This is a genomic window from Gammaproteobacteria bacterium (assembly GCA_016705365.1).
Classification (GTDB): domain Bacteria; phylum Pseudomonadota; class Gammaproteobacteria; order Pseudomonadales; family UBA5518; genus UBA5518.
Genome location: JADIYI010000008.1, coordinates 286,756 through 343,834, shown reverse-complemented (window position 1 = coordinate 343,834; position 57,079 = coordinate 286,756). Strand labels below are relative to the sequence as shown.

The window sequence follows — 57,079 nt, the reverse complement described above, 5'->3', positions numbered from 1 at the left end:
GATCGCCGTATGAAGCGGCGGGACCTTGCACGGCACCTTTAGGCAAACGGTTGCGCGCTTCTACGGAAAGGAGGCCGGCATTCTTGGTGGCACAATCCTGCTCAGAATCTCCGGTCAGCCATACCACGGCACCAGGAAGTCAACGATCATCTTGCACGCAAGATCTGTCGGGATCTTGGCGTGCCAGATCCTCGCTGAGACGTAACAAATAGGGATAGGTCGCACGCAGCCGCGACCTCATCCCAGGTTGAACAAGCCCGGGTTTGAGTGATGGTGCGTCTTATACAGGAAATAGCTCGGGCGAAGATTCGGCGTAGCGGAGCGGTTGGCAGTGCGAACCTGTTTTGCACGCAGCAATCGGCGGATGACCGGGCGCTCCTCAACCGTCACGGCTGAGCGCCGGCGTTGGGCAGCAAGGTGACCTCATGTGCACCTCCAGGCGTCAGGCTTGCTATCCTGCCATATATGTATATACACTAATTCCGTGCGGATCATGTACGACTGCGTGAAGCGCGAACGCGCGTTGCTTGAGCGAGGGCTCGACTTCGAGCGGGCGCGGTATGTGTTTGCGGGTCTCACGCTGGAGGCACAAGACACGCGTCGAGATTACGGCGAGCGCCGAGTTTTGGGCGTAGGCCGCCTCGACGGTCGTATGGTGATGATTGCCTGCACAACGCGAGGCTCCGCACGCCACATCATCTCAATGAGGAAATGCAATGCGCGAGAAATCCGCAGGCACACGCCGTACTTCGACGAAGCCAGATAAGGATCTTCCGGCACTCACGGATGAAATGCTTGCGCGCGCGGTCCTGAAGCGTGGGGAAAGGCCGGTGGGCCGGCCTCCGATTGAAAACCCCAAAGTTGCTATTAGCATACGTTTGCCCCCGGACGTGGTAGCGCGCTGGCGGGCTAGCGGCGCCGGCTGGCAAACACGCATGGCCAAAGTACTGGAAAAGCGAGCACCGTAGGTGCTGCCCAAAAAATCGCTCCGGCTGACGTCAGTCGCGTCGCTTCGCTCCTCGCCCGCCGCAGCTGAGCACAATCGTTGAGCGTCATCTGCAGCCGCTTGCTGCCATTAGCGTGTTTGCTAACATTCATGCATGGATTTCGAGGTCGAGTACTATCATTCACGAGTTCTGGCTGCTATCGAAGCGTGGCCGGTTGATGTGCTTGCTGACTATGCCCGTCTCGTAGAACTCCTTGTGGAGCATGGCCCGAGCCTGCGCTTGCCGTATTCCAGCCAGGGCTCTTGGGGGAGGGCTTCTCGAGCTTCGCCCGCGCGGCAAGTCAGGGATCGGGCGTGCGTTCTACTGCTTTCTGGTCGGGAAGCGTGTGGTTATCGTCCACGCGTTTGTAAAGAAAACCGAGCAGACTCCGGATAAAAAGCTGGCATTGGCTCGAAAGCGAGCCAAAGAGGTGCAAAATGGCTAATCTGAAATACAAATCCGTAAAGCACGATCAAAAGGAGTTTCTTTCTCGTGCCAGGGCGCGCAAAGGGTTCTCCGAGGCGTACGCCCCATTGGAGCTTGAGTACCAAGTTGCTGGTCAATTGCTCAGGGCCCGCGCCCGCGCTGGTCTTACGCAGGACGCAGTAGCGGAAAAAATGGGTACTACCAAGAGTGCAATTTCCCGGCTAGAGGCCGCTGGCAAGCACACGCCGTCGTTGAATACGCTCGAGCGGTACGCGCATGCTGTGGGATGCAAGCTTCAGGTCAAACTCGTACCCGCGAAATGACGCTGAACAAAGCGCTGCAGCCGATGTCGGTCTCGTCGCTTTGCTCCTCGGCCGCCGCCGCTGAGCTTCATCGTTGGCATCGTGGCGTTCGCCAGTAAGGAGATAGGTTGAACGCTGAATCGAATCAAATCACCAGCAAAGTGCCGGAAGTCACTCTGCTGTTCTGGATCATCAAGGTTGCCGCCACGACGCTTGGTGAAACCGGCGGCGATGCAGTATCGATGTCAATGGGTCTCGGCTACCTGGCGGCGACCGGAATCTTTGCCGGACTCTTTGTCGCTGCGGTAGGCGTGCAGATTGCCGCCAAGCACTTCCGGCCGTATGTGTACTGGACCACTATTATTGCGACCACTACCGTGGGCACGACGCTCGCCGACTATGCGACACGTTCCCTCGGTATCGGATATTCGGGGGGCAGTTCACTCCTGCTGGCGCTGCTGCTCGCATCGGTCGCTGTGTGGTATCGCGCAATGGGCACGGTGTCTGTGGTATCGGTGACTGCGCCCAAGCCCGAGATGTTCTACTGGGCGACAATAATGTTCTCGCAAACCTTGGGTACCGCGCTCGGTGACTGGACTGCGGATACGGCTGGCCTCGGTTACCTTGGGGCCGCGACTATCTTTGGCACGCTGCTCATGTTTGTCGTCGGCGCATACTTCTGGACCAGCATTTCGCGCACATCGCTGTTCTGGATAGCCTTCGTGCTGACGCGCCCGCTTGGTGCCGTCGTCGGCGATTTTCTCGACAAGCCGGTCGCATCCGGCGGTCTCGCCTTGAGTCGTTATTCCGCATCAGTGGTGTTGCTGGTGTTCATCTTTGGCTGCATCATGCTCTTCAAGCATGAACCAGCCGGCAAGCGCCATTGAGAGCGAGAATACCGATGCCCAACAAATAGGGATAGGTCCCGCGCAGCCGCGATCTACTCCGGGTTGGACAGGCCCGGGCTTGAGTGATGGCGCGTCTTATAAAGGAAATAGCTCGGGTGAAGATTCGGCGTAGCAGGGCGGTTTGAAGTGCGGACCTGTTTTGCACGCAGCCGCGATGCGGGTGCGCCGGTTCTTGCCGGCGCGGTACTTTGCAGACCTGGGACTTCCTGCCTTGGTGGCGAAGCAGGAACATGTCATCGAACTGCCGTGTACGCCATCCGTACACACGGTGGTGTGGGAGGAGAGGCGCCGTGAGGCGTCTCCTTGTCCCGATTGGGTTTCGTCAATTGGTGTGTCGCCTGTATGAGAATCCATTGGTTGGTCGTTTTGATTGTAGTCGCATTGACATGTTCCTCGAGAGCAGGTGGAGCGGGTGAGCGCACTGCTTCGCCTGACGGAAAGCTGATTGCATTTGTCAAGCCGACTCCGGACAAGCTCGTGGATACTGCGAGTGAAGTTACAGAAGCAACGGAGATATGGACATCTGAACCAAATGGAGCCAACGCAAGGTTGTGGCTGCGAGGAAAGTCGGCGGAGAACCCGGAAGAAGCATTGGCTGGCTTCGCAGGGCTGCAGTTCTCGCCTGATGGAACAAAAATCTATTTTCTTTCCCTCGCGTGGGTGACGTCTGGCGCGGTGCACGTACTTGATCTCCGTACGGGAAAGGAAGAATTCGTCTGCCCCGGAAACTCCCTCGAAGTAATCCATGAGGGAGAGTACAAGGGAGATCTGATGGTGCGGCAGCACCGATACTTCCTTGGCGGCGGGTCATTTGATTGGTTATGGCTGCTTCGACCAAACGGCGAGGAGATCGGACCCATAGCTGCGGACGACGAGGACGACGATGGGCCCGAAAGCAGTTTCCGGAAGATGTATATGCCAAATTCATTGACGCACAGGGAGTAGCGCCTGGTGCCGAACAATCCGCTGCAGCCGACGTCAGTATCGTCGCTTCGCTCCGCGCCGGCCGCAGTGGAGCTACATCGTCTTGTTTCGCAATTGCCTTGAGAGGGTCACATAATGTTCGACAAATTCCTTGCGACTATGATTGTCATCGGTGGTCTGGGCATGGCTTGCGCGCATGCCTGCGCGGCCGAGCCTGAAGCTGTGCGTCAGGATATCGAGTTGTCGCCGGGTGTATTGAATCTGCTCAGGGCGGAAATGGGAGAAATCGCCGGGGGTGTACAGGGCATAGCCCTGTCCCTGGCAACAGCGGACTGGATGTCAATTCAGGAAACCAGCAGGAAGATACGGGCCAGTTACATCATGGAGAAGAAGCTCACTGCTGCCCAGGCAAAGGAATTGGAGCAAGCGCTTCCAGAGTATTTCAAGCAGTTGGATACGGAGTTCCATCAGAGGGCGGAAAAGCTTGGTTTGGCCGCAGCAGTCCATGACCCGGAACTTGTAGCTTTCCAGTATTCCCGTTTAGTGGAAAATTGCACTGTTTGTCATGCTGCATATGCCAGATCACGATTCCCGGGATTCTCTTCCCCGCCCCTTCAGGGCCATTTACACTGAGCGAAACATGACAAATGGAAACAGGTCGCGCGCAGTCGCGCAGAACCCAATGACACACCCGTTTGCCGAATTGATCGACCTTCACATTGCAGAACAGCGGGCTGGATTCAGCAGGCTCGAGCTGACGGTAACCGCTGATCACCTGAACCCTCATCGGGTAGTCCACGGGGCGGTCATCTACGCCATGGCGGATACGGGCATGGGCGCAGCACTGTACCCGACCCTGGCCGAGGGCGAGAGCTGCGCCACGATCGAGATCAAGATGAACTACTTCAAGCCGGTTGTCGCGGGAACGCTCTTCTGCCTGACCGAGCTCGTGAATCGCGGCAGGACGATAGCGAACCTCGAATCCAGGGTCTATCTTGGCAAGCTCCTGGTGGCGCAAGCCAACGGCAACTATGCGATTTTCCGTCCCCGCAAGACCTCGGTCTGACCCTCGGCCGCGCATGCGTGTTCGGCTTGCGTCAGCGAATCTTCTCGATGTCACGCACCGCTCCCCGGTCCGCGCTGGTACACAGCATCGCGTAGGCACGCAGCGCGGTTGACACCTTGCGCGGGCGCGGCTGTGCGGGCTTCCATGCGTTACCGCCCCGGCTTTCCATCGCGGCGCGCCGGCGCGCGAGCTCCGCATCATCGAGCAACACGTCGATGCGGCGCCCCGGGATATCGATGCGGATGCGATCTCCATTCTCGATCAGTGCAATAGCACCGCCACCGGCAGCTTCCGGTGATACATGCCCGATTGACAGGCCCGAGGTGCCGCCGGAAAAGCGGCCGTCGGTGAGCAGGGCGCAGTGTTTGCCCAGGCCGCGCGACTTCAGATAACTGGTCGGGTAGAGCATCTCCTGCATGCCCGGCCCGCCGCGCGGACCCTCGTAGCGAATCACCACCACATCGCCTTCCACCACCCTGCCATCGAGAATATGCTCGACCGCCTCCTCCTGGCTCTCGCAGACATGCGCGGGGCCTTCGAACACCCAGATCGACTCATCGACCCCGGCGGTCTTCACCACGCAGCCATCGAGCGCGATGTTCCCGTGCAGAACCGCGAGTCCGCCCTCCTCGGCATAGGCATGCCCGGCCGCGCGGATGCAGCCTGCGGCGCGATCGAGGTCGAGCGTGTCATAACGCGTCGATTGGCTGAAGGCGGTCTGGGTGGGGATGCCAGCCGGTCCCGCGCTGTAGAACGCGTGTACCGCCGGGTCGTTGCTGCGCTTCACGTCCCAGCGCTCCAGCGCTGCGTGCATGCTCGCGCTGTGCACGGTCGGTATGTCGGCATGGAGCAGACCGGCGCGCTCCAGCTCGCCGAGAATGGCCATGACGCCACCGGCCCGGTGCACATCTTCCATGTGGTATTTCGGGGTACTCGGCGCGACTTTGCACAGCTGCGGTACCCGGCGCGACAGGCGGTCGATATCGGCCATCGTGAAATCGTGTTGTGCCTCGTGCGCCGCGGCCAGCAGATGCAGAATGGTATTGGTCGAACCACCCATCGCGATATCCAGCGTCATGGCATTCTCGAACGCCTCGAAACTGGCGATGCTGCGCGGCAGCACCGAGGCATCATCCTGCTCGTAATAGCGCTTGGCGAGTTGCACGACGGTGCGCCCGGCCTCGAGGAACAATGCCTCGCGCCCGCTGTGGGTAGCCAGCAGGCTGCCGTTGCCGGGTAATGACAGTCCGAGCGCCTCGGTCAGGCAGTTCATGGAGTTGGCGGTGAACATGCCGGAACAGGAGCCGCAGGTGGGGCAGGCCGAGCGTTCGTACTCGGCGGCCATTTCGTCGCTCGCGTCGCTGTCGACCGCGATCACCATCGCATCGACCAGGTCGAGCTTGTGCTCGGAGAGTTTTGTCTTGCCGGCCTCCATGGGTCCGCCCGAGACGAACACGGTCGGGATGTTGAGCCGCAACGCGGCCATCAGCATGCCGGGCGTGATCTTGTCGCAGTTCGATATGCACACCAGCGCATCGGCGCAATGCGCATTGACCATGTATTCGACCGAGTCGGCGATGATATCGCGCGAGGGCAGGCTGTAGAGCATCCCGTCGTGGCCCATGGCGATGCCGTCATCGACCGCGATGGTGTTGAATTCCTTTGCCACGCCACCGGCTTTCTCGATCTCGCGCGCCACCAGTTGCCCGAGATCCTTCAGGTGTACATGCCCCGGCACGAACTGGGTGAAGGAGTTGGCGATCGCGATGATCGGCTTGCTGAAATCCTCGTCCTTCATGCCGGTGGCGCGCCACAAGGCGCGTGCCCCCGCCATGTTGCGGCCTTCGGTGGTGGTTTTCGAGCGGTATCCGGGCATTGTCGTTTCCTGTATTCCGGGTAATTGGTGCCAGCAAGCTTTATTCCACGGAATGCGGAATAAAGTTTGTCGTCACGAATCAAGCGCCTTGATGAAAACCAGCGAGTTGCGCTGGTAGTTGTAGAGTTCGCGCCGCTTCTCGGGGAGCTCAGAGAGTTCCGCTGCGTGAAAGCCGCGCTCCAGAAACCAGTGGGCGGTGCGCGTAGTCAGCACGAACAGCCGTGTGATGCCAAGGGTGCGTGCGCGCCCCTCGATGTGTTCCAGCAGGCGGTTGGCGCGCCCGCTGCGACGGTAATGCGGTGCGGTCGCCACGCAGGCGAGTTCCGCCGACTGGTTCGGCTGGTCCGGGAACAGCGCGGCGCAGGCGATGATCGCGCCATCGCGCTCGACCACGCTGAAGCCGGAGATGTCGATTTCGAGCCGCTCGCGCGAACGCCGCACCAGGGTGCCGTCCCTTTCCAGCGGTTCGATCAGTTCCATGATGCCGCCCACATCCTCGATGCCGGCCATGCGGATGTTCTCGTAGCCGCCGCGATTGATCATGGTGCCCACGCCGTCGCGCGTGAACAACTCCTGCAGCAAGGCCCCGTCGCGCCGGTAATCCAGCACGTGGCAGCGTTCGACCCCGAGCTGGCAGGCCTGTATTGCCGCGTCCAGCACTGGCGTCGGCGAGTGTTCGAACAGGCTTTGTGCGAGCTGGATCGGCAGATCGCGCAGCGGCTGTCCGTCGGCATCGCGAATCAGCGCATCTTCGAGCAGGATCAGCTTGTCGGCCGCGAGGGCGCTGGCAACCGATACCGCGACCTCTTCCTTGCTGAGGTTGAATATCTCTCCGGTCGGCGAATAGCCGAGCGGCGAGATCAGCACGATATTGCCGAGCGCGAGCTGTGCCGCAATGCCTTCGCGGTCGACCCGGCGCAGCCTGCCGGTGTGCTGGAAATCCACCCCCTCATGGACGCCGAAGGGCTGCGCGGTCACGAAGTTGCCGCCGCAGACGCGGATCCGCGCGCCGTGCATCGGCGAGTTCGCGATGCCCATCGAGAGCAGTGCCTCGATGCGCGCCCGCAGCACGCCGGCGGCCTGCACCGCGAGTGCCAGTGCCGGCGCATCGGTGATCCGGCGCCCGTTCGCCAGCGCGCTCTGTACCTTCGCCGCGAGCAGGCTCTCCTCGACCTGGCGCCGCGAGCCGTGCACCAGCACCAGCTTCACTCCCAGCGTCGACAACAACGCGATGTCGTGCACGATCGCCGAGAACAGCTCGTCGGCGACGACCTCGCCACCGAATACCAGCACGAAGGTCTTGCCCTTGTGGGCGTTGATGTAGGGGGAGGAGTTGCGAAACCAGCTCACATATTGCTGCAGGGTGTTGTCACTCATCTCGATTGCCCGGTCACGCAAAAACGGTTGATCATCTGTTTCAGTATGCCGATGGCCGGCTCCACCTGGCGCAGTTCCATGTACTCGTTCGGCTGATGCGCCTGGTGGATAGAGCCCGGGCCCATCACCACGGTCTGCATGCCGAGGCGTTGCAGGAAGGGGCTCTCGGTCGCGAAGGCGACCTGGCCGGCGCTGTAGCCGGTGAATTGCTCGGCCGCGCGCACGATCGGTGCCGCGGCGTCCTCGGCGAAAGCAGGCAGCCCGGGGAACAGCGAACGCATCTCGATATGCATCCCGGTGTCCGCGGCGATCCGCGCCAGGCGCTCGCGAATAGTGGCTCGCAACTCGTCCGGGTCCATGCCAGGCAGGGGGCGCAGGTCGAAATGCAGTTCGCACTGGCCGCAGATACGGTTGGGGTTGTCGCCGCCGTGGATACAGCCGAAATTCAGCGTGGGGACCTCGACCTCGAACAGCGGATTGCGGTGGGTCGTGGCCAGTTCGGCGCGAAAGGCCAGCAGATCGCTCATCACGCGCAACATGCCTTCCAGCGCGTTGACGCCGAGCGCCGGGTTGGAGGAGTGTCCCGACTGCCCGGTCACGGTGACCGCTTCCATCATCATGCCCTTGTGCATGCGTACCGGCCTGAGATCGGTAGGCTCGCCGATGATCGCGTGCCGCGCCTGCGGCTTGCCGGAGGCGACCAGCAGGTTGGCGCCGTCCATCGAGCTCTCCTCGTCCGCGGTAGCGACCAGGATCAGCGGCTCGCGCAGCGGGCTGCGGTGGAACTCGAGGGCGGCTTCCAGGGCCAGGGGGAAGAAGCCTTTCATGTCGGTGGCGCCGAGGCCGTAGAGCCGGTCCTCGCGCAGTGTCAGGCCAAAGGGATTCATCTGCCACAGCGCCTGGTCATAAGGCACCGTGTCGGTGTGGCCCGCAAGCACCAGGCCGGCGGAGCCGCTGCCCAGCACCGCGATCAGGTTGGCCTTGTCGGCGCGCCCCGGCAACGGCTGGACCTCGGTGCGAAAGCCGAGCGCGTCCAGCCATTCCGCCAGCAGCTCGATCACGCCGCGGTTGCCTTCGTCCCACTCGGGCGCGGTGGAGCTCACCGAGGGCGATGCAAGAAGACGGTCGAACATCGTCATGATTTCAGGAATGGGCCGGGCCATGAATCGTCCATTTCTTGATGTTGCCGGCTGAAAACCCGGCGGCCATCGAGTATAAGGGAGCGTGGGGGCGCTCGGCCAATCGCACCGGGCAGGCACTTTGGTAGGATGCCGCCATCCTCAGCTGCGGGAAAGAGTCTGCATGTCCGAACGCAAGGCATTGGGTGCCGGCAAGCCGATCGATCAGGGCGAACTCATGGACGCGCTGGTCGCCGACGGCGTCATTTCCGAAACCGATGCGCGCCGCTTGCGTTACGCGCCGCGAGTGCGTGACGCGAAAGCGCGGCACCCGCTGAATTTCGTTGCCGACCAGGGCCTTGCCGACACGCGCCCCGGGGGACGGGTGCTCGACATGGAGTGCCTGCTGGCGTGGCTGGGCGAGCGCCTCGGGCAGAGCATCTACCATATCGATCCGTTGCGCATCGACGCGGCGGCGGTCACCGAAGTGATGTCATTTGCTTTTGCCCGGCGCCATCGCATCCTTGCGGTCGAAAGCAATGCGCGGGAAGTGGTGATCGCGGGCGCCGAGCCGTTGGTGTCGAACTGGGAGCCGGACCTGGCGCGTACCCTGCGCCGACCGATCAGGCGCGTGGTGGTGGATCCCTCCGATATCGATCGCTACACGGTGGAGTTCTACAGCCTCGCCAAATCGGTGAGCGGTGCGCGCGGCCTGCAGGGGCCCGCCGCGGGGCTGGCCAATTTCGAGCAGCTGGTGGAGCTCGGCAAGCAGAAGGACCCCGATGCCAACGACCAGCATATCGTCAGCATCGTCGACTGGCTGCTGCAATACGCGTTCGAGCAGCGCGCCAGCGATATCCATATCGAGCCGCGCCGCGAGCAGGCCAATGTGCGGTTCCGGATCGATGGTGTGCTGCACCACGTCTACCACCTGCCGGCCGCTGTTTCGATGGCCGTGACCAGCCGGCTGAAAATTCTCGGGCGCATGGACCTCGCGGAAAAACGCCGGCCGCAGGACGGGCGCCTGAAAACCAGGGTGCCCAGCGGTGGCGAGGTGGAGCTGCGTCTGTCGACGCTGCCCACGGCGTTTGGCGAGAAGCTGGTGATGCGCATCTTTGACCCCGAGGTGCTGGTGCGCAGCTTCCGTGATCTTGGTCTGGCCGACGAGGATCATGCGTTGTGGACCGGCATGGTCGAGCAGCCGCACGGCATCGTTCTGGTCACGGGGCCGACCGGATCCGGCAAGACCACCACCCTCTACTCCACGCTGAAGCAGCTCGCCACGCCTGATGTGAACGTCAGCACCATCGAGGACCCGATCGAGATGGTCGAGCCGAGCTTCAACCAGGTGCAGGTGCAGCACGGTATCGGGCTCGATTTTGCGAGCGGGGTGCGGGCCCTGCTGCGCCAGGATCCCGACGTGATCATGATCGGCGAGATCCGTGACCAGGAGACCGCCGAGATGGCGGTACAGGCAGCGCTGACCGGGCACCTCGTGCTGTCGACGCTGCACACCAATGACAGCCCGTCGGCGATCACCCGGCTACTGGAGCTGGGGGTGCCGGCCTACCTGATCCGGGCCACGGTGCTCGGTGTCATGGCGCAGCGCCTGGTGCGGGTGCTGTGCCCCCACTGCAAGGTGGCCGGCACCATCGATGACGAGAGCTGGAACCGGCTGGTTGCGCCGTGGAAGGCAAAAGCGCCGGCCACGGTCTATTCGGCCGCCGGCTGCCTGGAATGCCGCAACACCGGTTTTACGGGCCGCCAGGGGATTTACGAGATTCTGCGCATGGACGCCCCCGCACAGGCAGCGCTGCGCGAGCACTGCGATACCGACGAGTTGCGTCGCATCGGTATGCGGGGCGGCATGAAGACCCTGCGCCTGAGCGGTGCGCGCAAGATTGCCGCGGGCCTCACCACGCTCGAGGAAGTGCTGCGCGTGGCTCCATCGGAGCAGGGCAGGGACGGCGCGTGATCGGGACTGTGCAGCCGTCGATTCCGGAGTTGCTGCGCGCAGGCCTGGCGCGCGACTGGGCCAATCTGCGCGAGGCGCTCGGTGAAGTGGGGCGTGCGCGCCTCGATGCCCACCTCGAGGCCGATGATCGCCTGGCTGCAAGAATGGCCAAAGTACTGTGCTGCAGCCGTTTCTTTGCCCTGGAATGCGAACGCGATCACGAATTGCTGCTCGGACTGCTCGACAGCGGCGATCTCGGGCGCGGTTATGCGCAAGCCGAATTCCGGACCCGCCTGGAGCGCGAGCTCGGTGCGGTTGTCGATGAGGCCGGGCTGATGAGCGTCCTGCGCAAGGTCCGGCGGCGCGAGATGCTGCGTATCGTGTGGCGCGACCTGAGCCGGGTGGCGGATCTCGGCGCGACCATCCGTGACCTGTCGCTGCTGGCCGATGCGGTGCTCGACCTGAGCCTGCAGCACTGCCATGCGCATCTCGCTGCGCGTCACGGGGAGCCGCGTGGCGAGTCGGGGGGCGCTGTGCAGCGCATGGTGGTGATCGGAATGGGCAAGCTCGGCGCCTCGGAGCTGAATCTCTCCTCCGATATCGACCTGATATTTGCCTACCCCGAGCAGGGCGAGACCGATGGCGCGCAGGTGATCAGCAACCAGGAGTTCTTTACCCGGCTCGGGCAGCGGCTGATCAAGGCGATCGACACCAATACCCGCGACGGTATCGTGTTCCGCGTCGACATGAGGCTGCGGCCCTATGGCGACAGCGGAGCGCTGGCGCTCAATTTCGACGCGCTGGAGGAGTATTACCAGAGCCAGGGGCGCGACTGGGAGCGTTACGCGATGATCAAGGCGCGGGTGGTCGCGGGCGACCAGGTCGCGGGTGCGCGGCTGCTCGAGATGCTGCGCCCGTTCACCTACCGCCGCTACATCGACTTCGGAGCGATCGACGCGCTGCGCGACATGAAAGCGATGATCAACCGCGAAGTGCAGCGCCGTGGCAAGAGCGGGGATGTAAAGATCGGAGCCGGCGGCATCCGCGAGATCGAGTTCATCGTGCAGAGCTTCCAGCTGATTCGCGGCGGCCGCGAAACCGAGCTGCAGGAACCACGCCTGCTGCAGGTACTGGAATTGCTCGAGGCGCTGGGGCACCTGCCGGCGGCGGTGGTGTGCGAGCTGCGCGAGGCCTATGTGTTCCTGCGCAACACCGAGCACGCGTTGCAGGCGGTTGCCGATGCCCAGACCCAGGCCCTGCCCGTCGATGCGGAGGGTCGAGTGCGCCTCGCGCTGGCGATGGGTTTCGGTTCATGGGAGGAGTTCAGCGAGGTTCTGGACGGGCATCGAGACCGGGTTTCGCACCATTTCGCCGGCGTGGTCGCGCTCGGCCACGAAGCGCCGGAGCAACACGATCATGGCTGCGGGCGTGTGGTCTGGGCCATGGAGAAAGATCCTCCGCTGCTGCAGGATCTGCTCGCCAGCCACGGCTTCGAGGATGCCGGGGGCACCTTGCGCCTGATCGTCGCGCTGCAGGATTCCAACCGCCTGAAGGGCCTGCAGAGCAACGGGCGCGAGCGGCTCGACCGTTTCATGCCCTTGCTGATCGAGGCGGCGGCAGCGACCGCCCACCCTTCGGTGGTCATCGCGCGCACCATGCCGCTGATCGAATCGGTGCTGCGCCGCAGCGCTTACCTGGTGCTGCTGGAGGAAAATCCGGCGGCGCTCGAACAACTGGTCAAGTTGTGCGCCGCGAGCCCCTGGATCGCGCAGGAGCTTGCCAACCACCCGGTGCTGCTCGATGAGCTGATCGACCCGCGCAGCCTCTATGTGCTGCCCGATCGCGCGTGGTTGCGCGACGAGTTGCAGCAGCAGGTGCTGCGCATTCCGTGGTCGGACCTCGAGGCGCAGATGGAGGCACTGCGCTACTACAAGCTGGCGCATGGCTTGCGTTGCGCGGCCTCGGAAGTGAGCGGCGCCCTGCCGCTGATGAAGGTCAGCGATTACCTGAGCTTTCAGGCCGAGGTAATGCTCGGGCAGGTGCTGTCGGTAGCCTGGCACAACCTGGTCGACAAACATGGCCGGCCGCAGCGGGCGCCGGGCGTGCCCTGCGATCCCGGCTTCTGCATCGTGGCTTATGGCAAGCTCGGGGGCATCGAACTCGGGCACGGTTCGGATCTGGACCTGGTGTTTCTGCACGACGCCGATTCCTCGCTGCTCACCGATGGCGAGCGCCCGCTCGAGAACAGCGTGTTCTTCACCCGCCTCGGGCAGTGCATCATCCATGTGCTCACGACGTTGACCCCGCTCGGGCAGCTCTACGAGGTGGACATGCGGCTGCGTCCTTCCGGAGCGGCCGGCTTGCTGGTGTCCTCGCTCGATGCGTTTCGTCAGTACCAGATCAAACAGGCCTGGACCTGGGAGCGCCAGGCGCTGGTGCGGGCGCGGCCGGTCGCGGGCTGCCCCGAGATTGGCAGGCGCTTCGAGGAATTGCGGCGGGAGGTGCTGGCCTGGCCGCGCGATATCGTGCGCCTGCGCCGGGAAGTGCGCGAGATGCGCGACAAGATGCGGACCCACCTGCTCGGCCCCGAAACCAGCGGCGGTAAAAGTCCGCGTTTCCATATCAAGCAGAGTGTCGGCGGTATCGTCGATATCGAATTTATGGTGCAATACAGCGTTCTGGCATGGTCGCGCGAATATCCCGCCTTGAGCGTGTATACGGACAATATCCGCATTCTCGAGGCGTTGAGCGAGAGCGGGCTCATACCCGCCGGCGATGCACAGTTGCTCACCGAAGCCTACAAGGCCTATCGCACGGCGGTGCACCACCTCACCCTGCAACAGCGGGACGAAATCGTGGCGGCCGACGAGTTCCAGGCCCTGCGCGACGAGGTTTGCCGCATTTGGGAAGATTTGCTCGGCGCGGACGACGACGGCGCGCCAGTTATGACGGATACGGACGAAGGCAGCGGGAGCTGAAAAGATGAATTTCGACGATCGTGACGGGGTGATCTGGTTCGACGGCAGGATGGTGCCGTGGCGCGATGCGCGGGTGCATGTGCTGACCCATACACTGCACTATGGACTCGGGGTGTTCGAGGGCGTGCGCGCCTATCACACCGCGGATCGAGGCACCTGCATTTTCAGGCTCAAGGAGCATACCGAGCGCCTGTTCCGCTCGGCGCACATCCTGCGCATGAAAATGCCCTTCGACCAGCAAACCATCAGCGAGGCCCAGCGCGCGGTGATCCGCGAGAACGGCCTGAAGGAAGGTTATCTCCGCCCGATGTGCTTCCTCGGCTCCGAAGGCATGGGGCTGCGTGCCGAGGGCCTGCAGACGCACGTGATCGTGGCGGGCTGGGAGTGGCCCTCGTACATGGATCCGGCCGCGCGCGAGGCGGGCATCAAGGTGCGCACTTCCTCCTACACGCGCCACCACGTGAACATCACGATGTGCAAGGCCAAGGCCAACGGCAATTACATCAATTCGATGCTGGCGCTGCGCGAGGCGATCGACAGCGGTTGCGAGGAAGCGCTGCTGCTCGACAACGAGGGTTACGTGGCCGAAGGTAGCGGGGAGAATGTTTTCGTGGTGCGCAACGGCAAGGTCCACACCCCTGAACTGACCTCGTGCCTCGAGGGCATCACGCGCGATACGATCGTGGCATTCGTGCGCGACATGGGCCTCGAACTCGTCGAGCGTCGCATCACCCGTGACGAGGTGTATGTCGCGGACGAGGCTTTCTTTACCGGCACCGCTGCCGAAGTGGTGCCGATTCGCGAACTCGACGGGCGGCAGATCGGCAGTGGCCGGCGCGGGCCGGTCACCGAACAGCTGCAGACGCGCTATTTCGACCTGGTGCGCGGCAAGCTCGCCGAGTATCCGCAATGGCTCACACCGGTCGCGGATTGATGCCGCTCTGCGGGGCCGCCGCGATGGCTGCGCCTGGCGTTGCGGCGCGAGGCGCGGCTGTTCGCTGCCGTGGAGCGACGCACGCAAGCGTTCAGGCTTTCTTCACGAAGCAGGTCTTGAGCACGATGGTGCCCTTGCCCTTGCCGCATTCGATCTCTTCGTCGTTGTCCGTCAGGCGGATGCCCTTGTAACTGGTGCCGCGCTTCAGCGTGGTCGAGGTACCTTTGACTTTCAGATCCTTGATCAGCAGCACCGAATCGCCGTCGCACAACTCCGTGCCGTTGCTGTCTCTTGCGCTCATGGTCGTGTTTGCCTCGTGCCGGGATCGGAGCCGGTTGTGATGTGGCGCCATGCTACGCCATGAGAGCGGCCGAACAAATCGTGTCGTGAGGCACGTCGGCGTCGGCTGCGCTACCATGCGGGTCGCAAACCGGTAGCCGATCGCGTCCACGACCATGCCCGAAGCATTTTCCCAGCGCATTGCCGTAACTGCCCCCCATGCTCGCTCGTGGCGCGGGCGCCAATGAAGATCCTGCTCGCCAGCCTCGGCACGGCCGGCGATGTGCATCCGTTCCTCGCGATCGGACGCCACCTGGCCGATTGCGGGCATGACGTCGAGCTGCTGGGCAGCCCGGCTTACGCATCACTGGCCGCTGGCGCCGGCATCGGCTTCTGTGGTGTAGGCAGGGCCGGTGATCTGGAGGCTGCCCTCGGACATCACTATGTATGGCACCCGATCAATGGTTTCGGGGTGCTGTGGCGTTATCTGGCGCGGCCGGCGATGGCCGATACCTTCAACCGTATCGAGGCGGTGTTTCGAGCGCAGCCCTGTGTGCTGCTCTACAGCCCGTTCCTGATGCCCGCCGCGCGGATCGCCAACGAGAAGCTCGGGGTCCCGGCGATCAGCGCCTATACCGCACCGGCCATGATCCGCAACCACTATCCGCCGGTCAGCATTGCGCATTGGCAGTTGCCGCGCTGGATGCCGCGCGCGCTGTGCAAACGGGCCTGGGAGTTGCTCGACCGGCGCAAGATGCAGCCACTGGCATTGCCCGCGGTCGAGGCGATGCGCCATTCGCTGGGGCTGGCGCCCCTGCGCCAGAGCATTTTCGGTGACTGGATCCACGCGCCGGAGCGCGGGATCACGCTGTTTCCTGACTGGTTTGCGCCGGCAACCCCCGACTGGCCGGCGCAGATCCGGCAGGCCGGCTTCCCGCTCTACGATGGCGACGCTGGAGGCGGGCTGAGCCGGGCAACACGGGCTTTCCTCGCCGGCGGCAGCGCTCCGCTGGTGTTCACCGCGGGCAGCGCGATGCAGCAGGCGCGAGAGTTTTTCGCCGCCGCCGTTGCTGCCGCCAAGGCGCTCGGCGAGCGTGCGCTGCTGATGAGCAATGCCGCGGACCAGGTACCTGCGGATCTGCCCGGAACCGTGCTGCACACCCGCTACGAGCCCTACAGCCTGCTGCTGCCGGCAGCGCGCGCGTTCATCCATCATGGCGGCATCGGCAGCAGCGCGCAGGCCCTGCGCGCCGGCGTGCCCCAGCTGGTGGTACCGCACGCGTACGATCAGTTCGACAATGCCCGGCGTCTCGAACAGCTTGGCGTGGCGCGCATCCTTGGAGGTGACGCATCCGCCTCGCGGCGCCTGCAGCGACAGCTGCATGCCCTGCTGCGCGCGAGCGCTGTCGGCACCGCCTGCGCGCTGGCCGCGACGCGGTTTCAGGGGGACCGCACGCTGCAGACCATTCAGCAGGCGATCGAGGAGTTTGCTTGAGCGCCGGTCAGCAGCCGCGCGTACGCCGGCGTCACGTGCTGTTCTTTGGCGGCTTCGATCCCAAGGGCGCGTCCTGGTATCACGCGCTCTACCAGCGTCACGCGGCCCTCCAGGCCGGCGTGAACGGGCTGCCGATCGAGGTCGGGGCGCGCCGGCGCGATGCGTCCGCTCGCCAGTACTGGAGCGCCCGTGGCGCACCGCCCGGGGAGGAGGTCTGCGAGAGTTGCATCGAAGTGGTGTCCTGGGACGCCACGGTACGGCGGCACTGGCCGCGCCACGGGCTGCGGCTGATGGCGGAGATGGCGGTGGCGTACGCGCGGGTGATCGGCAACGGAATTCCGCAACTGATCAAGGTCGGGCGGATCGCGCCGCGCACGCTCTTCGCGATGATGTATCCGCTGCTGTTCTTTGTGCTGGGAATGGCAGCCTGCTTACTGGTCAGTGTACTGGGAGGATGGATTGCATTCGCGCTTTGGGGCAGCACGCTGGTGTCCATCGTGGTGGCAGCGCTGTTGTTGTCGGGCTGTGGCTGGATGATGCTGCGCATCGAGCGCTGGCTGGATACCGGCCTGCTGGCCCGCATCTACGCGTTTGTGGCGCGCTATGGCGTGCGCGGTTTGCCGGAGCTCGATCGCATCGTCGCGGATGCCGCGGCGCGTATTGCGTTGCTGGCGCGCGAGCCGGACATCGACGAGCTGCTGGTGGTCGGCTACAGCGTCGGCAGCATCCTGGCGACGCGCGCGATGGCGCTCGCGTTGCCAGCGCTCGCCGATCGCGATGGCCAATGTCCGCAACTTGCATTGCTCACGCTCGGCAACTGCATTCCGCTACTGGGCCTGTTTCCGCAGGCGCTCGACTATCGCCGCGAGCTCGGCGCGCTCGCGAGCAGTCGCATCATCAGGTGGGTGGATGTGTCCTCTCCCACCGACTGGGGAAGTTTTGCGCTGCTCAACCCGATCGAGGTGTGCGAAATCGAGGTGACGGAAAAGGGCAGCGGCTGGCCGTTGATGACCTCGCCGCGTTTCCATACCCTGTTCGATTCCGCAAGCTATCGTGCCATGATCGGCGACAAGCACCGGATGCATACGCAATATCTCATGGCGAGCGAAAAGCCCGGAAGGTACGATTATTTCGCGATCACCGCGGGCCCGATGAGCTTGCGCGAGCGTTATGCCCGGGTCCGGGAGTTGTCCGCATGAGTCCGTTCTGTCCCGCCTATCCGCCCCCGGTCCGCACCCGGCTGTCGCGAGTGCTGATGTTCTTCAGGGCGCGCCGTTCGTGGATGGACAGTCTGTCGGAGCGCAGCTACCGGATGCAGATGGGTGAAGTGCATCTGCCGGGACTCGATCTCTACATGATCAACCAGCCCTCGCTGGTGCGCCAGGTGCTGGTGGAGCAGCCGGATCGCTTTCCGAAGAGTCCGCTGCTCGGAGACGCCTTGCGCCCGTTGCTCGGTGACAGCATCTTTAGCACCAACGGCGCCGAGTGGCGGCGCCAGCGCGCGATGATGGATCCGGCCTTTGCGCATGCGCGCATGAACGTGGCGTTCCCGCGCATGCTCGATGCAGCCGAGGCGTTGTTGCAGCGCATGGCGCTGCTCGCCGACGGCAGCGAGCACGACGTCGAGGTCGAGATGACGCACGTCACCGCCGACATCATCTTCCGCACGATATTCTCGGTGCCGATGGACGGTGAGGATGCGCGCCGCGTGTTCAGCAGCTTTGCCCGCTACCAGGAACTGGCGCCACGCCTGATGTTGCCCTCGCTCTACGGGATGCGCTGGCTGGTGTGGCCGTGGCAGCGTCGCCAGAGCACTCGGGCCGCCAACGAGATCCGCGCCCTGCTCGGGCAATTGGTGGAGCCGCGTTACCGTGTATTCCGCGAGGGTGCGCCGCCCGCGCAACAGGACATCCTGCAGGCGTTCATGGAGGCCAGGGACCCCTTAAGCGGCCGGCCCTTTGATTTGCCGGAACTGGTGAACCAGGTCGCGATGCTGTTCCTGGCCGGGCATGAAACTTCCGCGAGTGCATTGACCTGGGCGCTTCACCTGCTGGCCAACGCGCCCGAAATACAGGAGCGCGCGCACCGCGAGGTCATCGAAGTGATAGGCGATCGCCAGCCGACACCGGCGGACATGAAAAAGCTGGTACTGGTCTGGAATGTTTTCCGCGAGACGCTGCGCCTGTTTCCGCCGGTGGGCTTCTTCGCGCGCCAGGCGAGCGAGAGTTGCCCGATGCGCGACAAGACGGTACCGGCGGGTGCCTCGGTCATGATCGCGCCGTGGCTGATCCAGCGTCATCGCAAGCTGTGGCAGGACCCCGACGTTTTCGATCCGGATCGCTACGCCAACGAACGCTCGCGCGAGTCGCTGCGCACTGCCTACCTTCCCTTTGGCATGGGGCAGCGCGTGTGCATGGGCGCGGCGTTTGCGCAGCAGGAGGGTGCCCTGATTCTCGCCAGCGTGTTGCGCCACTACCGGCTGCGGCCGGTGGCCGGACATGTGCCGCAGCCGGTCGGGCGCCTGACGATCCGTTCCGCCAATGGCGTGCGACTTGTGCTCGAGCGGCGCACCTGAACCGCCGCGCGTGGTTGACCGCAGCGCGGAATGCGCCAAGACTTGCTGCAACATGTGGTAAACGGAGCAAGGCGGGGCGCATGCGCAGTACATTGAACGAACGGGTGGCCGGGTTTGTCCTGGTGACCTTTTTCCTGTTGCCGCTGGCGATACTCGGCTACCTGATACTGACCTGGGTGGTATTTTTCGGGCGCACCGCGCGCGGGCGCGCCGGTGCCCGCGCGCTCGATCACTTCGTCAATGCGGCGGTGTTCAACGGCTATGCCTGGGAATCGGTTTCTTCCCACGCATGGCGCGAACAGCATCGCTGGTGGGCCCGCCTGGTCATCGCGTTCACCGACCGTATCGACGCGCAGCACTGCCGGCGCGCCAACAAGCGCGAACAGCCGGTGGTTGACCTGGTGCTTCACAAGCGACTTCACGAGCAGACCATCCTCTGAGTGCGCGGCTGCTCGTCAGCGCGCTCCCTGCGCGTGTTGCCCGGGCAGCGTCTCGTGGCACGCGTGCGCTGGCGCGAAACGGATGCGGTGTTGAAGCTGTTTTGCGCGCAGCGGCACGCCCGCGCCAACACGGCGGATTGCGCCAGTGTGCCGCAGCGGGATGAAGTGGCCGGTTATAGCGGCCGATAGATGACGATCAGGTCGCCGCGCTCGTTTTCAAAGCGTTGTACCGGTGTCAGGAAGTCTTCGTATTCCAGCAGGTCATCGACCAACTGTTGCTGCCCGCGCTTGATGTGGATGATCCAGTACGCCACATCCTCCAGCGGTGCGTGCCGATCCGCGATCAGCTGCGCCGCGCCCTGGACCTGCTGCAGGTCGATGGGGCTGCCGGTCTGTGCGATGAGCTGCTTGTCGTTGCTGAAGATCCGCATGCCCGTCGTCGTGTTCTGCCGCAACCATTCACTGCATTCGAGCAGATATGGCTTCGGTTTGTTCAGGCCGAGCGCGAAATCCGTGCCGAGCACCACCAGCACCACGGCGACGAACAGCCGCGTGCGACCGGTCGCCGCCGCACGCGCGGCCAGCAACTGCAGGCTGCGCGCGGTGGGGGCCAGCAACAGCAGGCACAGCGGCATGACATAGCGGCTGTCGAGGAACTGCCGGTAGCAAAGAAACAGGACGGGTAACAGCAGCGCGCATCCGATCATGAGTGCGAAGGCGCCACGGTTGGCGCCCGGCAGGCGCAGTTCGCCGCGGCGCAGGGCGTACCCGAGCAGCAGGAATGAAATTATGCCGATGTTGTTGAGAGTCTTCACCAGCAATATGCTCAGCAAGCCGCCCGCGAGGGACAACGCCGCCACGTCGCGCGAGTAGGGATCGAGCACCAGCGAGGCATAGCGCTCTGCCGCGGCATTGAAAGCGGCGGGAATTTCGTGAACGAGGCGCTGCGGAACGTCGGGCAGTTCACGTACGGTTTCGGGCAGATGTTGCGGATTGGCGACGCCGATCAGGGTCAGCAGCGCCATCGCGGCGGCCACCACCGCGACGGTGCCGAGCGCGCGCCGGCCGCGGGCGCCGAAGGTGCCGCTCTGCGTCCCGAGCAGTGCCAGCGGCAACATGCCGAACAGCAGCGCCTCGGGTTTGAACGCGGCGGCAAGCAGGGTGCACAGTGCCCAGCCGAGCAGGTATGCCACGCGCGGCGTGGCAATATCGCGCAGCAGCAGGCAGAACGAGGACAGCAGCAGCGCCCAGTAGCCGAGGTCGCGGATCACGAATGCGAAATAATTGTTCAGTCGCGGATGCGCGAGGAGCAGCAGTGCGGCCCACGGCAACACGCTGCGGTCGCGATACAGCAGCCGGCAGAACTCCGCAAAAGCGGCAACCAGCAGGCAGGCGAGCGCGGCATCGATCAGTCGCGCGCACTGGCGCAGCGGCAGTCCCAGCAGCGAGTGCATTGCGGCGATCAGCGCCGAATACAGCGGCTTGTCAAACAGCGCGAATGCGGCATCGAGCCCTTCGCTGCCAATCCGCTCGGCCAGCAGCAGATAGAGCACGCCGTCTTCGTTGATCAGCGGGTTGTACAGGTTGGCGAATGCAAACAACAGCAGGGTCGCGAGCAGCAGCAGGCCATGCCACAGCGACGGCCGGACCGTGCTCACGACGATGCTCCGTTTGCTCGCACCCGGTAGATGCGGATGACGCGTCCGATGTTAGCGTCCATCCCGGCGATCATCAGGTAGAGCACGCCATCGTCGTTGATCAGCAGGTCGCGCAATATCGACAACCCCGAGGCTGCGAGGCTGGCGGCGATCAGCAGCAACGGGAAGCAGCGATGGCTCTCGATTCGGGAACCCGGCATAGGGCGAGGGAGGATCCATGCGGCTTTCGGGGCGCGCGTAGTATGCAGGATGCTCATCCGCGACCGCCAGACGCATAGGGGGAGGCCATGCCCGGCGGGCGTGTCTGGAAGCGACGGTGCAACCACAGGTGCGGCTCGGGATGCCTGCGTACCTGTGCTTCGATCAACCGGCTGAGGCGGGTTGCATCCCCGAGCGCAGACCCTGTTGCGAACGTGATGCAGCGGCAGGCGAGTCACCAGCCACAGCAGGGCCATGGCAATCCAGGTTGGCCAGAAATGGGGCTGCGGGGTACGGTCCGGGTGCATCGACTGGGTGTTTTGCGGGCTGGGAAACCGATTATAGGGTGCCTCGGGAGCGGGCAGGCGCTGTGCTACCATCGCGGCCCTTTACGCAAGGGCATCTACTGATGAAAGTCCTGGTAACGGGCGCGACCGGTCAGGTCGGATGGGAACTGCAACGGTGCGTGCCGGCGGGTATCGAACTGGACGTGGCAGGGCGCGCCGGGATCGATCTCGCGGCAGATGACGTGCGGGAGCGGGTATTGGCGCGGACGCCGGAGCTGATCATCAATGCGGCGGCCTATACCGCGGTCGATCGTGCCGAGACCGAACCCGGGCTCGCGTTCGCGGTCAATGCGGCGGGCGCGGGTGCCGTGGCCGCGGCCGCGCACCAGCTCGGCGTGCGGCTGGTGCACCTGTCCACCGATTTCGTGTTCGACGGCAATGCCTCGCGCCCTTATGGACCCGACAGTTCGCCGGCGCCGCTGGGTGTCTATGGCGCGAGCAAGCGCGAGGGGGAAATCCGGGTGCTGGAAGCCAGCGCTGGTGCCGCGGTGATCGTGCGTACGTCCTGGGTCTATTCCGCTCACGGCAACAATTTCGTCAAGACCATGCTGCGACTGATGCGCGAGCGCGATCGGCTCGGGGTGGTGGCGGACCAGGTGGGATCGCCGACCTGGGCGCGGCTGCTGGCCGCGGCGGTGTGGGAAATCGCCCTGAATCCGGCGCTCGACGGGATTCTGCACTGGAGCGATCTCGGGGTGGCGAGCTGGTATGACTTTGCGATCGCGATTCACGAGCAAGCTTGCGCCCGCGGCCTGCTCGACGGGCAGCACGCGCTGGCGATCGACCCGATCGCCACCGAGGATTATCCGACGCCGGCGCGCAGGCCGGCTTACAGCGTGCTCGACAAGAGCCGTGCGCTGCGCGAGCTGCAGGCGCAACGACTACACTGGCGCGTGGCCCTTGGCGCCATGCTCGATGAGTTGAGGTTGAACCCATGACACGCAGACTGCTCGTCACCGGCGCGGCCGGTTTCATCGGCGCGAATTTCTGTCATTACTGGCATGCGCGGCACCCCGGGGACCGGGTGGTCGCTTATGACGCGCTGACCTATGCCGGAAATCGCGCCAATATCGCGGCGCTGCAGGGGAGCGACAATTTCCGCTTCGTCCACGCCGATATCATCGATTGGGAGCGGGTCCGTGCCCTGCTGGCCGAGGAAGCCATCGACACGATCGTGCACTTTGCGGCGGAAAGCCACGTCGATCGGTCGATCGACGGCCCCGATGCGTTCATTTCCACCAATGTCGGCGGAACCCACAGTCTGCTCAAGGCAGCACGGGAAGTGTGGCTGGGCGATGGGCGCCCCCATCGCTTTCACCATGTATCGACCGACGAGGTGTTCGGTTCGCTGGAGGCCGCGGACGCGCCGTTTACCGAAACGCTGGCCTACGCCCCGAATTCACCCTACTCGGCGAGCAAGGCGGCATCGGATTACCTGGTGCGCGCCTATCACCACACCTATGGATTGCAGGTCACGACCAGCAATTGCTCGAACAACTACGGGCCATGGCATTTCCCCGAAAAACTGATCCCGTTGTGCATCGTGAACCTGCTGCAGGGCAAGCCGCTGCCGGTATACGGCGACGGCCGCAATATCCGTGACTGGCTGTTCGTGAGCGATCACTGCCGCGGCATCGAGTTGGTACTCGATGGCGGGCGGGTTGGCGAAACCTACAACATCGGTGGCAACAACGAGTGGGCCAACATCGATATCGTCACCTTGCTGTGCACCCTGGTCGATGAATTCTTTGCCGCCGATGCCACCCTTGCCGCCCGCTTCCCGGCGGCGATGCCGGCACAGGGGAAGGCCTCGCGGACGCTGATAAGCTATGTGCGCGATCGCCCCGGTCACGATCGCCGTTATGCGATCGACGCCGCCAAGATCAACACCGAGCTGGGTTATGTTCCAGCCGAGAGTTTCGAGAGCGGCATTCGCAAGACGCTCGCCTGGTACCTGGCCAACGAAGCCTGGTGGCGCTCGATCCTGGACGGCAGTTATCGCAACTGAATCACGCGTTTACAGTGCCGGCGCAGCGGCAAAGCGTAGCCCGGAGGCATCTTTTGCCGACAGCGTCGGCGCAGCACCGCTCAACAGCGGCCAGTCAATCGCAAGGTCGGGATCGTCCCAGCGAATCGAGATTTCGTATTCGGGCGCATAGAAGTCGGTGCATTTGTAGACGAATTCGGCGCTCTTGGCGGTGACATAGAAGCCGTGCGCAAAGCCCGGCGGTATCCACAGCATGTGGCGATTCTCCGCCGACAGCATGGCACCCGCCCATTGGCCGAAACGGGGCGAGGAGCGGCGCATGTCGATCGCGACATCGAACACCTCGCCGGCAACCACGCGCACCAGTTTGCCCTGCACCTGGCTGGTCTGGTAATGCAGGCCGCGCAGCGTGCCCTGCGCGGACTTGCTGTGGTTGTCCTGCACGAACGTTGCGTCCAGCCCGATGCCCGCAAACGCGCGCTGGTTCCAGCTCTCGAAAAAGAAGCCGCGCTCGTCGCCGAATACCCGCGGTTCCAGCAACAGGACTTCGGGGTGCCGGGTGGGAATGATCCGCATCAGGCAGGGCTCCCTTCGTTGGCAATGCGCTCGAGATAGGAACCGTAGCCGCTCTTCTTCAGAGGTTTGGCCAGCGCCAGCAATTCGTTGCGGTCGATGAAGCCCATGCGATAGGCAATTTCCTCGGGACAGGAAATTTTCAGGCCCTGGCGTTCCTCGACCACGCGGATGAAGTTGGCCGCATCGAGCAACGAATTGTGCGTTCCGGTGTCGAGCCAGGCGGCACCGCGTGACAGCACCTCGACCCGCAACTGCCCGCGTTGCAGGTAGACGCGGTTCACGTCGGTGATCTCGAGCTCGCCCCGATCCGAGCGCTCGATACCCTTGGCCACCGAGATTACGTCATTGTCATAGAAATACAGTCCGGTGACGGCGTAGTGGGACTTTGGGGTGCGTGGTTTTTCCTCGATATCGACGGCGTGGTTGTCGGCGTCGAAGCTGACCACGCCATAGCGCTCGGGGTCCTGCACGTAGTACGCAAAAACCGTGGCGCCCGAGATCTCCTGGCTGGCGCTCGCGAGTTTCGTGGACAGGCCGCCGCCATAGAAGATGTTGTCTCCGAGCACAAGACACACCGGGCAATTGCCGATGAAGTCCTCGCCGATCAGAAATGCCTCTGCAAGCCCGCCGGGTTCCGGTTGTGCGGCATAGCTGAGCGAAACGCCCCATTGCGAGCCGTCACCGAGCAGGGCGCGAAACGCAAACTGGTCGTGCGGAGTGGTAATGATCAGGATATCGCGGATACCTGCCAGCATCAGTGTGGCCAGCGGGTAGTAGATCATCGGTTTGTCATATACCGGCATCAGTTGCTTGCTGACCGAACTGGTGAGCGGGTGCAGGCGCGTGCCACTGCCTCCGGCAAGCACGATGCCCCGGTATCGGCTTTGTTGCATGGTTGTAATGTTCCTGGCAGAAAAGTGTTGGCGATTATAGGCGAACCGGGGTGGCGCAAGCTCCTGCGGGCGTGGTGGCATGGATTTTCGGGAACTCGCTCAGTAGAATCCGCCGCTGCCCGCGCCAGCCGGCGTGGGCCAGGGATGGGTATTCGGGTGCCTGGGCACCCGTCAGCTCTTCTGTAGTCGTCAGAGGATCGTCATGCAAGCCCTCAGCCCGGCGCGGCTACCCGCCGCCCGCTATTCAGAGGCTTTGTCGCTGGAAGAGCTGGAACCAGTTCGGCCATTGCGCATCTGCCTGCTCGGATATCGCAGCCACCCCTATGGTGGCGGCCAGGGGGTCTATCTGCGTTACCTCAGCAAGGCGCTGGTCGAGTTGGGTCATCAGGTCGATGTGATTTCCGGTGAGCCCTATCCGCATCTCGATGCAGGGGTGCGTCTGATCGCCATGCCGGGCATGAATCTCTATGAGAATGGGCTGCTGTCGCTGCGTCCGCGACATTTGCGCTCGCTCAGCAACATCATCGAGTGGCTGAGCAAGCTGAGCGGAGGATTTGCCGAACCGCAGGCTTTTGGCCGGCGTGCGCTGTCCTACCTCGAGGCGCATGCGCACGAATATGACCTGGTGCACGACAACCAGAGTCTCAGTTACGCGATGCTCCACCTGCAGCGGCGCGAGGTGCCGCTGGTCACCACGATCCATCATCCGATCACCAGTGATCTGCGCCTGGTGCTCGATGCCTGCAGCTGGTGGTGGCCGCGTCTGCTGGCCTATCGCTGGTACTCGTTTCTCGGCATGCAGAAGCGCGTGGCGCTCGGTTTGAAGCACGTGGTAACGGTTTCGGCCTGCTCGCGGCGCGATGTGGCGCGCGATTTCGGTGTGACAGAGGATCGTTTGAAGCTGATCTACAACGGTGTCGATTCGGATGTGTTTGCGCCGCGCCCTGACTGCCAGCGCAAGCCGCTGCAGCTGATGGCAACAGCTTCCGCGGACCAGCCGCTGAAGGGTCTGCGGGTATTGCTGCTGGCCTTGCGCAACCTCCTGCCGCGTCATCCCGGATTGCGGTTGCTGGTGGTGGGAAAGCCAAAGGCCGGGGGCGACACCGAAAAGCTGATCCGCAAGCTCGCCCTCGCGTCGCATATCGATTTCGTGAGCGGTATCTCGACCAGCGAGCTGGTGCGTCACTATGGCGAATCCACGCTGGTGGTGGTGCCATCGCTCTATGAAGGCTTTGGCCTGCCCGCGGCGGAGGCGATGTCCTGCGCCGCGGCTGTCATTTCATCCGATGGCGGCGCGCTGCCCGAGGTCGTGGGCGATGCCGGCGTGCTGGTTCCGGCCGGTGACGAGCACGCACTTGCGCGTGCCATCGAAGAACTGCTCGGCGATCCCGCGCGGCGCACGGCCCTCGGCGAGCGGGCGCGCGAACGCATACTCGAGCAGTTCTGCTGGCGGCGCGCGGCGCGCGAGATGACGCGCTACTACGAACAGGTCCTGGCGAGCCATGGAAACCGTCAACCTTGATTATGTGCCGCTGCAGCGCGGCGACTGGGTGCTCGATCTCGGTTGCGGCGAGGGGCGGCATGCGATCGCTGCCTGGCTGTCGGCCGAGGTCAATTGCGTCGGCGTCGATCTCTGTGCCGCCGATCTGGCCGCGGCCGCGCGCAAATCCCGCTCCTTTGCCGGACAGCTTCCCGTCTCCGAGGCGCGCAGCCTGAGCCTGAGCGTCGGAGATGCGCTCAGCCTGCCGTTTGCCGATCATTGTTTCGATGTGGTGATCTGTTCCGAAGTGCTGGAGCATGTGGTGGCCTATCGCGAGGTGCTCGCGGAAATCCGCCGTGTGCTCAAGCCCGGCGGGGCGCTGATCGCGAGCGTGCCGCGATTCTGGCCCGAATGGGTCTGCTGGGCCCTGAGCGACGAGTACCATGCCAACGCAGGCGGGCATGTACGGATATTCAATGCCGCGCAGCTCAACCGCGATATCGAGGAATGCGGTTTTCGCCGTTATCGCAGGCACTGGGCGCATGCGCTGCATTCGCCGTTCTGGTGGTTGCGTTGCCTGCTCTGGGAGCGCCAGGAGCAGTCGCGGCTGGTGCGCGGCTATCACCGCCTGCTGGTATGGGACCTCATGGAACGCCCGCGCCTGACGCGCTGGCTGGAGAAGGTCCTGAACCCGCTGATGGGCAAGAGTGTCGTCATGTATTTCGAGAAGGCCGTTGCACCATGAGCGAACTGTATCTGAGCAAGGGTCTCTATCCCGAGGAATTCCTGCGTCCCACCGTGGAGTTCATCCTGGCCGCGCAGCTGCCCGATGGCTGCATCCCCTGGTTTCCCGCCGGCCATGCCGATCCGTGGGACCACGTAGAGGCGGCGATGGGGCTCAGCGTGGCCGGCGAGCATGCCGCCGCCGCGCGCGCCTACGAATGGTTGCGTGATATCCAGCTCCCGGATGGCAGCTGGTGGGTGGCTTACAAGGACGGGCAGGTGCACGACCGCGAGCGGCGCGAGACAAATTTCGTGGCCTACGTCGCCACCGGGGTATGGCACCATTACCTGGTGTGCGCCGACCGCGACTGGCTGGAATCGATGTGGCCGATGGTCGAGCAGGCGATCGGTTTCGTGCTTTCGCAGCAGACCGCGCATGGCGATGTCTGCTGGGCAGTGGACGCCGCCGGCAATACCCGTGACGATTCGCTGGTGACCGGTTGCAGTTCGATCTACAAAAGTCTCGAATGCGCCATAAATATCGCCCACACGCTCTATCGCGACAGCTCGCGCTGGATTGCCGCGCGCTGGAATCTCGGTGAGGCCCTGCGTCATCGCCCCTACCGTTTCGATCGTACCTGGGAGAGCAAGACCCGTTACTCGATGGACTGGTTCTATCCGGTGCTCGCCGGCGCGCTGAGTCGCGGGCAGAGCCGGGCGCGACTGCATGCGCGCTGGGATACCTTCGTGGTCGATGGCATGGGTTGCCGTTGTGTCTCCGATGAACCCTGGGTGACGGTCGCGGAATCGGCCGAGCTGACCATGGCGCTGCTGGGGGCCGGCGAGCATGCGCGTGCCGCGCGCCTGTTCAGCTGGCTGCATCGCTGGCGCGATCACGACGGCGCCTACTGGACCGGTTACCAGTGGGTCGAGGACCTGCTGTGGCCCGAGGAAAAGCCGACCTGGACGGCCGGCGCCATATTGCTGGCGGCCGACGCGCTCACCGAACACACCGCTGCGAGCAGCCTGCTGACCGCGGTGCGGTTAATAGATTCTCCGCAGCAGGCCAAGCGTCTCAACGCGCGCCATTTCCTCGTACAGCCCTGAGGCCAGCGCGAGCTGGTAGATCGTGTAGGGCGCCTGGCCGCCGGTGGCGGGATCCGGAAACAGATCGTGTATCGCCAGCACGCCTCCCGCTTTCAGATGACCGCTCCAGCTGCGATAGTCGGTTACCGCCGCCTCCATGCTGTGCCCTCCATCGATGAACACCAGCGATAACGGAGTCTGCCACTGGCGCGCCGCGACGCTCGTCGGCGCGACCACCGGCACCACGGTGTCCTCGAGTCCGGCGCGGCGGATGTTGGCGCGAAATTCGCGGAAGCTGTCCATCAGGCGGGCGCTGTCGTCGTAGAGCGCCGGGTCGTGATATTCCTCCCCGAGCTGGTGTTCCTCCGAACCGCGATGGTGATCCACCGCAAACAATACGCCACCCGCAGTTTTGCAACCCGCGGCCAGGTAGATGGTTGATTTGCCGCAATAGCTGCCGATTTCCAGGCAGGGGCCGAAGCGCGAGCATTCGCGGGCGGCCTGGTGGAGTGCCGCGCCCTCGACGGGGGCAAGGAAGCCTTTGACGGTATCGATATCGATCGGCAGCTCGAGTGTCATGGGTGCTCTCCGGTTCCCGGCCGGTTGCGGCCGGCGCGCACCATAACTCCGCGGATGCATGGCTGGCAATTGCGCTGCCTCGCGCGGGCCGCTTCGCGTATGCTTTCGGGGTGGCGACCGCGCCGTCCCTTGCGCACGCGTTACCGGAACCAGGGGTCCTTGTGGATGAAAGCTGAATTGCCCCGCTTTGATCGTGCTCGCGTGCTGGTCGCGGGTAATGTGATGCTCGATCGTTACCGGAGCGGTGATGCCGTGCGGATTTCTCCCGCAGCGCGGTAACGGTAGTGCGCGTGCGCCACAGCGAGGAGCACCTCGGCACTGCCGGATGCCGGCGCGGCATCGAGATCGCGCGCCGCAATCAGTATCGGCAGGCTGCTAGGGGCTGCCCTTGCTTGCCGCGGCGGGCTCGACCAGCCACCGGTTCAGTGCCTGAATGTCCTCGGGACCCAGCATGCCGCCCTGTTTGCGCAGGCGAATCAGCCGCAGCACATAATCGAAACGGGTGTTGGCATAGTCGCGGATGGCGCGATACAGCACCTGCTGCGCGTTCAGCACATCGACCACGTTGCGGGTGCCGACCTCGTAGCCGGCAGTGGTCGCATCCAGCGCGCTCTGTGCCGAGACGATGGATTGCTTGCGCGCCAGCACGCGCTGCACATCGGTAACCACGGCAATATGCAGCGAACGCGTGGCCTGCACGGTGTTGCGCATGACGGAGGTGTAGGTGTCACGCGCCACGTTGTAGCGTTCATAGGATTCGCGGCGTTGCGAACTGATGTAGCCGCCGGCGTAGAGGGGCATATCGAAATTGATCGTGAAGCTCGTTCCTTCCACGTCGGCCGAATTGTTGAGTCTCTGATTGAGCAGGTTGTCGTGATCGCGACCGTCATCGTGGGTGTTCTGCCAGTTGAGATTTCCGGTGATCTTTGGCAGATGGGCGGCGCGCAGCGACTGCGAGGCCTGGAGCGCGGCTTCGGCCGCATATTCCGCTGTCTTCAGTTCGAAATTGCCATTCACCGCCAGATCCACCCACTCTTCGGGCGTGACCGGCTGCGGATCGACAACCGGGAAATTTTCATCGAGCAGCCACAGATTGTGATGCGGTTGCCCGGTCAGGACGGACAACAGCTCGTACGACACGCCGAGTGCACCTTCGTCGGAGAGACGGTTGACCACCGCGAGGTCATAGGCGGCGCGCGCCTCGTGCACATCGGTGATCGCGATCAGGCCCACCTCGAAGCGTTGCTGGGTCTGCTCGAGCTGGCGCTGGAAAGCCGCTTCCTCGGCCTGGCTGGCTTTGAGGTTGTCGATGGCCCGCAATACGTTGGTGTAGGCCTCGACGGTGCGCAGCACCAGGTCCTGCTGGTCGGCGGCGAACTGGGTTTCGGCCTGCAGGCTGAGCTCCTTGCCCTGCTGGAAACTGAACCAGGCCGGCACGTTGAAAATATTCTGTGACAGCGTCAGATAGTAATCTTCGCGCTCTCCGTTGACATCCTGGTCGGTGTTGCTCGGAATATTGGTGCCGCCGAGCGAGAAAATGCGGGAAGTTTGCTGTTCGAGATCGGTCTCGCCGTAAACTGCCTGCGCCCCGACCTGCGGCAACAGGGCCGATCGACCCTGCACCTCGGCCTCCTGCCCGGCGCGGTAGCTCGCCTGCGCGGCCTTCAGCACCGGATCGTTCTTCAATGCCATCTCGTAGATGTCGAGCAACGTGTCGGAGTGCGCTGCCGCGTGCAGGAACATCAGCGGAACGATCAGCAGGGTGCGCAGGCCGGAATGCAGCATCGGTTGCCTCGTATGGATAAATATTCATGTTGCGCGATGAGCGCTGATGGGGCGAAGTGTAGCAGAGGAGCGATGACGCTTTAACCCGGGTTGGTGCGCATCGGCCGGGCATTTGTGCAGGAATAATTCCGGACGGCGCAATCGGGGTGTCGCCAAATGCTTATATACTCAGTTCACATGAAAGCACCCCGCCCCATCGTCAAGAGCGAGAATCGCGATCCAGTCGACTGGAGGCAATGCTCGCCGTTGCAGATTCACCATGCGCAATGCGAGGTGAACTTCCTGCGCCTGCGGAAATTGTTGCCGGGGTTCCACGAGGGGCAGTGTGTCGTCGTCGGGGCGCGGCCGCTTGGTGCGTATCAGGATACGCTCGAGGCCAGGGTGACGGAGCGTTGTCGGTATACCGCCGAGCTGCTGGTACGCCAGAAAAGACCCGTTTGGGGGCGTCGTGCGAGCGAGTTCCGGGTGCGCGTGTACCTCGATGCGCGCATGGCCGAGGTGATCGGCTGCGCGCAAGTCCGACGCCTGCTGCCCCGTTACGATTATCCGAACGCCGACGGCATGGCGCGCGACGAGAAGTGGCAGTTGAACCGTCTGCTGGGCGAGTGGCTGTCGCGCTGTCTCCTGGATGGACATGTGCTCACCGATGCCGCCCTGGCGGTTGGCGGCTGAGCGGCGGAGTGCAGACAGGCATGGTGCAGCAACGTTTCGTGGTTCCCCGCAACGCCGGACGGGTGCGGGTGGCGCAGATCACCGATACCCACCTGGAGGAGCGCGACGGCGGAACGCTGCTCGGGCTCGATACCGATGCCAGCATGGAGCATGTGCTCCGGCTGCTCGGCACGGGCGAGCAGCGCCCCGACCTGATTCTCGCAACCGGCGATCTCGCGAACCACGGTTCGCGCGCTGCCTACGAGAGATTGCGCCGGCGCTTCGATGCGCTGGGTATCCCCTGGTTGTGGCTGCCCGGAAACCATGATGACGCGGGACAGATGTGCGTGACGCTCGGCGACGGCGCGCCGATGACGCGCAGCGTGCTGGTCGGAGGCTGGCACATCGTGTTGCTCGACTCGACCATACCCGGCGCCGTGGGCGGGCGGCTCGGCGTCACCGAACTGCAACTGCTCGATCAGCTCCTTGCTCTGCAACCGGCATCGCCGACCCTGGTGTGTCTTCACCACCAGCCGGTGGCGATCGGTTGCGCATGGCTCGATGAGCAGATGATCGAGGATGCGCCGGCGCTGTTCGAGATGCTGGCGCCGCATGCACAGGTGCGCGCCCTGCTTTGGGGGCACGTGCACCAGGAATTTGCACGCCAGCGAGGAACGTTGCAGCTGCTGGCGGCGCCCTCGACCTGCGTGCAGTTCGCGCCGGATAGCGTGGGGTTCCGGGTGGACGAGCTTGCTCCGGGGATGCGCTGGCTGGAATTGCGCGCCGACGGAGGTCTTGAAACCCGCATCGAGCGGGTGCAGGGTGTCATCTTTCCGATTGATCGGGATTCGGCCGGATACCTCTGAATCGTCCGGCCCGCCCGGGATTGACCCTATCCGGGCCGGCATTTTGGGTAAACTGTCCTTCCTCCAAAACCGTGCCTGCAGATCCAGGGAGCATCATGGCGTTCAGTGGCGAATACAATGCGGAAGCAATCGAGGTATTGACCGGCCTCGACCCGGTGCGCAAGCGCCCCGGAATGTACACCGATACCACGCGCCCGAATCACCTTGCGCAGGAAGTGATCGACAACAGCATCGACGAGGCGCTGGCGGGATTTGCTCGCAACATCGACGTGATCCTGCACGCCGATGGCTCGCTCTCGGTTGCCGACGACGGGCGTGGAATGCCGGTCGATATCCATCCCGAGCAGGGCAAACCCGGGGTCGAGGTGATTCTCTGTACCCTGCACGCGGGCGGCAAATTCTCCGATCGCAGCTACCAGTTCTCCGGCGGGCTGCACGGCGTCGGCGTCTCGGTGGTCAATGCCCTGTCGCTGGAGCTGGAAGTGGCGGTGCGGCGCGATGGCAATGTCTACCGCATGCGGTTCCGCAACGGTGAAAAGGCTTCGGAACTGGAGGTAATCGATACCGTGGCCAAGCGCAACACCGGTACCACGGTGCGCTTTCGTCCGGACCCCGGGTACTTCGACACCGTCAAGTTCTCGGTCCCGCGGCTGCATCACCTGTTGCGCGCCAAGGCGGTGCTGTGCCCGGGCCTGAGCATATCGTTCACCGAGGAGGCGAGCGGTGCGCGTGAGCTGTGGTACTACGAAAACGGCTTGCCCGATTATATGCGCGCGGCAACCGCGGAGTACCCGACGCTGCCGGTCGAACCATTCGTCGGCAATTTCAGCGGCAAGACCGAAGCGGTGGAGTGGGCGGTACAGTGGCTGCACGAGGGTGGTGAGCTGATCACCGAGAGCTATGTGAACCTGATCCCGACCGTGCAGGGCGGCACCCACGTGAACGGGTTGCGCGCCGGTCTGCTCGAGGCGTTGCGCGAGTACTGTGAATTCCGCAATCTGCTGCCGCGCGGTATCAAGCTCGGTCCCGAGGACCTGTGGGATCGCTGTGCCTATGTGTTGTCGGCCAAGCTGCGCGAACCGCAGTTCAGCGGCCAGACCAAGGAGCGCCTGTCATCGCGGGAATCGGCAACCTTCATCGCCGGTGTCGCGCGCGATGCGTTCGGGCTGTGGCTGGGGCAGCATACCGGTGAAGGCGACAAGCTGGCTGAGATGGCGGTCAACGCGGCCGCGGCACGACTGCGCAAGAGCCGCCAGGTGGAGCGCAAGAAAATCACCGCGGGGCCGGCGCTGCCGGGCAAGCTGGCCGATTGTTCCTCGCAGGACCTCGAGCACACCGAGCTGTTTCTGGTCGAAGGCGATTCGGCCGGTGGCTCCGCGAAACAGGCGCGCGATCGCCAGTACCAGGCGATCATGCCGCTGAAGGGCAAGATCCTGAATTCCTGGGAAATGCAGAGCAGCGAGATTCTGGCGTCGGAAGAAATCCACAATATCGCGGTGGCGCTCGGCGTCGATCCCGGATCGGCGGATCTCGAGGGCCTGCGCTATGGCAAGGTCTGCATCCTGGCCGATGCCGACAGCGACGGGCTGCATATCGCAACGCTGCTGTGCGCGCTGTTTGTGCGCCATTTCCGTCCGCTGGTGACAGCGGGAAGAGTATTCGTGGCGATGCCGCCGTTGTACCGGATCGATATCGGCAAGGAAGTTTTTTATGCGCTCGACGAGGCGGAAAAGGAAGGAATACTGAACCTGATCGAGGCCGAGAAGAAAAAGGGCAAGGTCAATGTACAGCGTTTCAAGGGCCTTGGAGAGATGAATCCCCTGCAGCTGCGCGAGACCGTCATGACGCCGGATACGCGGCGCCTGGTGGAACTCACGATCGTCGAGGAGGACCAGGCCGATCAGCTGCTCGACATGCTGCTGGCCAAGAAGCGCGCCGGTGATCGTCGCGACTGGCTGGAGCGCAGCGGCAACCAGGCCGAGCGGATATGAGCGCGAACTCCGAGTCGACCGGGCAGCCGGCGCAATACCGCTTCGAGCAGCGCGGCGATGTGCTGGTGCTGGAGCTGGAAGGCGACTGGCTGATCGCAGCACCCGCGCCCGGCAGTGCGCGCATCGTGGGTGAACTGCAGGCACTGCCTGCGCCCCGGATCGAGTTCGATTGCACGCGTCTCGGTGCCTGGGACTCGATGCTGGTCATCCTGCTGCTTCGCTGCCGCGAGCTGTGCCGCGAGCGGGATACGGCTTTCGCTGACGCTGGCTTGCCCGAGGGGGCCCGCCGGCTGATGGCGCTGGCGCTGGAAGTGCCGGCGCACCAGCGCCCGCCGGCATCGCGCGCACCGCTGTTGCACTATCTGCTGGGCGGACAGTGGCTGCGCAGCGCGTGGCTGGATATCGCCGACTTTCTCGCCTTCATCGGCGAGCTGCAGATCGCGCTGGTACGCCTGGTGAGCGGGCGTTCCAACACCCGCATGGTGGATTTTCTCTGGTTCGTCCAGCAGGCGGGTCCGGCCGCGATCGGCATCATCACCCTGATCAGCGTTCTGGTCGGCATGATCCTCGCGTATCTCGGTTCGGTGCAGTTGCAGCAGTTCGGCGCCCAGATCTACGTGGCTGACCTGGTGGGCATCGGCATGGTGCGCGAGATGGGCGCGCTGATGACCGGAGTGATCATGGCCGGGCGTACCGGCGCGGCCTATGCCGCGCAACTCGGCACCATGCAGACGCGCGAGGAGATCGACGCGATCAGCACGCTCGGCATGTCGCCGATCGAGTTCCTGGTGGTGCCGCGGATGCTGGCGCTGGTGCTGGTGATGCCGCTGTTGTGCATATACAGCGATGTGCTCGGGATGCTGGGCGGGGCGCTGGTGGCGCTCGGCATGGACGTATCATGGAGCATGTTCGTGAACGAAACGCGCGAGGCGGTGACGCTGACCCATATCGCGACGGGGGTAGTGAAGAGCGTGGTGTTCGGAATGCTGATCGCGGTGGCCGGTTGCCGCGCCGGGATACAGTGCGGGCGCAGTTCGGAAGCAGTCGGGCAGGCCACGACCGATGCCGTGGTCACCGCCATCGTCTACCTGGTGGTTGCCGATGCCGCATTCAACATTCTCTATCAGCGGCTGGGAATCTGAATCGATGGGCATCGCGGAGGTGCATATACGGGTCGCCGGGCTGACCATGGCCTACGGCTCGCGGGTGATCCAGAAGGATCTCGACTTCGTGGTGAACCGGGGAGATGTGTTCGTGATCATGGGGGGGAGCGGTTGTGGCAAATCCACGCTGCTGAAGCATATGATCGGCCTGATGGAACCCGCGTCCGGCGAGATTCTCTATGACGGCCAGAGCTACCAGCGCGCCACCTCCCGGGAGCGGGACCGGATGCGCCAGCGCTGGGGCATCACCTATCAGTCGGGGGGGTTGTTCAGCGCCATGACGCTGGGAGAAAACGTGGCTTTGCCCTTGCAGCAATACACCGGGCTCGCGCCGGCAGCGATCCGCGAGCTGGTGGCCTACAAGCTGGCACTGGTGGGGCTGGCGGGGTTCGAGGATTATTATCCGGCGGAAATCAGCGGCGGGATGCAAAAGCGCGCCGGCCTGGCCCGGGCCATTGCGCTCGATCCGGAGATACTGTTTTTCGATGAGCCCTCGGCAGGCCTCGATCCGATCAGTTCGCGCCTGCTCGACGAACTGATCCTGCAGATGCGCGACGCCATCGGCGCCACCGTGGTGATCGTCACGCACGAGCTGGCAAGCATTTTCACGATCGCGAACAATTCGGTCTATCTCGATGCGCAGACACTCACGATGCTCGACACGGGTAATCCGCGCGAGCTGCTGCACGGCAGTGCCCATGAAGTGGTGCGACGATTCCTGTCGCGCGGTGAAGAATCCACGATGGCAGGAGTCGAGGCATGAGCAGCAAGGTGAGTGCGACCGCCATAGGCGGCTTCGTGGTCGGTGCATTGGCGCTCGTTACCGGCGGCGCGGTGTTTTTTGGCGGTTCGCTGTTCGGCACCAACAACGAGGTGCGTGCCGCATCGGTGATATTCACCGGTTCGGTGAAGGGGCTCAATGTGGGAGCGCCGGTGACCTTGCGTGGTGTCAAGATCGGCGAGGTCAGCGACATCGGCATCAGCTACGATTCCAGGAAACTCGAGTTCGTGATCCCGGTGATCGTCACGGTCAATCCGCACGAACTGGGCATTGAAACGCTGTCATCGGAAAGCGAGTTTCTCGAACCGCTGGTGGCGCGCGGGCTGCGGGCGCAGCTCAAGACCCAGAGCCTGCTGACCGGACTGCTGTACGTCGATCTGGATTTTCTTCCCGATTCACCGCCCGTCTATGCCGATTTCCCTACCGAGGAGCCACAGATCCCCACGGCACCCACCGAGCTCGAAGCCATACTCCAGCGCATCGGTTCCATCGACATACAGGCGTTTGTGGAGCATGCCGATTCCGCGTTGCGCGGCATCGACGCATTGCTCGCGGACCCGGAGACCAAGCGGATCCCGGCACAGGTCAATGCCACCCTGGAGGAGACGCAGCGCCTGGCGGCCAGCGTCGAGCGGCAAGTCGCGGACGTGAGTGCGCGGATAAACGGGCTCACGGACTCGGCCAATGGCGCGGTGGCCGATGTGCGCAAGGAAGTTAGCGAGCTTGGCGCCAACCTGGCGCGCAGCCTCGAGCAGCTCGATGCGACGCTGGCCACGATACGCGGCACCGCCGATGACCTCGGTTATGCGATGTCGGAGGAGTCGCCGGTGATGAATGAACTGACCCAGGCCGCGGCCGAACTGGGGCGCTCGGCGCGCGCGCTGCAGGCACTTGCCGACTCGCTGGAGCGCGCGCCGGAGTCGCTGATCCGAGGGCGACGCGAGATGGAGGAGAAATGAGCATGCACCGGGTACGTTTCCTGTCGCTTGCGGTCCTGGCGTTGCTGCTGGGAGGGTGTGGTTCAACGCCCCCCATCGACTATTATCTGCTGAGCGCCAATGCGCCGGCGGGTCGCGGTGCCTCGAGTCCCTCGATCGGCATCGCCGAACTGCAGGTCGCGGAATACCTGCAGCGTCCGGAAATCGTCATGATGGAAAGCGCCAATCGCGCCCGTCTCGACGGGTTCGAGCGCTGGGCAGAGCCGCTTGAAGACGGCATCCGCCGCACCCTGGCGTTGAACCTCGGCGCGCTGCTCGAGACCGACAGCGTGCGCGTACGGCCCTGGCCGCGCGACTGGAACCCGGACTGGGTTGTGCGCTGCACGGTGGCGCGCCTCGATGCCACCACCACCGCGGTGGAACTGGTAGCGAGCTGGTCGGTGCAGCGCGCAACGGGCGCCGAGCCTGCGCTCGAGCACGGCAGCAGGCTGAGGCGGGCCCGATCGGGCAGCACTGCCGACTCGCTGGCGGCCGATATCAGCGCGCTGCTGCTCGAATTGAGCGAGCAGATTGCCAACCAGATGCGCGACAACGTGCCGCCGGAATCCGCTGCGGCGCCCGTCGCGACATCCGCCCCCTAGCTGGACAGAGAGATACATGAGCGAGAACCAGATGCCGGCCGGCGGCGATATCGAGCGTATGCGGCTGCGCGACTATACCGAGCGCGCTTACCTCAATTATTCGATGTACGTGATCCTCGATCGGGCGTTGCCGCACATTGGCGACGGCCTGAAGCCGGTGCAGCGGCGCATCATCTACGCGATGCACGAACTCGGCTTGCGCAACAGCGCGAAGTACAAGAAATCGGCGCGCACCGTGGGCGATGTCATCGGCAAATTTCATCCGCACGGGGACAGCGCGGCCTACGAGGCAATGGTGTTGATGGCGCAGTCGTTCTCGTATCGCTATCCGTTGATCGACGGGCAGGGCAACTGGGGCGCGCCGGACGATCCCAAATCCTTTGCCGCGATGCGCTATACCGAGTCACGCCTGGCGGCAATCGCCGAGATGCTGCTCTCGGAGGTTGGCCAAGGCACCGTGGATTGGTCACCCAATTTCGACGGCACCATCGATGAGCCGGCCGTACTGCCGGCACGCGCTCCGCATATCCTGCTCAATGGCACGACCGGGATCGCGGTCGGCATGGCCACCGATATACCGCCGCACAACCTGCGCGAGCTGACGGCGGCCTGCATCCAGCTGCTGGACAAGCCCGGCAGCAGCCTCGAGGAACTGGGCCAGTGGGTGCAGGGTCCCGATTACCCCACCGAGGCCGAAATCATCACGCCACGCCACGAGTTGCAGGCGATGTATGCGAGCGGTCGTGGCAGTTTGCGCGCGCGCGCCGTGTGGCAGCGCGAGCAGGGGGACATCGTGATCACCGCGTTGCCGCACCAGGTCTCGGGCGCGCGCGTGCTGGAGCAGATCGCCCAGCAGATGCAGGCAAAGAAGCTGCCGATGGTCGCGGACCTGCGTGACGAATCCGATCACGAGAATCCGACCCGGTTGCTGATCGTGCTGCGCTCCAACCGCATCGATGCCGACGGCCTGATGTCGCACCTGTTCTCGACCACCGATCTCGAGCGCAGCTACCGCGTGAACATGAACGTGATCGGCATGGACGGGCGCCCGGGCGTGCGCGACCTGGGCTCGATGCTGCGCGAATGGCTGGAATTCCGCCGCGAGACGGTGCGCCGGCGCCTGCAGTACCGGCTCGAGCAGGTGCTGCGCCGGCTGCATATTCTGGATGGTCTGCTGATTGCCTTCCTCAACATCGACGAGGTGATCGCCATCATCCGTCAGGAGGACAAGCCCAAGAGCGTGCTGATGGCGCGCTTCACCCTGAGCGATGAGCAGGCCGAGGCCATTCTCGAACTGAAGTTGCGTCATCTCGCGAAGCTCGAGGAGTTCAGGATCCGCAGCGAGCAGAAAGAGCTCGCGGACGAGCGTGACACGCTGCAACTCACGCTCGGTTCCGAGGCGCGCATGAAGACGCTGATCAAGAAGGAATTGCAGGCGCTCGCCGACGAGTTCGGTGATGCGCGACGCTCGCCGATCGTGAGCCGCGAGGAAGCCCGGGCCTACAGCGATACCGAACTGGTACCGTCCGAGCCGATCACGGTAGTGCTGTCGCAGAAGGGCTGGGTCCGCGCCGCCAAGGGGCTGGATATCGATGCGGAAAAATTGAGCTACAAGGCGGGAGATGCCTTCCTGTGTGCGGTGCACGGGCGCTCGAACCAGAATGTCGTGCTGCTCGATTCCACCGGTCGCAGCTATTCGTTGGCCGCGCACAACCTGCCGTCCGCGCGGGGCCAGGGTGAGCCGCTCACGGGCAGCATCAATCCGCCATCGGGGGCGAGTTTTGCCGGTGCCCTGATGGGTGATGATGCGCAGCGCTACCTGCTCGCAACGGATGCGGGTTATGGCTTCATCGTGAGCCTCGAGGATATGCAGTCCAAGAATCGTGCCGGCAAATCGGTACTCACGGTGCCGGAGGGCGCCGTGGTGCTCGCCCCGATGCGGGTCAGGGATCCGGCTGCCGACCTGCTGGTGGCAGTGAGCAACGAAGGGCGCATGCTGGCTTTCCCGGCCAGCGAATTGCCGATGCTCTCGCGCGGCAAGGGCAACAAGATCATTGCGATTCCGGCGGCGCGCTTCAGGACCCGGGAGGAGTTCATGCTCGGCGCGGTGGTGCTGGGTGCCAGGGACTCCGTGCTGGTGCACAGCGGCAAGCGTTTCCTGCGCCTGAAGGTCGCGGACCTGGACAATTATCGGGGTGAACGCGGCCGTCGGGGCAACAAGCTGCCACGCGGTTTCCAGAAGGTCGATCGCCTCGAAGTCGCCGCGGACTGAGCGCGATGAAGGAAATCGTCCTGATCAGCATCGCGGGCGACGATCGCCCGGGAATCACCTCGATGGTGACCGGCATACTGGCGGCTCACTCGATCAACGTCCTCGACATCGGGCAGGCCGTGATCCACAACAATCTTGCGCTTGGATTGCTGGTGGAGATTCCCGAACACCGGGAGACATCCGCGGCGTTGCGCGAGTTGCTTGTTCGCAGCCAGGAAATGGGGTTGCAGCTGCGCTACACGCCGGTCAGCGCCGCGAGCTACCGGGAGTGGGTGGCGGGACAGGGCAAGGCAAGGCATATCGTGACGCTGTTGTCGCGGCGGATCCGGGGCGAGGAGATCGCACGCCTCAGCGAAGTGGTGGCGCGTCATGGGCTCAATATCGACAAGATCATGCGCCTGTCGGGGCGTGTATCGGCGGATGCCGCCGCGGTGAGCGATCGTGCCTGCGTGGAGTTCTCGGTGCGTGGCGAACTCGCGGACCCGGCCACGGTGCGACGCGATTTTCTCGAGCTGGCGAGCGAGCTCGGTGTCGATATTGCCTACCAGGAGGACAACATGTTCCGCCGTACCCGGCGGCTGGTGGCGTTCGACATGGACTCGACGCTGATCGAGGCAGAGGTCATCGACGAGCTGGCAAAGCGGGCCGGAGTCGGTGCCGAAGTGGCCGCGATCACCGAGCGGGCCATGCGCGGAGAGCTGGATTTCAGCGAGAGTTTCCGTCTTCGGGTTGCCTTGCTGGCCGGGCTCGACGAACAGGTACTCGAGGAAGTGGCTGCGGAGCTGCGGCTCAGCGAAGGCGCCGAAAAGCTGGTCAGTACGCTGCGCCGGATCGGGTTTCGCACGGCGATCATCTCCGGTGGTTTCAGCTTTTTCGGTCGCCGCCTGCAGCAACGACTGGGTATTGACTACGTGTTTGCCAATGAGCTCGATATCGTGGACGGCAAGGTGAGCGGTCGGGTGACAGGGGAGATCGTCGATGGCCGGCGCAAGGCAGAGCTGTTGCGCGAAATCGCGGCCCGCGAGGGGATTTCCCTGGAGCAGGTGATCGCGGTCGGCGACGGTGCCAATGATTTGCCGATGCTGAGCATCGCCGGCCTGGGCATTGCGTTTCGCGCCAAGCCGATCGTAAAGGAATCCGCGCGCCACGCGATCAGCACGCTGGGGCTCGACGGGATCCTCTATCTGCTCGGCATCAGCGACCGCGAAGCGGGCGCCGGCTGAGCAAGGCGGCGGGCCGCAGTCAGGCTCAGGTCAGGTCGGTGAACTCGTACTGCATTTCCGCAGTGGCGGCCTGCAGGTAATTGCCCTGAATGAAGTTCACGCCGAGCTGCCACAGTACGGCCATCACGCCCGCACCCTCCACTCCGGGCATGATCGAGGCGATCTGTTCCTGGTGCAGTGAATCGATCAGCGGTTTGAGCAGTGTATTCGTGGCGTCGCTGTCGGTGAGCGCCTGGGCAAGCGCGACATCGATACGCGCGAACTGCGGGTGCAGAAGCGCCAGGTCCGGGATCGGATTGTTGGCGCTGTGGATATCGGCGACTGCCAGCTGACAGCCGAGCGCGCGCAGGCGCTCGACAAAGTCCTTGGCCTGCTTGAGCGCACGGTTTACCGTGCGGTGTGTGAGCTGGAGCACCAGGCTGTCGGCGGGCAGCTCCGCGGCGCGCAATGCCGCCGCCAGCCAGGTGGCGAAGTCGGGATCCAGCACGCTGCCGGAGCCGAGCGGCACGATCAGCCGGGTGTCGGGATTGCGATGGCGGTGGGCAGCGAGCTTCTTCAGCGTCTGCGTCACAACCCACTGATCGAGATCCAGGGTGCGGTCGTTCAGCTGTGCGTCCTGCAGCCATTGTGCAGCGCTCTGCCTGCTCGCGGCATGCGATACCTGCACTTCGTAGTACTCGCTGGAGTCGCCGCGCAGACTGATCATCGGCTGGAACATCAGCAGGAATTCGCCGGACTGCAGGGCATCGGCCAGGCTTTGTTCAGAGCCGGGTGCGGCAGCGACTGCCACCGGTTCGCACACCTGCAGCTGCGCGCGCGCCGGGTCCGCGCCGCGCAGGCCCTGGGCACGCTCCGATGTCAGCAGCAGGGCGCCCCAGGCACGATCGATCAGCGTGCCAACGCTGCTGTCGTTGACCTCGTCGAGCGGACACACGATGGCGCTGATGCTGCCTGTGACACTCTGGTCGCCGATCTCGTGGATATGGTTGGCGACCAGGCCGACGGCCGCCTGGAGCTGCTTCAGCGCCTGTTCGGGGCTGGTGCCGACCAGCACCAGCGCGAGCGTTGCGTCGCCCACGCGCCGAAGTTGCGGCCAGCGGCTGCTGTTTGCGACGAATGCGCCGAGTTCATCGACCAGGCGGCTGGCATCGCTCACGCCGAGATTGCGGCAATGCTGCTGATAGCCATCGACGCTTATCAGCAGCAACTGGCCGCCCGCGGCTCCGGAGAGCAGATCCGCCAGCCCATCGATACCTCCGGCCACGGCCGTGGCGGGTGCCGCAGCTGTAACCGTTATGGTGGAACCGGTGGCACGAACCAGCACCTGCATGCAGGGTTCGCCTTCGAAGCTGGCCGTCGACAGCACCAGCTGGCCGGAAAATTCGCTGCCGTCGGCGCGCACCGCGGTGAGATCTATCGAAGTCTGCTCCGCGGGGTTGTCGCGGTAACGACGCAATGCATCCTTGAACGGTTGCTGCTTGTCCGCCGCGATCAGGTCGACCAGGGGTATCGAGGCGAGATCCTCGATAGCGGCGTATCCGAATGTCCTGGCGTACAGTTCGTTGGCGTGTACATGCATGCCATCGACGACGTAGGCGATGGCATCCTGCGAGGCCGCAAGCAGCAGTTCGACGCGCCGCGCGACCTCCTCGTGACGGGTGCGCAAGGCCTCCAGTTCGCGATGCTCGCGCAGCGCCTTGATTTCGCGCAATGCGCTCAGCAGCAGCCGCTCGCCCTGGTCATTGGCGATCACATCGCGCGCGCCGGCGCGCAGCCAGGCAGTGCCTTGTTCGTTTCCCGGGCTGGCGGTACGGACGATGCAGGGCAGCGGGTTCGAGGATTTTGCCATGGTCGCGATCGCCTCTGCCGGGGCGAGTTCCGGATGTTTGTCGCTGGCGATCAGCAGGTCCCATTGCGGATCACGCAGCATGTCGGAGAGATCGCGCAGCGAGGTCACGCGATGCGCGCGCGCGCTCCACCCGGCATCCCGGAACACCCCGACGCAGGCTTCGAGCTGGGCCTGGGATTCGCTGCTGACCAGCAGATGTAGGGTTTCGCTTTGCTGCATCGATGGGCGCCTTTGGCTCATGGCCCGCGGCCCTCGCGCCGTGGTGCTGCGAGGCATTGTAGAAGAGGGCCGGGCACAGTGCTACCCGGTTCCCGCGATGCCCGTCACGTCCTGCAAAGCCGGACGCGGCGCTGCCAACGGCCCGTCGAACGGAGTATCATCGCGCGCATTTCGTGGCCAGCAACCTGTCGAGGACAATCATGGCGTCGTATTCCACCAATGAATTCAAGGCCGGACTCAAGGTGATTCTCGAGGGAGATCCATGCTCGATTCTCGAGAACGAGTATGTGAAGCCCGGCAAGGGGCAGGCTTTCAACCGGGTAAAGCTGCGCAATCTGAAGACCGGGCGGGTGTGGGATCGCACCTTCAAATCGGGCGACACGCTCGACGGAGCCGATGCTGTCGACAAGGAACTGCAATATCTCTACAACGATGGCGAGTTCTGGAATTTCATGGATCCGGTGAGCTTCGAGCAATACCAGGCCTCGCGCGATATCGTCGGTGATGCCGCGCAGTGGTTGAAGGAACAGGACTCCTGCACCGTGACCCTGTGGAACGATTCGCCGCTGACGGTCTCGCCGCCGAATTTCGTGGAGCTCGAAATTGTCGAGACCGACCCCGGTCTGCGTGGTGATACGGCCACCGGCGGCACCAAGCCCGCCAAGCTGGTCACCGGGGCGGTGGTGCGCGTACCGCTGTTCCTCGATGTCGGCGCTGTCGTGCGTGTCGATACCCGCACCGGCGAATACATGAACCGCGTGCGTTCCTGAGCGCATGCGACGGGACGGCGCGGCGTGGCGTCCGGCCGCAAGCATCGAGGCATTGCGTGCCAGGGCCGCGCTGCTCGGCCGTATCCGGGCTTTTTTCGCCGAGCGCGGCGTATTCGAAGTCGACACGCCGCAGCTGTGTCCGGTGACGGCCACCGATCCATTGCTCGAGAGTATCGCGGCACGCCCGCTTGCCGATGAGGTGGACTGGTATCTGCAAACCAGTCCCGAATTCGCCATGAAGCGCCTGCTCGCGGCCGGCAGCGGTGCGATCTACCAGATGGGCAAGGCCTTCCGCCGCGGCGAGTGCGGACCACGTCACAATCCCGAATTCACGATGCTCGAGTGGTATCGCCCGGGTTTCGATACGGCACAACTGGCCGCGGAGGTGGCCCAGCTGGTGGCTGCGGTGATCGGTGGGCGTCCGGTGCGTCGCGACTCGTGGCGCAAATTGTTAATGCGCCACGCGGGGCTCGACCCGGGGGCAGCATCCCTCGCGGAGCTGCGTCAGCGGGCGAGCGGGCTGTCGGGCGAGCCAGTAGGCGACTGGCCGCCCGATGCGCTGCTCGACCTGTTGTTCAGCGAATGCGTGGAGTCGCGGCTGGGGCACGGTTGCCTGCAGTTCGTTGATGGCTTCCCGGCGGCGCGTGCGTCGCTGGCGCGCGTCACGGTGGATACCGAGGGCGTCGAGGTTGCGGACCGCTTCGAATTGTTCGTGGACGGAGTCGAACTCGCCAATGGCTACAACGAGCTGTGCGATGCCGAGGAACTGAGACGCCGCATCGGGCGCGACAATGCCGCGCGCGCCGCGGCGGGCTTGCCGGTCTGCGAACCCGACGAGCGCCTGCTCGCGGCCCTGGCCAGCGGGTTGCCGGAATCCGCCGGCGTGGCGCTCGGCGTCGACCGCCTGGTGATGATCGCGCTCGGAGCCGCGCGCATCGACGAGGTCATCGCGTTCGCGGCCGACCGCGCCTGAGTTACCCTGTTCAGCCCAGCGTCGCGATACGCGCACCCATGTGTACCGTACTGCCCTCGCCGAGTGCCGGATCCCAGCTGGCCACGCCGCGTGGCAGCAGCAGGATGACCGTTGAACCGAGCTGGAAGCGACCCATCTCGGCGCCTTTTTCCAGGCTGCGTTCGCTGGCGGGCATCTCGAGGTCGATGGCGAGCGTGTGTTGTCCGGCCGGAGTGATCGGTCCGCTCCACACGGTTTCTATGCCGGCCACGATCATTGCACCCACCAGTACCATCGCCAATGGCCCGTGCGCGGTTTCGAACTGGCATACCAGGCGTTCATTGCGCGCAAACAACCGCGGCACATGTTCGGCGGTGCTCTGGTTGACCGAGAACAGGCATCCCGGGATATAGTGCATCGCGACCAGTCGTCCCGCCAGGGGCATGTGTACGCGATGGTAATCGCGCGGCGAGAGATAGATGGTGGCGAACGAACCCTCGTCGAAGCGGCGCGCCAGTTGCGGATCGTCGAGCAACTCGGCGCTGCTGAACCAATGGCCCTTGGCCTGCACGATGCGTCCCGCCTCGATCCGCCCGAGCTGGCTGATCGCGCCGTCAGCCGGCGATACCAGTGAGTCCGGCGCGCTGTCGAGCGGGCGCGCGCCGGGGGCCAGGGCACGGGTGAAGAACGCGTTGAAATCCGCATAGGAAGACGGGTCGGGGTCGAGCGCTTCGCGCATGTCGACCGCGAATGCGGCGATGAAGCGGCGGATCAGGAAATCCTTCAGTACCGGGATGCGTGAGCCGGCCAGGTACCCGAACAGTCGCGACAGCAGGTGCTGGGGCACCAGGTACTGCAGGGCGACGAATGCGCGTCGGGGCAGGGAGTGGTTCATTGGCGGGCTCCGATGATGTGCAGATAACCGGCGTAGCGTTCCGCGCTCAGTGCCCCCTCAGCGACCGCTTCGCGTACCGCGCAGCCGGGTTCGTCGCGATGTTCGCAGTCGCGGAAGCGACACTGTCCGAGATAGCTCTTGAACTCGACGAACCCGGCTGCCGTGCTGGCAGTGTCGAGGTGTTCGAGGCTGAACTCGCGGATACCGGGCGAATCGATCAGTTCGCCGCCGCCGAGGTGATAGAGACGTGCGGTAGTCGTGGTGTGACGCCCCTTCATCGCGGCGTCCGACAGATCGCCGATCCGGATCGCTTGCTGCGGCAGCAGCGCCGAGATCAGTGAGGACTTGCCCACACCCGACTGCCCGACAAAAGCCGTGGTGTGACCCGCCAGCGCGGCGCGCAATTCGTCCAGACCACCGTCTTTCAGCGCCGAGGCACGCAGCACTGGGTAGCCGATAGCGACATAGGGACGCAGCAGTTGCCCGAGCCGGCCGTCGGGGTCGCCAAGATCGGTCTTGTTCAGCAGGATCAGCGCGCCGATGCCGGCATTTTCGGCCGCCACCAGGTAGCGATCCAGCAGGCTCGAGTGCGGTGCCGGTTCGGGCGCGATGACGATCACGATCTGGTCGAGATTGGCGGCGATGATACGCGCCCTGCCGCGTGCATCGGGGCGTCCGAGTTCGCTGCTTCGGTCGAGCCGCGCGAGGACCACTCCGGCATCGCCATCACGGCGCCAGATCACGCGGTCCCCGGTCACCACCGACTCGAGATTGGCGCGCAGATGGCAGCGCACCACGCATTGCGGCGCGCTGGCATCCTCCACTTCGACTTTCTTGCCGAAACAGGCGATCACCACACCTTGTTGATCGCCAGCCGGTGAGTCGCCAGGAGTTTCGGCGCGCTCCAGGCGGCTGCGATGCCTGCCGCTGACACGTCGCGCCTGGTTGAGGCTCAGCTTACGGCCGGCCATGCAGTTCGCGGATCGGCATCGGGCGGTGTGGTCTCAGCACGGGTTCATGGCGCTTTGCTATAGTCAGGTTGCGGATGAGCATATCGCGGAGGAGTTTATCATGGCAGCGCAGGACGTTCTGGTGTGGGTCGATATGGAGATGACCGGTCTCGACCCCGAGCGTGATGTGGTGCTTGAGATCGCGACGATCGTCACCGATGCCCATCTCGATGTGATCGAGGAGGGGCCGGTGCTGGCGATCCACCAGGACGACGCGGTGCTCGGAGCAATGGACGAATGGAATACCCGTCAGCACGGTCATTCGGGCCTGGTCGATCGGGTGCGCCGGAGCACCATGGACGAAGCCGAGGCCGAGCGCCAGACGCTGGCGTTTCTTGCCCGCCATGCCGTGGCGGGACAGTCGCCGATGTGCGGCAACAGCATCTGCCAGGATCGCCGCTTCATGGTGCGTCATATGCCGCGCCTGGAAGCTTTTTTTCACTACCGCAATCTTGACGTCAGCACCGTGAAGGAATTGGCACGTCGCTGGCGCGCGGACGTGTATGCCGGGTTCAGCAAGCAGGGCAGCCACCTCGCACTCGAGGATATCCGCGACTCGATCGCCGAACTGCGTCACTACCGCGACACGTTTTTCCGCATGAGTGTCTGAAGTCGCGCGAGCGCCCACGCCACGTGCTCGCGTACCAGGGTCGAAGGATGCTCGAGGCGCGCCTGCAGTGCCGCGCGCGCCGCCGCCGTTGCCGGCCCGTTGCCGAGCGCTACCGCGAGGTTGCGCAGCCAGCGGGCGTGGCCCAGCCGATACAGCGGTGATCCGGCGGCGCGCTCGAGGAATTGCTGCTCGCTCCAGCCGAACAGTTCGCTCAGAGCGCTGTCATCGAGTCCGTGGCGCGGTAGGAAATCTGCCTCGCAACTCGGGCGGGCGAACTTGTTCCACGGGCAGACCAGCTGGCAATCGTCGCAACCGAACACGCGATTGCCGAGCAGCGGGCGCATTTCGGGGGGTATCGAGCCCTGCAATTCGATGGTCAGATACGAGATGCAGCGGCGCGCATCGAGTTCGAAAGGGCCGACGAAGGCCTGCGTCGGACAGACTTCGAGGCAGGCGGTGCAGCTCCCGCAATGCATCGTGCTGAAAGGCAGGTCGGGCGCCAGCGCAATATCGGTATAGATCTCGCCGAGAAAAAACCACGAACCGCCGCGGGAATCGATCAGCATGGTGTTCTTGCCGATCCAGCCGATTCCCCCTTGCTGCGCGATTGCCCGCTCCAGTACCGGCGCGCTATCGACGAATACACGCTGGGCGGCGTCCGGACGGCGCGCGCGGATCCGTTTGGCGAGCTCGGCGAGACGTGCCCGCATCAGCTTGTGATAGTCGCGCCCGAGTGCGTAGCGTGCCACGTAGGCCCGGGCGGGATCTTCGAGAACCTGCAGCGGATCGGCGCCTCCCGCGCGGTAGTCCATCGTGACGGAAATCACCCGTATGGTGCCGGGAATCAATTCAGCGGGTCGCCAGCGCCGGGCGCCGTGACGCTCCATATATTCCATTTCGCCGTGGTGGCCTGCTGCCAGCCAGCGCTGGTAGTACCGGTCGTGAGGGGCAAGGTCGACGCGGCTGATGCCGAGGCGTGCGAAACCGAGCTCCGCGGCCCAGAGCCGGATATCGGTCGCCAGCCCCGTCAGCGGATCGTCGCGCATGAGGGTTGCTGCGGGTTCTTTGTCGGGGACAGCCAAGCGCTTTCTCCGTGGTATCGGGTGCCAAGCATAGCGGAGCCTTCGGATACAATGAAAACCTGTTCACAGGAGACGCAAACCATGCCGCAAGCAGGCACCGCGCTGTATACCGCGGAACAGGTGCGGGCACTCGATCGCGCCGCCATCGTCGAGCAGGGCATACCGGGGTGTGTGCTGATGGAGCGGGCAGGTCGCGCGGTGTTCGATGTGGCGCGCAAGTACTATCCGGATTCAGGGCTGCATATCGTTTGCGGTACCGGCAATAACGGTGGTGATGGGTTCGTGGTGGCACGGCTCGCGGCCGATCGAGGGGTTCCCGCACGCATTGCCCTGGTCGGGGATGCCGGGCGCATTGGCGGTGATGCGCGGCTGGCCTTTGATGCGGCAATTGCGGCGGGTGTGAGCATCGCGCCATGGGGCGAGCAGGCACCGGGCGAGGGCGAGCTGATCGTCGATGCCGTGCTCGGCACCGGTCTCAGTGGCCCGGTAAAAGAACTTCAGGCGAAGGTCATCGAAGCGATCAACGGCAGTGAATTGCCGGTAATCGCGGTGGATATACCCTCGGGCCTTTGCAGCGATACCGGCGCGGTGCGCGGGGTCGCTGTACGCGCTGCCCACACCATCAGCTTTATCGGACGCAAGCGCGGCCTCTATACCGGTGCTGCCGCCGATTTGCGCGGCGTCCTGCATTTTCACGATCTCGGTGTCCCGCCCGCAACTTACCGGGGAGTCGTGCCGGGCGCCGAGTTGCTGTCGCTGGGTTCGCTGCTCGCGGCCCTGCCGGCGCGCCCGCGCACTGCGCACAAAGGCCGTTTTGGTCATGTGCTGGTGATCGGAGGGGCGCCCGGAATGGCGGGTGCGGCGGCGATGGCTGCCGAGGCCGCGGCACGCTGCGGAGCAGGGCTGGTGTCGGTGGCCACACATGCCTCGAGCGTGGCGCCCATCGTTGCGCGTTGCCCGGAACTGATGGCGCACGCGGTGGCGTTTGTGCACGAGCTCGAGCCGATGCTGGCGCGAGCCACGGTGCTGGTGGTCGGGCCGGGGCTCGGGCGCAGCCCCTGGGCGCAGCAGATGCTGCAACGCGCGCTGGCGGCGGGTCTGCCGACCGTGCTCGACGCCGATGCGCTGAATGCCCTCGCTGCGGGTGAAGCCGATGCGCGACCCTGGCGTGACCAGTTGCTGCTGACACCACACCCCGGCGAAGCCGCCCGCCTGCTCACGATGCCGGTGACGCAGGTGAATGATGACCGCTTTGCCGCGCTGCGGCGCCTGGCCGATCCGACCGCGGTGGTGGTGCTCAAGGGGGCCGGCACGCTGGTGTCCACGCAGGATGCCGAGCTCCCGGTCGGCGTTTGTCCCTACGGCAATCCGGGCATGGCAACGGGCGGGATGGGCGATGTGCTGAGCGGAATCCTGGGTGCTTTGCTGGCGCAGGGGGCAGGCCGGGAACTGGCGGCGCGCCTCGGCGTCTGTCTGCACGGGCGCGCCGCGGATCTCGCGGCGCAGGAATCGGGTGAGCGCGGTCTGCTCGCGACCGACCTCCTGCCCTGGCTGCGTCGCCTGCTCAACGAATGACGGTCAGGGCTGCGCCGATGTCCTGCCACCTGGTTGATGAAAACGCGACGCTGGCCTTCGGCGCGCGGCTTGCGGATGCGCTGTGCGGTCCTGCCATCCTGTACCTGCATGGTGAACTCGGTGCCGGCAAGACCACGCTTTGCCGGGGTTTGTTGCGTGCGCTGGGGCACACCGGACAGGTGCGCAGTCCGACCTACACGCTGGTCGAGCCGTACGAGGTGGCGGGGCGGCAGGTGTTCCATTTCGATCTCTACCGGCTGCGTGATCCGGAGGAGCTCGAACAGTTCGGCATCCGTGATTACCTCGATCCCGCCGCGCTGCTGTTGTTCGAATGGGCCGATCATGGCGCGGGGCACCTGCCGGCAGCGGATGTGGAGTTGACGATCACCGCGGATGGCGCAGGCAGGCGGATTGCCTGGCATGCGTCAAGTGTGCGCGGCACAGCAATAGTTACGCGTCTCGAAAGCAGTCCTCGACGTGCGTAATCGTGAGCCGTTGCTATATTTGGGAACGGGACACTTCGTTTATTGCGAGCGCCATGATTTTTTCTGGATCGACCTCGGGATTCGCGCGTCTCTGCATGGGCGTGGTGCTGACGATTGCAAGCCTGCAATCGCTGGCTTCATCCGCCGTGCAGGGAGTGCGCCTGTGGCGCGCACCTGACCACACTCGCCTGGTTTTCGATCTCAGCGGTCGGCCCGAACACAGCCTGAGCGTGGTCGGCAATCCCGATCGGGTGATCATCGATCTTGGCAACAGCCGCCTGCAAGGCACCCTGCAGACGGTTGATCTTGCGGCCACCCCGATACAGCGCATTCGCAGCGGTTTGCGCGGTGAGAGCGATCTGCGCATCGTGCTGGACATGCAGAACGGCGTTCGACCCGAGAGCTTTCTGCTGGGACCGAGCGGCGATTACGGCAATCGCCTGGTGGTGGATCTCTACGACCAGACGCAACGGGACTCGAGCACGCCCCCGGAACCGCCGGCGGATACCGCGCCGGGTGCGCGCGAAGCCTCCGGCTCGTCGCCGCTTGCCGCTCCAGAGATCAGCCAGCCGGTCACCCAGCCCGAAGCGCCCGCGCAACCACAGAGCGCACCGCTGCCGCGGCCTTTGCCCGAAGGCGGGCGCGATATCCTGATTGCCATCGATGCGGGGCACGGTGGCGAGGACCCTGGTGCGATCGGGCCGCGACGCATCCGGGAGAAGGACGTGGTGCTGGCCATAGCGCGCCAACTGGAAACGCGGGTCAACCAGCAGCCCGGTTACCGCGCGACGATGATCCGCAAGGGCGATTATTTTGTGCCGCTGCAGGGGCGCCGTGACCTGGCGCGCAAGACCGGGGCCGATCTGTTCGTTTCGATCCATGCCGATGCGTTCACCCACTCGCGCGCGCGCGGCAGCTCGGTATACGCGCTGTCCCAACGCGGTGCCACCAGCGCCTCGGCGGCATTCCTGGCGCAACGTGAGAACGGCGCCGACCTGATCGGCGGCGTCAACCTGGGGGCCAAGGACAATCAGGTGGCGGAAGTGCTCACCGATCTGTCGATGACCGCCTCGCTCGATGCCAGCCTGGGGGTCGGCAGCCGGGTGTTGCACTCGGTGGGCCGGATTGCCCAGCTGCACAAGCCACACGTGGAGCAGGCTGGCTTCGTGGTGCTCAAGTCGCCGGATATGCCATCCATCCTGGTCGAAACCGGCTTCATCTCGAATCCCGGCGAAGCGGCGCGCTTGGGCAGTGCCGATTTCCAGCGCAGCATGGCGCGCGCAATCTTCAGCGGAGTCAGTGATTACTTCCTGTCCACGCCCCCGCCCGACACGCTGGTGGCAATGAGGGTGCGTAATGGCGCACGGGCCTCGGAATACGTGATCGCGCGTGGTGACACCCTGTCTGGCATCGCGGAGCGCTATCGTGTTAGTGTCGGCGAGATCGTCAAAACCAACGGCTTGGGCGACAGAGGTGGTATCCAGGCGGGGCAACGGATCGTAATCCCGCAAATCTGAATTCCCGCTGCTGCCCGGCCTGTTCTTCCTGAAGAGACAGATGGGGCGCATCCAGCATCTCAGTGAATTGCTCGCCAACCAGATCGCCGCAGGCGAGGTCGTCGAAAGGCCCGCCTCCGTGGTCAAGGAACTGGCCGAGAACAGCCTCGATGCTGGCGCGACCCGTCTCGAGATCGACCTCGAAGCCGGCGGCACGCTGCTGATTCGCGTACGCGACGATGGCGAGGGCATGTCCGTCGAGGATCTGCCACTGGCGCTCGCGCCCCACGCGACCAGCAAGATACGCACGCTCGAGGACCTCGAGCGGGTGTTGAGCCTCGGCTTTCGCGGTGAGGCGCTGGCCAGCATCGCGTCGGTCGCGCGGCTCTCGATTAGTACCGCCACCGCGGGTGCGGACCACGGGTCGCGCCTCGAAACAGGAGCGCGTGGCGAGCCACTGATCACCCCGGCGGCGCATCCGCGCGGAACGACGGTCGAAGTGCGCGATTTGTTCTTCAATACGCCGGCGCGGCGCAAATTCCTGCGCGCGGAGCGTACCGAGTTCGGTCATTGCGAAGAGGTGGTCCGGCGGTTGGCCCTGGCACGTTTCGACGCCGGGTTCACGCTGCGGCACAACCACAAGCCGGTGTTTTCGTTGCGTGCCTGCACCGGCGTTGCCGAGCGCGAGCAGCGCCTGGCAACGCTGTGCGGCGCGCCGTTTCTTGAAAGCGCGCTGGCCGTCGAGGTCGAAGCTTCCGGGGTGATGCTGCGGGGCTGGGTGGCCCAGCCGAGTTTTTCCCGCAGCCAGAGTGATCTGCAGTACTTCTTTGTCAACGGACGCATCGTGCGCGACCGGCTGGTCGCGCATGCGATCCGCCAAGCCTACCGCGACGTGCTCTATCATGACCGTCATCCGGCCTATGTGTTGTATCTCGACATCGATCCGATGCTGGTCGATGTGAACGTGCACCCGACCAAGCACGAGGTGCGTTTTCGCGAATCGAGGATGGTGCACGACTTCCTGTTTCACTCGTTGCACCGGGCGCTCGCGGGGACCCGTGCCGGTGGCGTGGAGCAATCGTCGATGGTTGCGCCGGCGCCGCCCGGCGAGCCGGGCGTGGTACAGCAGCACGGGCTGTGGAACCGTCCGGATCAGGGTGCTGTCAGGGAGAGTATCGAGGCCTACCGTGCCTTGTCCACCGGCGCGCCGCAGGGATTCCCGGCGGCGGCGATTTCCGGCGTCGCCCAGGATGTGCCGCCGCTCGGGTTTGCCGTGGCCCAGATCAAGGGTATCTATATTCTTGCCGAGAACCGCGAGGGGCTGGTTATCGTTGACATGCATGCGGCGCATGAACGCATCACCTACGAGCGCATGAAGAGCGCACGTGATGCCGGCGGTGTGCGCGCCCAGCCGCTGCTGGTGCCGCAGCAGATCGCGGTGAGCCGGCGCGAAGCGGAATGTGTCGAGGAGCACTCGGCGACGCTCGCCGCGCTGGGGCTCGAGTTGCAGCGTTCGGGGGAGGAAATGGTCACCGTGAGACAGATCCCGGCGTTGTTGTCGGGCGCCGACATCGCGGCGCTGGTACGCGATGTGGTGGCCGAGTTGCGCGAATTCGGCACCAGTTCGCGTATCGAGGCGCATGCCGACCAGATTCTCGCCGGCATGGCCTGCCACGGTGCGGTACGCGCCAATCGGCAATTGAGCATCGCGGAAATGAACGGCCTGCTGCGCGACATGGAGCGCACCGAGCGCAGCGGACAATGCAACCACGGCCGCCCCACCTGGGCGGTGCAATCGCTGGCCGAGCTCGACCGGCTCTTCCTGCGCGGTCGCTGAGCAGGCGCTGCCGTGAATGCCGCTGCGGATCGGCGTCCGCTCGTTATCTGCCTGATGGGCCCGACGGCTGCGGGCAAGACCGCGCTGGCGCTGGCGCTGTGCGATGCGCTCGATTGCACGATCGTAAGCGTCGATTCCGCGCAGGTGTACCGCGGCATGGATATCGGCACCGCAAAACCCGGGCCTGCGGTGCTCGCGCGGTATCCCCACCGGCTGATCGACATACGCGATCCGGCGGAGATCTATTCGGCGGCCGATTTTCGCCGCGATGCATGGGCCGCGATCGAGGAGATCGTCGCCAGCGGCAAGACACCGTTGCTGGTGGGCGGTTCGATGCTGTACTTCCGCGCTCTTGTCCAGGGGCTGGCCGATCTGCCACCGGCTGACCCCCGGGTGCGCGAGGAAATTCTCGCCTTGGCGGACGCCGGCGGCTGGGCAGCGGTTCACCGCCGCCTTGCCGCGGTCGATCCGCTCGCCGCCGCGCGCATTCCAGTGACCGATCCGCAGCGCCTGCAGCGGGCCATGGAAGTGTTCCTGGTTTCCGGTGACACCATCAGCAGCATTCACCAGAGGCAAGGGGCCACCGCACTACCCTGGCGGCTGCTCCAGTTGGCGGTGGCTCCCCGGGATCGGGTGGTTTTGCATCGGCGAATCGCGCTGCGTTTCGAGGCGATGCTGCAGGCAGGGTTCCTGGATGAAGTGGCTGCGCTGCGCGCGCGCGGGGACCTCGAACCTGCCCTGCCGTCCATGCGCAGCGTGGGGTATCGCCAGGCCTGGGACTACCTGGATGACCGCATTTCCTACGCCGCGATGGTCGAAAGGGCTATCATTGCCACGCGTCAACTGGCCAAGCGCCAGCACACATGGTTGCGATCCTGGCCCGAGCTGCAGTGGCTGCTCACGGACGAGTCGGCGCACGCGGGCAACGGCGCGCACGAGGAAATACTGCAGCTGGCCTTGAAATATGTGGCCGCCGCCTCCATTTGAGGTGACAAGAACGAGGAGGTCGCGCTTCCTAGTATGCAATTTCAAATAAGCGCCGATAGCATGGATTCGGTACGCCACTCTTCCAGCAGGTGTCAAGGTGTTGAGTTTCAAGTCAATCAGATCCCGTACGGGGTCATTCAAAGGAGAATCCTGAAATGTCAAAGGGGCAAACTCTACAAGACCCTTTCCTGAATGCGCTGCGCAAGGAGCGTATCCCGGTATCCATCTATCTGGTCAACGGCATCAAGCTCCAGGGCCAGATCGAATCCTTCGACCAGTTCGTCATCCTGCTCAAGAACACCGTCAGCCAGATGGTTTACAAGCACGCGGTTTCGACGGTGGTGCCCTCGCGCCCGGTGCGTCTTGCATCCGCCGATGACGAAGGCGAAGAGGCTGTCGAGTAACCGTGTTTTTCGAGCGTCCCGGAACGGGTGAGCGCGCGGTTCTCGTTCACCTCAACCTGGACGCGGACAGTCCCCAGGAAGATCCGCGCGAACTCGAGGAACTGGCCTTGTCGGCGGGTGCCGACCCGGTGGATTTCATTTTCGGACAACGACGACGCCCGGATCCGCGCAGTTTTGTCGGTAGCGGCAAGCTGGAAGAGATTCTCGCCGCGGTGCGCGGGCATTGTGCCGAGCTGGTCATCTTCAATCACGCACTGAGCCCCTCGCAGGAACGCAACCTCGAGCAGGTGCTGGAATGCCGGGTGATCGACCGTACCGGGCTGATACTCGATATCTTCGCGCAACGGGCACGCTCGCACGTCGGAAAGCTCCAGGTCGAACTCGCCCAGCTGCGTCATATCTCGACGCGCCTGGTCCGCGGCTGGACGCACCTCGAGCGCCAGAAGGGCGGCATCGGACTGCGCGGCCCCGGCGAGACCCAGCTCGAAACCGACCGCCGCCTGATCCGCGACCGCATCCGGCTGTTGACGCGCCGGCTCGAGAAGGTTCACCTGCAGCGTGAGCAGGGGCGGCGCGCGCGCCGCCGCGCGGAAATTCCCACCGTGTCACTGGTTGGCTACACGAACGCCGGCAAATCCACCCTGTTCAATGCGCTCACGGGCGCCGGCGTGCTGACGGCGGATCGGCTGTTCGCGACGCTCGATCCGACCATGCGCCGCTGTCAGCTGGCGGACGGACGTGCCATGGTGCTGGCCGATACGGTAGGCTTTGTGCGGCATTTGCCGCACCAGTTGGTGGAGGCGTTCCGGGCCACGCTCGAGGAGGCGCAACTCGCCGATCTGCTGCTCCATGTGATCGACGCGAGCGCCGCCGATCGCGACGACACCACGCATGAGGTCGAAAGTGTACTTGCCGAGATCGGCGCCGAACAGGTGCCGCGACTCAACGTGTACAACAAGATCGATCTGCTCGAGGCGCAGCCGCGTATTGACCGGGGCGAGGACGGCAGGCCGGTGCGGGTATGGGTCTCGGCGCGCAGCGGTGCGGGAATGGACCTGTTGCGCGAGGCAATTGCCGAACTGCTCGCGGAGGACATGCTGCACCAGTGGTTGCCGCTCGATCCGGCGCAGGGCAGGTTGCGTGCGCGGCTCTACGAAAAGGGCGCGGTGCTGGACGAGCGTGTCGCGCAGGATGGCTCGATCAGCCTCGAAATCCGGATTCCGCGCGGACAGTTCGCGCAGCTCATCGCCGCGGAGTGCGGGTCCGGCTCGTCACGCGAACACTTCTGATAGAATCGCGGACGCATTGTTCAAGCACTACATCGCAGGGAGATCGATATGGCCTGGAATGAACCAGGTGGCAATGGAAAGCAGCGCGACCCTTGGGGCGGTGACCAGGGGCCGCCGGATCTCGACGAGGCTTTCCGCAAGTT

The 57,079-nt window shown here is 64.4% G+C and carries 54 protein-coding genes and 1 pseudogene (2 of these 55 running past the window's edge); 41 read left to right on the top strand and 14 right to left on the bottom strand.

Annotation, left to right across the window (positions count from 1 at the left end; all coding sequences use genetic code 11):
* The 9 genes and pseudogenes from IPF49_09040 to IPF49_09000 form a co-directional block, all read left to right on the top strand.
* Positions 1-13, top strand: partial view of a type II toxin-antitoxin system HicB family antitoxin gene (locus tag IPF49_09040; GenBank protein ID MBK6287755.1) — the final stretch only. 200 nt of this gene lie to the left of the window's left edge; 13 of the gene's 213 nt are visible here — the last part of the coding sequence; the start codon falls outside the window, past its left edge; its stop codon occupies positions 11-13.
* Positions 14-484: 471 nt separating this feature from the next.
* A complete protein-coding gene (locus tag IPF49_09035; protein ID MBK6287754.1) occupies positions 485-766 on the top strand; it encodes a BrnT family toxin in 282 nt (93 codons plus the stop codon).
* Complete coding sequence (locus IPF49_09030) at positions 717-968, top strand: BrnA antitoxin family protein (protein MBK6287753.1); 252 nt, start codon at positions 717-719, stop codon at positions 966-968. Before IPF49_09035 ends, IPF49_09030 begins: the two co-directional genes overlap by 50 nt.
* Positions 969-1,100: 132 nt before the next feature.
* Positions 1,101-1,431: pseudogene (locus IPF49_09025) on the top strand (type II toxin-antitoxin system RelE/ParE family toxin).
* A complete protein-coding gene (locus IPF49_09020) occupies positions 1,424-1,735 on the top strand; it encodes a helix-turn-helix transcriptional regulator (GenBank protein ID MBK6287752.1) in 312 nt (103 codons plus the stop codon). Before IPF49_09025 ends, IPF49_09020 begins: the two are co-directional and overlap by 8 nt.
* Positions 1,736-1,842: 107 nt before the next feature.
* A complete protein-coding gene (locus tag IPF49_09015) occupies positions 1,843-2,601 on the top strand; it encodes a hypothetical protein (protein ID MBK6287751.1) in 759 nt (252 codons plus the stop codon).
* Between the two features lie 498 nt (positions 2,602-3,099).
* Positions 3,100-3,567: a hypothetical protein gene (locus IPF49_09010; protein MBK6287750.1), complete on the top strand. Its 468-nt coding sequence runs from the start codon at positions 3,100-3,102 to the stop codon at positions 3,565-3,567.
* A gap of 114 nt (positions 3,568-3,681) precedes the next feature.
* The gene (locus IPF49_09005; protein MBK6287749.1) at positions 3,682-4,179 is read left to right on the top strand and encodes a cytochrome c; all 498 of its coding nucleotides are present in this window, start codon (positions 3,682-3,684) and stop codon (positions 4,177-4,179) included.
* A 49-nt stretch (positions 4,180-4,228) separates the two neighbouring features.
* Positions 4,229-4,612, top strand: coding sequence for a PaaI family thioesterase (locus tag IPF49_09000; protein ID MBK6287748.1), 384 nt, complete (start codon positions 4,229-4,231; stop codon positions 4,610-4,612).
* Between the two features lie 31 nt (positions 4,613-4,643).
* Here the strand turns inward: IPF49_09000 and ilvD are convergent, their stop codons facing one another.
* The 3 genes from ilvD to argE all read right to left on the bottom strand — a co-directional run bounded on the left by ilvD (position 4,644) and on the right by argE (position 9,028).
* Positions 4,644-6,488, bottom strand: a complete 1,845-nt coding sequence (gene ilvD, locus IPF49_08995; protein MBK6287747.1) for a dihydroxy-acid dehydratase — start codon at positions 6,486-6,488, stop codon at positions 4,644-4,646.
* A 72-nt stretch (positions 6,489-6,560) separates the two neighbouring features.
* Positions 6,561-7,865 carry an amino-acid N-acetyltransferase gene (argA, locus tag IPF49_08990; GenBank protein MBK6287746.1) on the bottom strand — a complete coding sequence of 435 codons (1,305 nt, stop codon included), beginning with the start codon at positions 7,863-7,865 and terminating at the stop codon, positions 6,561-6,563.
* The gene (argE, locus tag IPF49_08985) at positions 7,862-9,028 is read right to left on the bottom strand and encodes an acetylornithine deacetylase (protein MBK6287745.1); all 1,167 of its coding nucleotides are present in this window, start codon (positions 9,026-9,028) and stop codon (positions 7,862-7,864) included. Before argE ends, argA begins: the two co-directional genes overlap by 4 nt.
* Positions 9,029-9,167: 139 nt before the next feature.
* On the opposite strand from argE, the gene IPF49_08980 reads away from it, so the two are divergent.
* Genes IPF49_08980 through IPF49_08970 form a run of 3 tightly spaced genes read left to right on the top strand, consistent with a single transcriptional unit; the run spans position 9,168 to position 14,849 of the window.
* Positions 9,168-10,958: a type II/IV secretion system protein gene (locus tag IPF49_08980; GenBank protein MBK6287744.1), complete on the top strand. Its 1,791-nt coding sequence runs from the start codon at positions 9,168-9,170 to the stop codon at positions 10,956-10,958.
* Positions 10,955-13,915, top strand: a complete 2,961-nt coding sequence (gene glnE / locus IPF49_08975) for a bifunctional [glutamate--ammonia ligase]-adenylyl-L-tyrosine phosphorylase/[glutamate--ammonia-ligase] adenylyltransferase (GenBank protein MBK6287743.1) — start codon at positions 10,955-10,957, stop codon at positions 13,913-13,915. The genes IPF49_08980 and glnE overlap by 4 nt, the downstream gene beginning before the upstream one ends.
* A gap of 4 nt (positions 13,916-13,919) precedes the next feature.
* A complete protein-coding gene (locus IPF49_08970) occupies positions 13,920-14,849 on the top strand; it encodes a branched-chain amino acid transaminase (GenBank protein MBK6287742.1) in 930 nt (309 codons plus the stop codon).
* Positions 14,850-14,940: 91 nt separating this feature from the next.
* Here the strand turns inward: IPF49_08970 and IPF49_08965 are convergent, their stop codons facing one another.
* Complete coding sequence (locus tag IPF49_08965; protein ID MBK6287741.1) at positions 14,941-15,150, bottom strand: alkylphosphonate utilization protein; 210 nt, start codon at positions 15,148-15,150, stop codon at positions 14,941-14,943.
* Between the two features lie 222 nt (positions 15,151-15,372).
* On the opposite strand from IPF49_08965, the gene IPF49_08960 reads away from it, so the two are divergent.
* From IPF49_08960 to IPF49_08945, 4 genes are all read left to right on the top strand, one after another.
* Positions 15,373-16,623, top strand: a complete 1,251-nt coding sequence (locus tag IPF49_08960) for a glycosyltransferase (protein MBK6287740.1) — start codon at positions 15,373-15,375, stop codon at positions 16,621-16,623.
* Positions 16,620-17,822, top strand: coding sequence for a hypothetical protein (locus IPF49_08955; protein ID MBK6287739.1), 1,203 nt, complete (start codon positions 16,620-16,622; stop codon positions 17,820-17,822). Before IPF49_08960 ends, IPF49_08955 begins: the two co-directional genes overlap by 4 nt.
* Positions 17,819-19,198, top strand: coding sequence for a cytochrome P450 (locus IPF49_08950; protein ID MBK6287738.1), 1,380 nt, complete (start codon positions 17,819-17,821; stop codon positions 19,196-19,198). Before IPF49_08955 ends, IPF49_08950 begins: the two co-directional genes overlap by 4 nt.
* A gap of 92 nt (positions 19,199-19,290) precedes the next feature.
* Positions 19,291-19,638 (top strand): hypothetical protein, encoded by a 348-nt coding sequence (locus IPF49_08945; GenBank protein MBK6287737.1) that lies wholly within the window; start codon positions 19,291-19,293, stop codon positions 19,636-19,638.
* A 173-nt stretch (positions 19,639-19,811) separates the two neighbouring features.
* On the opposite strand, the gene IPF49_08940 is transcribed toward IPF49_08945, so the two are convergent.
* Entirely contained in the window at positions 19,812-21,296 is a 1,485-nt protein-coding gene (locus tag IPF49_08940; GenBank protein ID MBK6287736.1) for a hypothetical protein, read from the bottom strand.
* A complete protein-coding gene (locus IPF49_08935; GenBank protein MBK6287735.1) occupies positions 21,293-21,496 on the bottom strand; it encodes a hypothetical protein in 204 nt (67 codons plus the stop codon). The genes IPF49_08940 and IPF49_08935 overlap by 4 nt, the downstream gene beginning before the upstream one ends.
* 407 nt (positions 21,497-21,903) lie before the next feature.
* Between IPF49_08935 and rfbD the strand changes: the two genes are divergently transcribed.
* Together rfbD and rfbB are read left to right on the top strand one after the other, a co-directional pair.
* The gene (gene rfbD, locus IPF49_08930; GenBank protein MBK6287734.1) at positions 21,904-22,779 is read left to right on the top strand and encodes a dTDP-4-dehydrorhamnose reductase; all 876 of its coding nucleotides are present in this window, start codon (positions 21,904-21,906) and stop codon (positions 22,777-22,779) included.
* Positions 22,776-23,849, top strand: a complete 1,074-nt coding sequence (gene rfbB, locus IPF49_08925; protein ID MBK6287733.1) for a dTDP-glucose 4,6-dehydratase — start codon at positions 22,776-22,778, stop codon at positions 23,847-23,849. The genes rfbD and rfbB overlap by 4 nt, the downstream gene beginning before the upstream one ends.
* A 9-nt stretch (positions 23,850-23,858) precedes the next feature.
* Here rfbB and rfbC read toward each other — a convergent pair whose 3' ends face one another.
* The gene (gene rfbC, locus IPF49_08920; protein ID MBK6287732.1) at positions 23,859-24,404 is read right to left on the bottom strand and encodes a dTDP-4-dehydrorhamnose 3,5-epimerase; all 546 of its coding nucleotides are present in this window, start codon (positions 24,402-24,404) and stop codon (positions 23,859-23,861) included.
* A complete protein-coding gene (gene rfbA, locus IPF49_08915; GenBank protein ID MBK6287731.1) occupies positions 24,404-25,297 on the bottom strand; it encodes a glucose-1-phosphate thymidylyltransferase RfbA in 894 nt (297 codons plus the stop codon). The genes rfbC and rfbA overlap by 1 nt, the downstream gene beginning before the upstream one ends.
* Before the next feature lie 202 nt (positions 25,298-25,499).
* Here rfbA and IPF49_08910 point away from each other — a divergent pair, with 202 nt between their 5' ends.
* Genes IPF49_08910 through IPF49_08900 form a run of 3 tightly spaced genes read left to right on the top strand, consistent with a single transcriptional unit; the run spans position 25,500 to position 28,607 of the window.
* Positions 25,500-26,819, top strand: coding sequence for a glycosyltransferase family 4 protein (locus tag IPF49_08910; GenBank protein MBK6287730.1), 1,320 nt, complete (start codon positions 25,500-25,502; stop codon positions 26,817-26,819).
* Positions 26,800-27,522: a class I SAM-dependent methyltransferase gene (locus IPF49_08905; GenBank protein ID MBK6287729.1), complete on the top strand. Its 723-nt coding sequence runs from the start codon at positions 26,800-26,802 to the stop codon at positions 27,520-27,522. Before IPF49_08910 ends, IPF49_08905 begins: the two co-directional genes overlap by 20 nt.
* The gene (locus tag IPF49_08900) at positions 27,519-28,607 is read left to right on the top strand and encodes a prenyltransferase (protein ID MBK6287728.1); all 1,089 of its coding nucleotides are present in this window, start codon (positions 27,519-27,521) and stop codon (positions 28,605-28,607) included. The genes IPF49_08905 and IPF49_08900 overlap by 4 nt, the downstream gene beginning before the upstream one ends.
* Here the strand turns inward: IPF49_08900 and IPF49_08895 are convergent.
* Positions 28,545-29,165: a class I SAM-dependent methyltransferase gene (locus IPF49_08895; protein ID MBK6287727.1), complete on the bottom strand. Its 621-nt coding sequence runs from the start codon at positions 29,163-29,165 to the stop codon at positions 28,545-28,547. The two genes, IPF49_08900 and IPF49_08895, sit on opposite strands and share 63 nt — an antisense overlap.
* A gap of 375 nt (positions 29,166-29,540) precedes the next feature.
* Positions 29,541-30,950 (bottom strand): TolC family outer membrane protein, encoded by a 1,410-nt coding sequence (locus IPF49_08890; GenBank protein MBK6287726.1) that lies wholly within the window; start codon positions 30,948-30,950, stop codon positions 29,541-29,543.
* 177 nt (positions 30,951-31,127) lie between these two features.
* Between IPF49_08890 and IPF49_08885 the strand changes: the two genes are divergently transcribed.
* The 9 genes from IPF49_08885 to serB all read left to right on the top strand — a co-directional run bounded on the left by IPF49_08885 (position 31,128) and on the right by serB (position 41,476).
* On the top strand, positions 31,128-31,622 hold the full coding sequence (locus IPF49_08885; protein ID MBK6287725.1) for a DUF1249 domain-containing protein: 495 nt from the start codon (positions 31,128-31,130) through the stop codon (positions 31,620-31,622).
* A gap of 20 nt (positions 31,623-31,642) precedes the next feature.
* Positions 31,643-32,467 (top strand): 3',5'-cyclic-AMP phosphodiesterase, encoded by an 825-nt coding sequence (gene cpdA, locus IPF49_08880; protein MBK6287724.1) that lies wholly within the window; start codon positions 31,643-31,645, stop codon positions 32,465-32,467.
* A gap of 95 nt (positions 32,468-32,562) precedes the next feature.
* Positions 32,563-34,458: a DNA topoisomerase IV subunit B gene (gene parE / locus IPF49_08875; protein MBK6287723.1), complete on the top strand. Its 1,896-nt coding sequence runs from the start codon at positions 32,563-32,565 to the stop codon at positions 34,456-34,458.
* Positions 34,455-35,600, top strand: coding sequence for an ABC transporter permease (locus IPF49_08870; protein MBK6287722.1), 1,146 nt, complete (start codon positions 34,455-34,457; stop codon positions 35,598-35,600). Before parE ends, IPF49_08870 begins: the two co-directional genes overlap by 4 nt.
* Positions 35,601-35,604: 4 nt before the next feature.
* Positions 35,605-36,384, top strand: a complete 780-nt coding sequence (locus tag IPF49_08865; GenBank protein ID MBK6287721.1) for an ATP-binding cassette domain-containing protein — start codon at positions 35,605-35,607, stop codon at positions 36,382-36,384.
* Positions 36,381-37,361 (top strand): MCE family protein, encoded by a 981-nt coding sequence (locus IPF49_08860; GenBank protein MBK6287720.1) that lies wholly within the window; start codon positions 36,381-36,383, stop codon positions 37,359-37,361. The genes IPF49_08865 and IPF49_08860 overlap by 4 nt, the downstream gene beginning before the upstream one ends.
* Before the next feature lie 2 nt (positions 37,362-37,363).
* Complete coding sequence (locus IPF49_08855) at positions 37,364-37,981, top strand: membrane integrity-associated transporter subunit PqiC (protein MBK6287719.1); 618 nt, start codon at positions 37,364-37,366, stop codon at positions 37,979-37,981.
* A 31-nt stretch (positions 37,982-38,012) separates the two neighbouring features.
* The gene (gene parC, locus IPF49_08850) at positions 38,013-40,253 is read left to right on the top strand and encodes a DNA topoisomerase IV subunit A (GenBank protein ID MBK6287718.1); all 2,241 of its coding nucleotides are present in this window, start codon (positions 38,013-38,015) and stop codon (positions 40,251-40,253) included.
* Positions 40,250-41,476 carry a phosphoserine phosphatase SerB gene (gene serB / locus IPF49_08845; GenBank protein MBK6287717.1) on the top strand — a complete coding sequence of 409 codons (1,227 nt, stop codon included), beginning with the start codon at positions 40,250-40,252 and terminating at the stop codon, positions 41,474-41,476. Before parC ends, serB begins: the two co-directional genes overlap by 4 nt.
* A gap of 25 nt (positions 41,477-41,501) precedes the next feature.
* On the opposite strand, the gene IPF49_08840 is transcribed toward serB, so the two are convergent.
* Positions 41,502-43,544: an EAL domain-containing protein gene (locus tag IPF49_08840; GenBank protein MBK6287716.1), complete on the bottom strand. Its 2,043-nt coding sequence runs from the start codon at positions 43,542-43,544 to the stop codon at positions 41,502-41,504.
* Positions 43,545-43,744: 200 nt separating this feature from the next.
* On the opposite strand from IPF49_08840, the gene efp reads away from it, so the two are divergent.
* Complete coding sequence (efp, locus tag IPF49_08835) at positions 43,745-44,314, top strand: elongation factor P (GenBank protein MBK6287715.1); 570 nt, start codon at positions 43,745-43,747, stop codon at positions 44,312-44,314.
* Between the two features lie 4 nt (positions 44,315-44,318).
* Positions 44,319-45,287: an EF-P lysine aminoacylase GenX gene (genX, locus tag IPF49_08830; protein ID MBK6287714.1), complete on the top strand. Its 969-nt coding sequence runs from the start codon at positions 44,319-44,321 to the stop codon at positions 45,285-45,287.
* A gap of 10 nt (positions 45,288-45,297) precedes the next feature.
* Here genX and psd read toward each other — a convergent pair whose 3' ends face one another.
* On the bottom strand, positions 45,298-46,149 hold the full coding sequence (gene psd, locus IPF49_08825) for a phosphatidylserine decarboxylase (GenBank protein MBK6287713.1): 852 nt from the start codon (positions 46,147-46,149) through the stop codon (positions 45,298-45,300).
* A gap of 8 nt (positions 46,150-46,157) precedes the next feature.
* Positions 46,158-47,132: a small ribosomal subunit biogenesis GTPase RsgA gene (gene rsgA / locus IPF49_08820; GenBank protein ID MBK6287712.1), complete on the bottom strand. Its 975-nt coding sequence runs from the start codon at positions 47,130-47,132 to the stop codon at positions 46,158-46,160.
* A gap of 100 nt (positions 47,133-47,232) precedes the next feature.
* Here rsgA and orn point away from each other — a divergent pair, with 100 nt between their 5' ends.
* A complete protein-coding gene (orn, locus tag IPF49_08815) occupies positions 47,233-47,781 on the top strand; it encodes an oligoribonuclease (protein ID MBK6287711.1) in 549 nt (182 codons plus the stop codon).
* Here orn and queG read toward each other — a convergent pair.
* Complete coding sequence (gene queG, locus IPF49_08810) at positions 47,748-48,827, bottom strand: tRNA epoxyqueuosine(34) reductase QueG (GenBank protein MBK6287710.1); 1,080 nt, start codon at positions 48,825-48,827, stop codon at positions 47,748-47,750. The genes orn and queG overlap by 34 nt on opposite strands.
* 117 nt (positions 48,828-48,944) lie before the next feature.
* Between queG and IPF49_08805 the strand changes: the two genes are divergently transcribed.
* The 8 genes from IPF49_08805 to hflK all read left to right on the top strand — a co-directional run.
* Positions 48,945-50,438 carry an NAD(P)H-hydrate dehydratase gene (locus tag IPF49_08805; protein ID MBK6287709.1) on the top strand — a complete coding sequence of 498 codons (1,494 nt, stop codon included), beginning with the start codon at positions 48,945-48,947 and terminating at the stop codon, positions 50,436-50,438.
* A 17-nt stretch (positions 50,439-50,455) separates the two neighbouring features.
* Positions 50,456-50,923 carry a tRNA (adenosine(37)-N6)-threonylcarbamoyltransferase complex ATPase subunit type 1 TsaE gene (gene tsaE / locus IPF49_08800; protein MBK6287708.1) on the top strand — a complete coding sequence of 156 codons (468 nt, stop codon included), beginning with the start codon at positions 50,456-50,458 and terminating at the stop codon, positions 50,921-50,923.
* A 95-nt stretch (positions 50,924-51,018) separates the two neighbouring features.
* Positions 51,019-52,440: an N-acetylmuramoyl-L-alanine amidase gene (locus IPF49_08795; protein ID MBK6287707.1), complete on the top strand. Its 1,422-nt coding sequence runs from the start codon at positions 51,019-51,021 to the stop codon at positions 52,438-52,440.
* A 40-nt stretch (positions 52,441-52,480) separates the two neighbouring features.
* A complete protein-coding gene (mutL, locus tag IPF49_08790; GenBank protein ID MBK6287706.1) occupies positions 52,481-54,256 on the top strand; it encodes a DNA mismatch repair endonuclease MutL in 1,776 nt (591 codons plus the stop codon).
* Between the two features lie 54 nt (positions 54,257-54,310).
* Positions 54,311-55,243, top strand: coding sequence for a tRNA (adenosine(37)-N6)-dimethylallyltransferase MiaA (miaA, locus tag IPF49_08785; GenBank protein MBK6287705.1), 933 nt, complete (start codon positions 54,311-54,313; stop codon positions 55,241-55,243).
* Between the two features lie 155 nt (positions 55,244-55,398).
* Complete coding sequence (hfq, locus tag IPF49_08780) at positions 55,399-55,647, top strand: RNA chaperone Hfq (protein ID MBK6287704.1); 249 nt, start codon at positions 55,399-55,401, stop codon at positions 55,645-55,647.
* A gap of 2 nt (positions 55,648-55,649) precedes the next feature.
* Positions 55,650-56,936: a GTPase HflX gene (gene hflX / locus IPF49_08775; GenBank protein ID MBK6287703.1), complete on the top strand. Its 1,287-nt coding sequence runs from the start codon at positions 55,650-55,652 to the stop codon at positions 56,934-56,936.
* 48 nt (positions 56,937-56,984) lie between these two features.
* On the top strand, positions 56,985-57,079 hold the 5' end (the start) of the coding sequence (hflK, locus tag IPF49_08770) for an FtsH protease activity modulator HflK (protein MBK6287702.1). Its footprint extends 1,048 nt past the window's final position; only the first 95 of its 1,143 coding nucleotides appear in the window; it begins with the start codon at positions 56,985-56,987; its stop codon lies off the right edge, out of view.

Coding starts and splice junctions, on each gene's coding strand:
- IPF49_09030 (MBK6287753.1), top strand. CDS start 717: ATGCGCGAGAAATCCGCAGGCACACGCCGTACTTCGACGAAGCCAGAT.
- IPF49_09020 (MBK6287752.1), top strand. CDS start 1,424: ATGGCTAATCTGAAATACAAATCCGTAAAGCACGATCAAAAGGAGTTT.
- IPF49_09005 (MBK6287749.1), top strand. CDS start 3,682: ATGTTCGACAAATTCCTTGCGACTATGATTGTCATCGGTGGTCTGGGC.
- IPF49_09000 (MBK6287748.1), top strand. CDS start 4,229: ATGACACACCCGTTTGCCGAATTGATCGACCTTCACATTGCAGAACAG.
- ilvD (MBK6287747.1), bottom strand. CDS start 6,488: ATGCCCGGATACCGCTCGAAAACCACCACCGAAGGCCGCAACATGGCG.
- argA (MBK6287746.1), bottom strand. CDS start 7,865: ATGAGTGACAACACCCTGCAGCAATATGTGAGCTGGTTTCGCAACTCC.
- argE (MBK6287745.1), bottom strand. CDS start 9,028: ATGGCCCGGCCCATTCCTGAAATCATGACGATGTTCGACCGTCTTCTT.
- IPF49_08980 (MBK6287744.1), top strand. CDS start 9,168: ATGTCCGAACGCAAGGCATTGGGTGCCGGCAAGCCGATCGATCAGGGC.
- IPF49_08970 (MBK6287742.1), top strand. CDS start 13,920: ATGAATTTCGACGATCGTGACGGGGTGATCTGGTTCGACGGCAGGATG.
- IPF49_08965 (MBK6287741.1), bottom strand. CDS start 15,150: ATGAGCGCAAGAGACAGCAACGGCACGGAGTTGTGCGACGGCGATTCG.
- IPF49_08960 (MBK6287740.1), top strand. CDS start 15,373: ATGAAGATCCTGCTCGCCAGCCTCGGCACGGCCGGCGATGTGCATCCG.
- IPF49_08950 (MBK6287738.1), top strand. CDS start 17,819: ATGAGTCCGTTCTGTCCCGCCTATCCGCCCCCGGTCCGCACCCGGCTG.
- IPF49_08935 (MBK6287735.1), bottom strand. CDS start 21,496: ATGCCGGGTTCCCGAATCGAGAGCCATCGCTGCTTCCCGTTGCTGCTG.
- rfbD (MBK6287734.1), top strand. CDS start 21,904: ATGAAAGTCCTGGTAACGGGCGCGACCGGTCAGGTCGGATGGGAACTG.
- rfbB (MBK6287733.1), top strand. CDS start 22,776: ATGACACGCAGACTGCTCGTCACCGGCGCGGCCGGTTTCATCGGCGCG.
- rfbC (MBK6287732.1), bottom strand. CDS start 24,404: ATGCGGATCATTCCCACCCGGCACCCCGAAGTCCTGTTGCTGGAACCG.
- rfbA (MBK6287731.1), bottom strand. CDS start 25,297: ATGCAACAAAGCCGATACCGGGGCATCGTGCTTGCCGGAGGCAGTGGC.
- IPF49_08910 (MBK6287730.1), top strand. CDS start 25,500: ATGCAAGCCCTCAGCCCGGCGCGGCTACCCGCCGCCCGCTATTCAGAG.
- IPF49_08905 (MBK6287729.1), top strand. CDS start 26,800: ATGGAAACCGTCAACCTTGATTATGTGCCGCTGCAGCGCGGCGACTGG.
- IPF49_08900 (MBK6287728.1), top strand. CDS start 27,519: ATGAGCGAACTGTATCTGAGCAAGGGTCTCTATCCCGAGGAATTCCTG.
- IPF49_08895 (MBK6287727.1), bottom strand. CDS start 29,165: ATGACACTCGAGCTGCCGATCGATATCGATACCGTCAAAGGCTTCCTT.
- IPF49_08890 (MBK6287726.1), bottom strand. CDS start 30,950: ATGCTGCATTCCGGCCTGCGCACCCTGCTGATCGTTCCGCTGATGTTC.
- IPF49_08885 (MBK6287725.1), top strand. CDS start 31,128: ATGAAAGCACCCCGCCCCATCGTCAAGAGCGAGAATCGCGATCCAGTC.
- cpdA (MBK6287724.1), top strand. CDS start 31,643: ATGGTGCAGCAACGTTTCGTGGTTCCCCGCAACGCCGGACGGGTGCGG.
- parE (MBK6287723.1), top strand. CDS start 32,563: ATGGCGTTCAGTGGCGAATACAATGCGGAAGCAATCGAGGTATTGACC.
- IPF49_08870 (MBK6287722.1), top strand. CDS start 34,455: ATGAGCGCGAACTCCGAGTCGACCGGGCAGCCGGCGCAATACCGCTTC.
- IPF49_08865 (MBK6287721.1), top strand. CDS start 35,605: ATGGGCATCGCGGAGGTGCATATACGGGTCGCCGGGCTGACCATGGCC.
- IPF49_08860 (MBK6287720.1), top strand. CDS start 36,381: ATGAGCAGCAAGGTGAGTGCGACCGCCATAGGCGGCTTCGTGGTCGGT.
- IPF49_08855 (MBK6287719.1), top strand. CDS start 37,364: ATGCACCGGGTACGTTTCCTGTCGCTTGCGGTCCTGGCGTTGCTGCTG.
- parC (MBK6287718.1), top strand. CDS start 38,013: ATGCCGGCCGGCGGCGATATCGAGCGTATGCGGCTGCGCGACTATACC.
- IPF49_08840 (MBK6287716.1), bottom strand. CDS start 43,544: ATGCAGCAAAGCGAAACCCTACATCTGCTGGTCAGCAGCGAATCCCAG.
- efp (MBK6287715.1), top strand. CDS start 43,745: ATGGCGTCGTATTCCACCAATGAATTCAAGGCCGGACTCAAGGTGATT.
- genX (MBK6287714.1), top strand. CDS start 44,319: ATGCGACGGGACGGCGCGGCGTGGCGTCCGGCCGCAAGCATCGAGGCA.
- rsgA (MBK6287712.1), bottom strand. CDS start 47,132: ATGGCCGGCCGTAAGCTGAGCCTCAACCAGGCGCGACGTGTCAGCGGC.
- orn (MBK6287711.1), top strand. CDS start 47,233: ATGGCAGCGCAGGACGTTCTGGTGTGGGTCGATATGGAGATGACCGGT.
- queG (MBK6287710.1), bottom strand. CDS start 48,827: ATGCGCGACGATCCGCTGACGGGGCTGGCGACCGATATCCGGCTCTGG.
- IPF49_08805 (MBK6287709.1), top strand. CDS start 48,945: ATGCCGCAAGCAGGCACCGCGCTGTATACCGCGGAACAGGTGCGGGCA.
- tsaE (MBK6287708.1), top strand. CDS start 50,456: ATGTCCTGCCACCTGGTTGATGAAAACGCGACGCTGGCCTTCGGCGCG.
- IPF49_08795 (MBK6287707.1), top strand. CDS start 51,019: ATGGGCGTGGTGCTGACGATTGCAAGCCTGCAATCGCTGGCTTCATCC.
- mutL (MBK6287706.1), top strand. CDS start 52,481: ATGGGGCGCATCCAGCATCTCAGTGAATTGCTCGCCAACCAGATCGCC.
- miaA (MBK6287705.1), top strand. CDS start 54,311: ATGGGCCCGACGGCTGCGGGCAAGACCGCGCTGGCGCTGGCGCTGTGC.
- hfq (MBK6287704.1), top strand. CDS start 55,399: ATGTCAAAGGGGCAAACTCTACAAGACCCTTTCCTGAATGCGCTGCGC.